The organism is Rhizobium laguerreae (assembly GCF_002008165.1).
GTDB lineage: Bacteria > Pseudomonadota > Alphaproteobacteria > Rhizobiales > Rhizobiaceae > Rhizobium > Rhizobium laguerreae.
The window spans coordinates 562,433-618,210 of sequence record NZ_MRDM01000014.1; the positions used below are offsets into that span (position 1 = coordinate 562,433).

Annotated in this window: 57 protein-coding genes and 1 pseudogene (1 of these 58 cut by a window edge); 20 read left to right on the plus strand and 38 right to left on the minus strand. The window is 61.3% G+C overall.

Going from position 1 to position 55,778, the window contains the following annotated elements; genetic code table 11:
- Positions 1–202: 202 nt before the first annotated feature.
- Positions 203–376, plus strand: coding sequence for a hypothetical protein (locus BS630_RS37400; protein WP_003540843.1), 174 nt, complete (start codon positions 203–205; stop codon positions 374–376).
- Positions 377–412: 36 nt separating this feature from the next.
- Here the strand turns inward: BS630_RS37400 and BS630_RS18540 are convergent, their stop codons facing one another.
- On the minus strand, positions 413–796 hold the full coding sequence (locus tag BS630_RS18540) for a VOC family protein (RefSeq protein ID WP_077978550.1): 384 nt from the start codon (positions 794–796) through the stop codon (positions 413–415).
- A 205-nt stretch (positions 797–1,001) separates the two neighbouring features.
- Between BS630_RS18540 and ubiA the strand changes: the two genes are divergently transcribed.
- Together ubiA and BS630_RS18550 are read left to right on the plus strand one after the other, a co-directional pair.
- Positions 1,002–1,916 carry a 4-hydroxybenzoate octaprenyltransferase gene (gene ubiA, locus BS630_RS18545; protein WP_077978551.1) on the plus strand — a complete coding sequence of 305 codons (915 nt, stop codon included), beginning with the start codon at positions 1,002–1,004 and terminating at the stop codon, positions 1,914–1,916.
- Positions 1,917–1,938: 22 nt separating this feature from the next.
- The gene (locus tag BS630_RS18550) at positions 1,939–2,715 is read left to right on the plus strand and encodes a phosphodiester glycosidase family protein (protein ID WP_077978552.1); all 777 of its coding nucleotides are present in this window, start codon (positions 1,939–1,941) and stop codon (positions 2,713–2,715) included.
- Positions 2,716–2,725: 10 nt separating this feature from the next.
- Here BS630_RS18550 and BS630_RS18555 read toward each other — a convergent pair whose 3' ends face one another.
- Positions 2,726–4,606 carry an ABC transporter ATP-binding protein gene (locus BS630_RS18555; RefSeq protein ID WP_077978553.1) on the minus strand — a complete coding sequence of 627 codons (1,881 nt, stop codon included), beginning with the start codon at positions 4,604–4,606 and terminating at the stop codon, positions 2,726–2,728.
- Positions 4,607–4,777: 171 nt separating this feature from the next.
- Complete coding sequence (locus tag BS630_RS18560) at positions 4,778–5,344, minus strand: YybH family protein (RefSeq protein ID WP_077978554.1); 567 nt, start codon at positions 5,342–5,344, stop codon at positions 4,778–4,780.
- 89 nt (positions 5,345–5,433) lie between these two features.
- Between BS630_RS18560 and BS630_RS18565 the strand changes: the two genes are divergently transcribed.
- A complete protein-coding gene (locus BS630_RS18565) occupies positions 5,434–6,435 on the plus strand; it encodes a LysR family transcriptional regulator (RefSeq protein WP_077978555.1) in 1,002 nt (333 codons plus the stop codon).
- 106 nt (positions 6,436–6,541) lie between these two features.
- Positions 6,542–6,943, plus strand: a complete 402-nt coding sequence (locus tag BS630_RS18570; protein WP_077978556.1) for a GFA family protein — start codon at positions 6,542–6,544, stop codon at positions 6,941–6,943.
- 80 nt (positions 6,944–7,023) lie between these two features.
- Here the strand turns inward: BS630_RS18570 and BS630_RS18575 are convergent, their stop codons facing one another.
- The 3 genes from BS630_RS18575 to BS630_RS18585 form a co-directional block, all read right to left on the minus strand.
- Entirely contained in the window at positions 7,024–7,497 is a 474-nt protein-coding gene (locus BS630_RS18575) for a VOC family protein (protein WP_025395052.1), read from the minus strand.
- A gap of 250 nt (positions 7,498–7,747) precedes the next feature.
- Positions 7,748–8,752 (minus strand): carbon-nitrogen hydrolase family protein, encoded by a 1,005-nt coding sequence (locus BS630_RS18580; RefSeq protein ID WP_077978557.1) that lies wholly within the window; start codon positions 8,750–8,752, stop codon positions 7,748–7,750.
- Positions 8,753–8,933: 181 nt separating this feature from the next.
- Positions 8,934–9,365 (minus strand): VOC family protein, encoded by a 432-nt coding sequence (locus tag BS630_RS18585; protein WP_077978558.1) that lies wholly within the window; start codon positions 9,363–9,365, stop codon positions 8,934–8,936.
- Positions 9,366–9,558: 193 nt separating this feature from the next.
- Between BS630_RS18585 and BS630_RS18590 the strand changes: the two genes are divergently transcribed.
- Together BS630_RS18590 and dapB are read left to right on the plus strand one after the other, a co-directional pair.
- Positions 9,559–9,774, plus strand: a complete 216-nt coding sequence (locus tag BS630_RS18590) for a hypothetical protein (protein ID WP_077978559.1) — start codon at positions 9,559–9,561, stop codon at positions 9,772–9,774.
- Positions 9,775–9,905: 131 nt separating this feature from the next.
- The gene (dapB, locus tag BS630_RS18595) at positions 9,906–10,676 is read left to right on the plus strand and encodes a 4-hydroxy-tetrahydrodipicolinate reductase (RefSeq protein ID WP_077978560.1); all 771 of its coding nucleotides are present in this window, start codon (positions 9,906–9,908) and stop codon (positions 10,674–10,676) included.
- Between the two features lie 15 nt (positions 10,677–10,691).
- On the opposite strand, the gene BS630_RS18600 is transcribed toward dapB, so the two are convergent.
- From BS630_RS18600 to BS630_RS18610, 3 genes are all read right to left on the minus strand, one after another.
- Positions 10,692–11,612 (minus strand): ornithine cyclodeaminase family protein, encoded by a 921-nt coding sequence (locus BS630_RS18600; RefSeq protein ID WP_077979231.1) that lies wholly within the window; start codon positions 11,610–11,612, stop codon positions 10,692–10,694.
- Between the two features lie 99 nt (positions 11,613–11,711).
- Positions 11,712–12,218, minus strand: a complete 507-nt coding sequence (locus BS630_RS18605) for a GNAT family N-acetyltransferase (protein ID WP_077978561.1) — start codon at positions 12,216–12,218, stop codon at positions 11,712–11,714.
- Between the two features lie 136 nt (positions 12,219–12,354).
- A complete protein-coding gene (locus BS630_RS18610; protein WP_077978562.1) occupies positions 12,355–12,804 on the minus strand; it encodes a hypothetical protein in 450 nt (149 codons plus the stop codon).
- A 313-nt stretch (positions 12,805–13,117) separates the two neighbouring features.
- Between BS630_RS18610 and BS630_RS18615 the strand changes: the two genes are divergently transcribed.
- Entirely contained in the window at positions 13,118–14,521 is a 1,404-nt protein-coding gene (locus BS630_RS18615) for a pyridoxal phosphate-dependent decarboxylase family protein (protein ID WP_077978563.1), read from the plus strand.
- A gap of 143 nt (positions 14,522–14,664) precedes the next feature.
- Positions 14,665–14,985, plus strand: a complete 321-nt coding sequence (locus BS630_RS18620) for a low molecular weight protein tyrosine phosphatase family protein (RefSeq protein WP_077978564.1) — start codon at positions 14,665–14,667, stop codon at positions 14,983–14,985.
- A gap of 105 nt (positions 14,986–15,090) precedes the next feature.
- Here the strand turns inward: BS630_RS18620 and BS630_RS38025 are convergent, their stop codons facing one another.
- On the minus strand, positions 15,091–15,396 hold the full coding sequence (locus tag BS630_RS38025; RefSeq protein WP_077978565.1) for a GNAT family N-acetyltransferase: 306 nt from the start codon (positions 15,394–15,396) through the stop codon (positions 15,091–15,093).
- Between the two features lie 324 nt (positions 15,397–15,720).
- Here BS630_RS38025 and BS630_RS18630 point away from each other — a divergent pair, with 324 nt between their 5' ends.
- Positions 15,721–16,506, plus strand: coding sequence for a class I SAM-dependent methyltransferase (locus BS630_RS18630; protein WP_077978566.1), 786 nt, complete (start codon positions 15,721–15,723; stop codon positions 16,504–16,506).
- A gap of 58 nt (positions 16,507–16,564) precedes the next feature.
- On the opposite strand, the gene BS630_RS18635 is transcribed toward BS630_RS18630, so the two are convergent.
- The 3 genes from BS630_RS18635 to tyrS form a co-directional block, all read right to left on the minus strand.
- Positions 16,565–16,987 carry a TIGR02594 family protein gene (locus tag BS630_RS18635; RefSeq protein ID WP_065280463.1) on the minus strand — a complete coding sequence of 141 codons (423 nt, stop codon included), beginning with the start codon at positions 16,985–16,987 and terminating at the stop codon, positions 16,565–16,567.
- Positions 16,988–17,487: 500 nt separating this feature from the next.
- Complete coding sequence (locus BS630_RS18640; RefSeq protein WP_077978567.1) at positions 17,488–18,663, minus strand: MFS transporter; 1,176 nt, start codon at positions 18,661–18,663, stop codon at positions 17,488–17,490.
- Between the two features lie 290 nt (positions 18,664–18,953).
- Positions 18,954–20,219, minus strand: coding sequence for a tyrosine--tRNA ligase (tyrS, locus tag BS630_RS18645; protein WP_183594409.1), 1,266 nt, complete (start codon positions 20,217–20,219; stop codon positions 18,954–18,956).
- 351 nt (positions 20,220–20,570) lie between these two features.
- On the opposite strand from tyrS, the gene BS630_RS18650 reads away from it, so the two are divergent.
- Positions 20,571–22,472 carry a potassium transporter Kup gene (locus BS630_RS18650; protein WP_077978569.1) on the plus strand — a complete coding sequence of 634 codons (1,902 nt, stop codon included), beginning with the start codon at positions 20,571–20,573 and terminating at the stop codon, positions 22,470–22,472.
- 89 nt (positions 22,473–22,561) lie between these two features.
- On the opposite strand, the gene BS630_RS18655 is transcribed toward BS630_RS18650, so the two are convergent.
- Positions 22,562–24,145, minus strand: coding sequence for a Na+/H+ antiporter (locus tag BS630_RS18655; RefSeq protein ID WP_077978570.1), 1,584 nt, complete (start codon positions 24,143–24,145; stop codon positions 22,562–22,564).
- Between the two features lie 339 nt (positions 24,146–24,484).
- Here BS630_RS18655 and BS630_RS18660 point away from each other — a divergent pair, with 339 nt between their 5' ends.
- Positions 24,485–25,261 carry a dioxygenase family protein gene (locus BS630_RS18660; protein WP_077978571.1) on the plus strand — a complete coding sequence of 259 codons (777 nt, stop codon included), beginning with the start codon at positions 24,485–24,487 and terminating at the stop codon, positions 25,259–25,261.
- 99 nt (positions 25,262–25,360) lie between these two features.
- Here the strand turns inward: BS630_RS18660 and BS630_RS18665 are convergent, their stop codons facing one another.
- From BS630_RS18665 to BS630_RS18675, 3 genes and pseudogenes are all read right to left on the minus strand, one after another.
- Complete coding sequence (locus BS630_RS18665; RefSeq protein ID WP_077978572.1) at positions 25,361–26,137, minus strand: molybdopterin-binding protein; 777 nt, start codon at positions 26,135–26,137, stop codon at positions 25,361–25,363.
- Positions 26,134–26,975, minus strand: a pseudogene (locus tag BS630_RS18670) (cytochrome b/b6 domain-containing protein). Before BS630_RS18670 ends, BS630_RS18665 begins: the two are co-directional and overlap by 4 nt.
- An 85-nt stretch (positions 26,976–27,060) precedes the next feature.
- Positions 27,061–27,312 (minus strand): pentapeptide MXKDX repeat protein, encoded by a 252-nt coding sequence (locus BS630_RS18675; RefSeq protein ID WP_077978573.1) that lies wholly within the window; start codon positions 27,310–27,312, stop codon positions 27,061–27,063.
- 236 nt (positions 27,313–27,548) lie between these two features.
- Between BS630_RS18675 and BS630_RS18680 the strand changes: the two genes are divergently transcribed.
- The 3 genes from BS630_RS18680 to BS630_RS18700 all read left to right on the plus strand — a co-directional run bounded on the left by BS630_RS18680 (position 27,549) and on the right by BS630_RS18700 (position 29,425).
- The gene (locus BS630_RS18680; protein ID WP_065280470.1) at positions 27,549–28,097 is read left to right on the plus strand and encodes a sigma-70 family RNA polymerase sigma factor; all 549 of its coding nucleotides are present in this window, start codon (positions 27,549–27,551) and stop codon (positions 28,095–28,097) included.
- Complete coding sequence (locus BS630_RS18685; RefSeq protein WP_077978574.1) at positions 28,094–28,738, plus strand: NrsF family protein; 645 nt, start codon at positions 28,094–28,096, stop codon at positions 28,736–28,738. The genes BS630_RS18680 and BS630_RS18685 overlap by 4 nt, the downstream gene beginning before the upstream one ends.
- 405 nt (positions 28,739–29,143) lie before the next feature.
- Positions 29,144–29,425, plus strand: a complete 282-nt coding sequence (locus tag BS630_RS18700; RefSeq protein WP_025395071.1) for a hypothetical protein — start codon at positions 29,144–29,146, stop codon at positions 29,423–29,425.
- A gap of 66 nt (positions 29,426–29,491) precedes the next feature.
- Here BS630_RS18700 and BS630_RS18705 read toward each other — a convergent pair whose 3' ends face one another.
- From BS630_RS18705 to BS630_RS18750, 9 genes are all read right to left on the minus strand, one after another.
- Positions 29,492–30,982, minus strand: coding sequence for a right-handed parallel beta-helix repeat-containing protein (locus BS630_RS18705; RefSeq protein WP_077978575.1), 1,491 nt, complete (start codon positions 30,980–30,982; stop codon positions 29,492–29,494).
- Positions 30,983–31,445: 463 nt separating this feature from the next.
- Complete coding sequence (locus tag BS630_RS18710; protein WP_077978576.1) at positions 31,446–32,933, minus strand: right-handed parallel beta-helix repeat-containing protein; 1,488 nt, start codon at positions 32,931–32,933, stop codon at positions 31,446–31,448.
- Between the two features lie 526 nt (positions 32,934–33,459).
- The gene (locus BS630_RS18720; RefSeq protein WP_077978577.1) at positions 33,460–34,431 is read right to left on the minus strand and encodes a DMT family transporter; all 972 of its coding nucleotides are present in this window, start codon (positions 34,429–34,431) and stop codon (positions 33,460–33,462) included.
- 138 nt (positions 34,432–34,569) lie between these two features.
- Positions 34,570–35,790: an ABC transporter permease gene (locus BS630_RS18725; RefSeq protein ID WP_077978578.1), complete on the minus strand. Its 1,221-nt coding sequence runs from the start codon at positions 35,788–35,790 to the stop codon at positions 34,570–34,572.
- A gap of 4 nt (positions 35,791–35,794) precedes the next feature.
- Positions 35,795–36,934: an ABC transporter permease gene (locus tag BS630_RS18730; RefSeq protein WP_077978579.1), complete on the minus strand. Its 1,140-nt coding sequence runs from the start codon at positions 36,932–36,934 to the stop codon at positions 35,795–35,797.
- Positions 36,931–37,635: an ABC transporter ATP-binding protein gene (locus tag BS630_RS18735; RefSeq protein WP_077978580.1), complete on the minus strand. Its 705-nt coding sequence runs from the start codon at positions 37,633–37,635 to the stop codon at positions 36,931–36,933. Before BS630_RS18735 ends, BS630_RS18730 begins: the two co-directional genes overlap by 4 nt.
- Positions 37,632–38,864 carry an efflux RND transporter periplasmic adaptor subunit gene (locus BS630_RS18740; RefSeq protein ID WP_077978581.1) on the minus strand — a complete coding sequence of 411 codons (1,233 nt, stop codon included), beginning with the start codon at positions 38,862–38,864 and terminating at the stop codon, positions 37,632–37,634. The genes BS630_RS18735 and BS630_RS18740 overlap by 4 nt, the downstream gene beginning before the upstream one ends.
- A gap of 168 nt (positions 38,865–39,032) precedes the next feature.
- Entirely contained in the window at positions 39,033–40,106 is a 1,074-nt protein-coding gene (locus tag BS630_RS18745; RefSeq protein ID WP_077978582.1) for a helix-turn-helix transcriptional regulator, read from the minus strand.
- A 104-nt stretch (positions 40,107–40,210) separates the two neighbouring features.
- The gene (locus tag BS630_RS18750; RefSeq protein ID WP_077978583.1) at positions 40,211–41,191 is read right to left on the minus strand and encodes an SDR family oxidoreductase; all 981 of its coding nucleotides are present in this window, start codon (positions 41,189–41,191) and stop codon (positions 40,211–40,213) included.
- A gap of 266 nt (positions 41,192–41,457) precedes the next feature.
- Between BS630_RS18750 and BS630_RS37405 the strand changes: the two genes are divergently transcribed.
- A complete protein-coding gene (locus BS630_RS37405) occupies positions 41,458–41,634 on the plus strand; it encodes a hypothetical protein (protein WP_020050553.1) in 177 nt (58 codons plus the stop codon).
- Positions 41,635–41,642: 8 nt separating this feature from the next.
- A complete protein-coding gene (locus BS630_RS18755) occupies positions 41,643–42,017 on the plus strand; it encodes a VOC family protein (protein WP_077978584.1) in 375 nt (124 codons plus the stop codon).
- A 95-nt stretch (positions 42,018–42,112) separates the two neighbouring features.
- Here BS630_RS18755 and BS630_RS18760 read toward each other — a convergent pair whose 3' ends face one another.
- On the minus strand, positions 42,113–42,694 hold the full coding sequence (locus BS630_RS18760) for a dienelactone hydrolase family protein (RefSeq protein WP_077978585.1): 582 nt from the start codon (positions 42,692–42,694) through the stop codon (positions 42,113–42,115).
- A 182-nt stretch (positions 42,695–42,876) separates the two neighbouring features.
- Here BS630_RS18760 and BS630_RS18765 point away from each other — a divergent pair, with 182 nt between their 5' ends.
- On the plus strand, positions 42,877–43,512 hold the full coding sequence (locus BS630_RS18765; RefSeq protein WP_077978586.1) for a cysteine hydrolase family protein: 636 nt from the start codon (positions 42,877–42,879) through the stop codon (positions 43,510–43,512).
- A gap of 198 nt (positions 43,513–43,710) precedes the next feature.
- Here the strand turns inward: BS630_RS18765 and BS630_RS18770 are convergent, their stop codons facing one another.
- The 3 genes from BS630_RS18770 to BS630_RS18775 are packed head-to-tail and all read right to left on the minus strand — an operon-like array spanning position 43,711 to position 47,378.
- Positions 43,711–45,699, minus strand: a complete 1,989-nt coding sequence (locus BS630_RS18770) for a primary-amine oxidase (protein WP_077978587.1) — start codon at positions 45,697–45,699, stop codon at positions 43,711–43,713.
- Between the two features lie 60 nt (positions 45,700–45,759).
- On the minus strand, positions 45,760–45,930 hold the full coding sequence (locus BS630_RS37410) for a hypothetical protein (RefSeq protein ID WP_165940265.1): 171 nt from the start codon (positions 45,928–45,930) through the stop codon (positions 45,760–45,762).
- Entirely contained in the window at positions 45,927–47,378 is a 1,452-nt protein-coding gene (locus BS630_RS18775) for an APC family permease (RefSeq protein WP_077978588.1), read from the minus strand. Before BS630_RS18775 ends, BS630_RS37410 begins: the two co-directional genes overlap by 4 nt.
- Before the next feature lie 121 nt (positions 47,379–47,499).
- Between BS630_RS18775 and BS630_RS18780 the strand changes: the two genes are divergently transcribed.
- Entirely contained in the window at positions 47,500–48,537 is a 1,038-nt protein-coding gene (locus tag BS630_RS18780; protein ID WP_077978589.1) for an AraC family transcriptional regulator, read from the plus strand.
- A 46-nt stretch (positions 48,538–48,583) separates the two neighbouring features.
- On the opposite strand, the gene BS630_RS18785 is transcribed toward BS630_RS18780, so the two are convergent.
- The 8 genes from BS630_RS18785 to BS630_RS18820 all read right to left on the minus strand — a co-directional run bounded on the left by BS630_RS18785 (position 48,584) and on the right by BS630_RS18820 (position 55,486).
- Positions 48,584–49,276 (minus strand): molybdate ABC transporter substrate-binding protein, encoded by a 693-nt coding sequence (locus BS630_RS18785; protein WP_183594412.1) that lies wholly within the window; start codon positions 49,274–49,276, stop codon positions 48,584–48,586.
- 42 nt (positions 49,277–49,318) lie between these two features.
- Positions 49,319–49,678, minus strand: coding sequence for a cytochrome C oxidase subunit IV family protein (locus tag BS630_RS18790; protein ID WP_077978592.1), 360 nt, complete (start codon positions 49,676–49,678; stop codon positions 49,319–49,321).
- 7 nt (positions 49,679–49,685) lie between these two features.
- Positions 49,686–50,405 (minus strand): heme-copper oxidase subunit III family protein, encoded by a 720-nt coding sequence (locus BS630_RS18795; protein WP_017961022.1) that lies wholly within the window; start codon positions 50,403–50,405, stop codon positions 49,686–49,688.
- 11 nt (positions 50,406–50,416) lie between these two features.
- Positions 50,417–51,136 carry a cytochrome c oxidase subunit 3 gene (locus tag BS630_RS18800; RefSeq protein WP_077978593.1) on the minus strand — a complete coding sequence of 240 codons (720 nt, stop codon included), beginning with the start codon at positions 51,134–51,136 and terminating at the stop codon, positions 50,417–50,419.
- Positions 51,133–52,911, minus strand: a complete 1,779-nt coding sequence (gene ctaD, locus BS630_RS18805; protein ID WP_077978594.1) for a cytochrome c oxidase subunit I — start codon at positions 52,909–52,911, stop codon at positions 51,133–51,135. Before ctaD ends, BS630_RS18800 begins: the two co-directional genes overlap by 4 nt.
- Positions 52,912–52,956: 45 nt before the next feature.
- Complete coding sequence (locus BS630_RS18810) at positions 52,957–53,775, minus strand: cytochrome c oxidase subunit II (RefSeq protein WP_077978595.1); 819 nt, start codon at positions 53,773–53,775, stop codon at positions 52,957–52,959.
- Between the two features lie 147 nt (positions 53,776–53,922).
- A complete protein-coding gene (locus tag BS630_RS18815) occupies positions 53,923–54,312 on the minus strand; it encodes a c-type cytochrome (RefSeq protein WP_026158740.1) in 390 nt (129 codons plus the stop codon).
- A gap of 160 nt (positions 54,313–54,472) precedes the next feature.
- Positions 54,473–55,486 carry a LysR family transcriptional regulator gene (locus BS630_RS18820; RefSeq protein ID WP_077978596.1) on the minus strand — a complete coding sequence of 338 codons (1,014 nt, stop codon included), beginning with the start codon at positions 55,484–55,486 and terminating at the stop codon, positions 54,473–54,475.
- Here BS630_RS18820 and BS630_RS18825 point away from each other — a divergent pair.
- A protein-coding gene (locus BS630_RS18825; RefSeq protein ID WP_077978597.1) for a lactonase family protein crosses the window boundary here: on the plus strand, positions 55,485–55,778 show its 5' portion. It continues 1,077 nt past the right edge of the window; 294 of the gene's 1,371 nt are visible here — the first part of the coding sequence; its start codon is at positions 55,485–55,487; the stop codon falls past the right edge of the window. The two genes, BS630_RS18820 and BS630_RS18825, sit on opposite strands and share 2 nt — an antisense overlap.

The window sequence follows — 55,778 nt, forward strand, 5'->3', positions numbered from 1 at the left end:
GATGGCATCATCCCTCGCGGCTGGCCGAAGCAGTCAACGCTTCCAGGGAGGAGCCCCCGAATCCAATTTCAAACGATTTTTAAAATGGCCACTCCGAAAGCTAATCGATTTTAATTTTATCGTTAAAATTTTCTTGTTGCAGCGCAAAAGATTTTAGACATTAATTTGTGCGGATGCTCAGTTTATTCGTTGGAGAACTCGCATGACTGTGACATTTCCGCTAACCGAAAAGCGCGACGCCGAGACATTGCTGAAACACTTGACGTCGCACAATCTCAGCGTTCCGGGAAACTGCGTCGTGTCGCTCAAGGCGCACGTCGCCCAGGTCTCATCCTCTCACACGACCGCGCTCGGCACCGCCCGTACCGCCTGGTAGTCCCCGAGACGTCGAATTGCGGCAATCGAGCTGGCCTCAGCCGTCGTAGACGACAGCAATCTTGTTTCCGGTGGGGTCGCGCACGTAAGCGGAATACCAGTTCGGCCCGTAGTGCGGACGTAGACCAGGCGCGCCCTCGTCCGTTCCGCCGTTTGTCATGGCCGCATCGTAAAAAGCGTCCACCTCGGCATGGGACTTGGCCATGAAACCAACCATCGAGCCATTTCCGGCGCTCGCCGGTTCGCCGTTGATCGGCTTGCAAACCCATAGAACAAAACCGTCACCCTTCCCGCCTTCGGAATAGGCGCTCCATCCGGGAAATTCCCGATGTTTGCTCCAACCGATCGTTGCCAAAGTCGCATCATAAAACCTATTCGATTTGATGGAATCGACTGCACCGACGGTCGCGTAGACGCTCATGATCTTCCCTTTCGCTGCTCCAAGATCGAGAGAATTCATATAGCAAACATGTGAACACAACAAGAACAGTTAGCTGCGAAGGTCAGCGACCAATCGCAGCGCAAGGTGATTGCCGTGTCTGCAAAAATTCCTATTCTGAGCGGCGCCGATGGCGACAAAAACCTGAGGCTTCATGGCTATTTGCGACAGGAATTTGGATCAAATCATGACGACTCTAAGCCGCCCTGATCTCAGCGACATCCACCGTGGCGACTGGGTGGATCGCCGCTTGCCGGCCGGATGGCGGCCTTATACCCGGTTGGCGCGGCTGGATCGCCCGGTCGGAATATGGCTGACGCTCTTCCCGTGCTGGGCGGCCCTTATCCAGGCATCGCAAGGTCTCCCGGATCTCAGGCAATTGGCGATCTTCTCTCTCGGCGCTCTGCTGATGAGAAGTGCCGGTTCTACGGTCAACGACATCGCCGATCGGAAGTTTGACGGCCATGTCGAGCGGACCCGCTTTCGGCCTTTGGCAAGCGGAGAGATCGTCACACGACAAGCCTTTATCTTCCTGACCGTTGAACTCGCACTGGCGGCGTCGCTTCTGTTTTTCCTGACGCCCTACACGCGCCTCATCGCGATATGTGTCCTGCCGCTTGTCTTCGTCTATCCGCTCTGCAAGCGCTTCACCCACTGGCCCCAGGCCGTCCTGGGCGCGGCGTTCAACTGGGGGATGCTGATGGCATGGGCGGAGGCTGCCGGACATATCCCGGCCGGCGCCGTGATGATGTGGACCGGAGCCATCGCCTGGCAGATCGGCTATGATACGGTCTATGCCTATGTCGATCTGAAGGACGATACCCGTCTTGGCCTGAAATCGACGGCAATTCTATTCGGCCGGCACGGCAAGACCTTTATCGGGCTATTCTATGCTCTGGCGGTCGGCGCGTGGTCACTCGGGGGCTGGCTATTGGACATGTCGCCGCCTTATGCGATCGGAATGCTGGTGATCGCCATCCATCTCGCCTGGCAGACCCAGCGGATCGATCTTGCCCGCCCGGAGGTGAACTATCGCCTGTTCCTGGCGAATATCCTGACCGGGCTGCTGCTCGCCTGCACGGCTTTGTCAGGCACATGGTAAGCAGCTCGAGGACGTGACACCGATGATCTATCTCAAACATGGCATACTCGCCGGGGCCATCATGCTGGCGGCAATGATGACATCCCTGCATCAGGCGCATGCGCAACCATGCGAGCAAGAAAGCTTCGAAGAAGCGAAATACGTCGTCTGCACGCTGGAGCCGGGCAAAGCCGACCTCCGATTGTTCTGGAAAAACGCCGATGGCGCGGCATACCGCACTTTTTCAAGCCTTGCCGAAGCCGTTCGCGCCGAGGGCCGAGTCCTAGCCCTGGCCGTCAACGCCGGGATGTATCGGGCCGATTTTTCGCCGATGGGACTCTATGTCGAGAACGCCAGGGAATTGCAGCCCGCCAATACGACAAAGGCCGAAAGCTCCGCCGGTCAGGTGCCGAATTTCTATAAGAAGCCGAACGGCGTGTTCTTTCTGGGTGAAGCAGGTGCTGCGATACTCCCGACCGATGAATTTCTGAAACATCGGCCCAAAGTGCGGTTCGCCACGCAATCCGGCCCGATGCTTGTCATCGCTAACAAGCTGAACCCGATCTTCATCGTCGGCTCGACAGACCGAACCCGCCGCAGCGGTGTCGGCGTCTGCGACGGTGGCGCGGTTCGTTTCGCGATCAGCGAAGACGGGGTGAATTTCCACGATTTTGCACGGCTCTTCCGAGACCACCTGAAATGCCCCGATGCCTTGTTTCTAGATGGCGGACGCGGTGTCGGACTGTACAATCCCGAAATGGGCCGCAACGACTGGTCTTGGCACGGCGGCTACGGCCCTATCTTCGGGCTCGTCGAATAGCGCACTCGCATCAGGTCGCAGGCGAGGTCGGCAAGGGCTCATCGATCTCTTCGGGAATGAAGCCGCCGGTCTGGCGTTTCCATAGGCGCGCAAACAAGCCGTCGCGTTCGACCAGTTCGTCCGGCCTGCCCTCCTCCACGATGCGCCCGTGGTCGAGCACGACGATCCGGTCCATCCTGGCGATGGTCGACAGCCGGTGGGCGATGGCGATCACCGTCTTTCCTTCCATGACCAGGTTGAGCCTTTCCTGGATGGCGGCTTCGGATTCGCTGTCGAGGGCGGACGTCGCCTCGTCGAGCACCAGGATCGGCGCGTCCTTCAGGAGAACGCGGGCGATGGCCACGCGTTGGCGCTGGCCGCCTGACAGTTTGATGCCGCGGTCACCGACGAAGGCCTCATAACCGCTGCGGCCTTCGCCGTCGGAAAGATCGGCGATGAAGGCATCGGCACTTGCCATCTTCGCCACCGCTTCGATCTCGTCCTTCGTCGCCTCCGGCCGGCCGTAACGGATATTGTCGCCGACCGAACGGTGCAGCAGCGCGACGTCCTGCGCGATGACCCCGATGGCGCGGCGAAGGCTTGCCTGGGTGACGGCGCGGATATCCTGCCCGTCGATGAAGATCGCGCCGTCCTTGATGTCGTAGAAGCGCAGGAGCAGGTTCGCAAGTGTGGTCTTGCCGGCGCCTGAGAGGCCGACGAGGCCGACCTTTTCACCGGGCAGGACCGTCAGCGACAGATCATCGATGACAGGCTTGCCGGACTTGTAGGCGAAGCGGACATGGTCGAAACGGATCTCGCCGCTGCTGACAGCGAGGTCTGCCGCACCCGGCCCGTCGGTGATGGTGGGCGGCGTCGTCATGACGGGCATGGCATCCCTGATGGTGCCGACTGCCTGGAAGATCTGCCGGCCCATCTGCAGGAAAGTGAAGATCTGCGTCGACAGCCGGTTGAGGATGTAGACGGCGCCGACAAACTCGCCGATGGAGAGAAATCCGTTGACGAGACCGGAAAAGCCGATCGACAACATGCTCAGCCACAGCAGCGTGTTGATGACGACAACGGTCAGTTCCGAGCTGCGATAGATGCGCTGTTCACCCTGCTGTGTCTGCACGGCCTTCTGGATGGTGCTGCGGATAGCGCCTGCTTCGCTATCTTCGGCCGCAAACTGCTTAACCATCTGCATGTTGGTGTAGAGATCGGTGATGGCGCCGGCCACCAGGCTGCGTTGCTTGGCCGTTCGGCGAGAACGCTCGACAAAGGTGGGAACAATCCTGACGGTGAATGCCACGTTGAGCGCGATCCAGACAACGACGGGCAAGGCGAGTTGCCAGGCCAGCGCGCTGAGCAGGATCACGGAGCCCACCAACTGCATCACGAAGCGCGGGATGGACTGGAAGGCGGCAATGATCTGCTGCTGCACAGCGGAGGCCACCTGCGACAGGCGCGAAGCGACTTGCCCGGCATAGAGATCATGGAAGAAGGCGAGATCCTGCCGCTCCACCGCCTTGTGACCCTGCCACTGGATGGCGGCCGGCATGCCGATGCCGAGTGTATGCGACGTGAGAGTATTGCGCACGAATGAAACGATCGGCATGACCGGAAAAATCAGGAAGCCGAGAATGGTCAGCAGCAGCCATTCATCGCGCAGGAAGGCGGGAGCGCCGTGTTGTGTCACACCATCGACGATGACCGAAAGTCCCCAGACGATCGTCAGGTTGATCGCCTCGAACACCATGGAGCAAAATGCCAGCGCAATCAGCACACCCCGAAACATCGAGATGAAATGCAGGAGTACCGCCACCGGCCCCTTCGATGGCAGCGGCCGGTAGGGAATATCGAGCGGCCGGATCAGGCTTTCGAAAGGACGATAGATCGCATCTGAAATCGACATGGGCCACTCGGATTAAAATCGGGAGGAGGCGTGGACTCAGCTACGCAAGGTCGCAGAAAACCATCTCCAGACTGCAATCTCAATTATAAACTTGAGAAAATCTATGGAAGGGACGTTGCCGCGAGAGCCGGGGTCCACGGCAAGGCGATCGTTTTCAAATCCGGACGGACATCATTCGCCCCGGGCCAGGGCTGCGGCCTGTTCCAGCGAGATCTTCCCAACCAGTGGGTCGGCATGACGGTGGGCGAGCAGCCACTCCGATCCATGCCGGCGATAGACCTGAGTGACGCGCAACGACCAGTTCTGGTCCGGCAGGCTGCCTACCTCACCATGCTGGCGCTCGATCATCACCAGTACGATCAGGTCACCACTGACATAGGACTTTTCCACCTCCAGGGTTCCGCCGCCATTGCGGAAGAACCGAGCGAGCTCGGCCAGATGCTCGGGACTGTCGTCGAAGCCATGGCTGGCGGAACCACCGAAAGGCTGCATCAGGGTGAAGTCGTCATCGAGGCGGATGAGGCTCGCCCACCGTGTCATGTCGCCGGCCATGAAAGCCGCCGCCTGTTGTTGTGTGCGGCGGATGATGGCGAGCAATGCCGCATCTGATCCCGGAGCGGCATGCGCGACGCGCCCTGTTGCGGCGACCGCCATTGCCAGGGCGGCTTGCCGTGAAAGGGTTGCGGCCTCGTGTACTGGCTTGTCGCCGCGCACCGTTTGGCTTTTGAAAAGGGACATCGGATCTTCCTATTGGTGACCGGCCATAGCGGAATGGCCGTTATCTCCCACTTTCAGGGCAATGAATCCAATGATATGATTTCAGCAAGATGCTGAACCAAATTGATCTATCCAGAATCGACCTCAACCTGCTCGTGCTGTTCGAGACTGTCATGGAGGAGCGCCATGTCGGCCGTTCGGGGCAGCGGTTGAACCTCTCGCCTTCGGCGATCAGTCACGGCCTTGGCCGGTTGCGCACGCTGCTGGGTGACCCGCTATTTAAAACACCAAAGGGCGTCGTTCCGACAGACCGGGCCGAGGAACTTGCAGCACCCATCGCCGATATATTGGCGCGCGTTCGCAGCGTGGTGGCGACAGCGGAGCCATTCGATCCAGCGCGCTCTCAGCGACGATTTACGATCGGCGCGCCCGATGGTGTTTCGTCTGTGTTTCTGCCGCCGTTGCTCGACCTGTTGGCCAAGTCCGCTCCCGGCATTGCAATCAGCATCCGGCAATTGCTGCCGAGACAGGGCGAGCCATCGCCTGATCTGGCTTGGCGCGATGCGTTAACCGCGTTGGAAGCCCGTGACATGGACATCGCCATCATTCCTCAGGCCGAGTTTCCAGTCCGCTTTGCAAGCCTGCTGCTCTACGAGGAGGATTTTGTCATCGCGGCCCGTCAGGGCCATCCTTTGCTGACAGATCCGACACTGGCCAACTACTGCGCCGCGCAGCACCTGGTGGTCTCGCATCTGGGCGATACTCATGGCTTTGTCGACAATGTGTTGGCCAGCCATGGATGCTCCAGGCGAGTGGCGCTGACGGTCCCGAACTTCATGTTCGCGCTCGCCGTGCTTGCGGAAACCGACTTTATCTCGGCCTTGCCACGCCGCTTCGTCGAGATGCACGCCGCGCGATTCGGCGTTGTCAGCGTCAATCCTCCCCTGCCACTCGGACGCTTCGCCATGAACGCGACGGCGCCGAAGGCGGCAATGCGTGACGAAGGCGTGGCCTGGCTGGTAAGGCTCCTGCAGGCATCCATGGATACCGCGATAGATAAAACCCGCGCTCACAGCGGAAGTCGTCCGGCGCCGGGAAAGGCAGGCACTTGAGCCGCCGATAGCGTAAGTCCCGGCGCCTGGATCGCTCAATTGCGGTCATCGCGCGATTGAGGCAGGATGCCGTCCTCGAATAGCAAGCAGGATCGAACAGACGCTCATGCTGACGGGCTCATGTCATTGCGGCAAGACAAGCTGGACACTCGAAGGTGAACCCGGCTCGATCACCGCCTGCAACTGCACGCTCTGCCGACGCTACCGTACGCTGTGGGCCTATGACTACGAAGGAGAGCGCATCGCTCTCACCGGTGAGACCGCCTCCTATACCCGCGCCGACAGGGACGAGCCGTCTCTCGAAATCTTGTTCTGCTCATCCTGCGCCTGTGTCTTGAGCTGGCGCGGCCTGCGGCTTCCAAAGGATGGCCGCAGGCGCATGGCCGTCAACATGCGGCTTGCGCCGCCGGATCTCGTTCATCATCTGCCTATCGATCATTTCGACGGCCTGGACACATTTGAAGATCTTCCATCCAAGGGGCGCTGCGTGCGCGATCTCTGGTTCTGAGCCGACTGCGAGGAGCGACACGGACCGGATCGCGCGCGAGATGCTAGCCCTGGTAAAAGATCGTTCTGCGCGAAGCTGCCTCAGCCGCGCCTGGCGGCCTCGATCGCTGCAATGTCGATCTTCCTCATGGTCATCATCGCGTCAAAAGCACGCTTTGCCTCGCCACCGCCTGCCGAGAGCGCTTCGGAGAGGACCCTCGGCGTAATCTGCCAGGACACACCCCACTTGTCCTTGCACCAGCCGCACTCGCTTTCCTGGCCGCCATTGCCGACGATGGCGTTCCAATAGCGATCGGTTTCTTCCTGATCGTCGGTTGCGATCTGAAATGAGAAGGCTTCGTTGTGTTTGAACGCAGGACCGCCGTTCAAGCCGATGCAAGGAATACCCGCAACGGTGAATTCCACGACCAGTACGTCTCCTTGCTTACCGTCAGGATAATCTCCCGGTGCCCGAATGACGGCACCCACGGCGCTGTCGGGAAAAGTCGCGGCATAGAAGCGGGCAGCAGCCTCAGCGTCTTTGTCGTACCATACGCAGATCGTGTTCTTTGCCATTGCGTGATCCTTTCGCTCTTCGTTTCGCATTGCCCACTGAAATAAGAGGCAAATCGTCTTTCTCCAGCCCAGTCCGAGTGATTTCACGCGGACGACTGTACAGCGTTGCTAAATGGTCGAGGTCCCTGCGGTGTTGCCATCGTCCGGGTTCAATGACTTCGGGACAAGCGGGTATGAGGAGATTTGCGGAACCGTGCATATAGCATCGGCTGCATTCACTTTGCCGGAATGCAACCGACGCGACCCGGCTCTAAAACATATCCCGCCCGTCACTGCGCGGATCGCCGGCCACGCGGTGCGGCTCGTAGAGGCCGCCCAGCGCTTTGCGCCGCCACGGCCGGGCAATATCGCCGTGATTGTCGTCGATATCGGTGAGCGATATCGCGGCCGTTCCATCCGCAGGGCATTGCGCTGCCCACCGGCCACCGGGCGCGACGATCCCGGAAGACACGGGATCGGCTAAACCGGGATGTGCGAGTATGGAGAAACTCACCCAGTACCTGTTGCTCGCCGCATACCCCTGCACCTCGGCGGCGAAGGAGGTATCATTGGCCGACGTCCCCCCAGTGGACGAAAACAGCACGCAGTGGACATCGAGCCGCTCGTATTCAGTGAAAATTTGAGGAAAGTTGCACTCCATGCCGAGCGCACAGCCAAAACGGATGCCGTCGACCTCGAAGGTCACGGGGATCGAACCTGGCGTGTACATGAAGGAGATCTTGGTGTTCGACAGCAGCCGCTCATCGTAGCGCGTCACCAGTTCGCCGCGATCGGAGACGACATAAAGGCTGTTGTGCGGCCGGTGCGGCGGCGTCAGCGGATGCACCGAGCCGATGACCGTCCAGAGCCCGAGTTCGCGCGCCAGTCTGCGCGTTTTATCCAGCTCCTCACGCAACACGGCCCATTCGAACCGCCGCCAATCGGACGGCCCGATCTCTCCCGGCCCGATTTCCGACATGATCCGCTTGTTCGGCGATGATGTCGTTCCTTCGGGAAAGTGGATGAGCCGCGCCCCTGCCTCTCGCGCCTGCCGCATCAGCAGGCGTATCTCCTGTCCACTCTGGCGAAGCTTGTCGGCATCGCGGGGATCGTCTGCATGGGTGGTCTGGGCCACGGCGAGACGCAAACGTCTTGCCTCAGGCTGTGCATCGTTCGCCGACCTGGGAAGAACATGCATGCGGGCGGCGGTGTAGGATTCACCCGTCTTGGCGGCGCGTGCACGCACCCGTCGCTTGAAATTTCCATTCTCAGTCATATCAGGGCCTCTCACGTTCCGGACATCGTTCCCCAGCAACAGGCCCGAAACATCAGGACCAAGGATCACGACCCGAGACGAAAGTCCCTTTGCCTCCGGTTGAAGACCCTGCTGGGGAAGGTCCTGGGAGGTTCGGCGTTAGGCCACGCCGACACAAAGATGCCGAGGCGACCGCGATTCGTCAATTCGGGGAATGGCAGGAACCGGCAGGCGCCGAGACGCCCTGCTTCGGGCGTTCCGCCTTATCCACTCGCCACGGCGGATCGGTGCGGTTCGGTCCGGCGAAATAAAGGATGATGCGATTGCCGCCGGGGTCGAACAGCTCGGCCTCGCGCCAGAGCCAGTTCTTGTCCTCCGGTCCGGTGACGAAACGAACACCAGCCTCGCTGAGACTGCCGACCGTCTCGTCCAGCTTCTCGCACTCGAAATACACCGTGGTGCCGCCACCGCCGCCTTCGCCCTGATGCAGGGAGAAGGTGCTGTCCCCGTCCGGGCATACGAAGCGCGCATAGCGAGGACGGGCGTCGACGACCGGCGTGAGACCGAGAACGCAGTAGAAGTTCCAGCCCGCATCGAGGTCAGGCATCGTAACGGTTACTTGATTCAGGCGCATGACCTATCTCCTCGGCTGAGTTCGCCCAAAACGGTACGGCGGCTTGGCACCACTACATTCATAAAAACAAAGACCTGAAGCCATCAAATGAATCAAATTCTAAGCGAGCAGTTTTAGTGTCATCGACACAAAACTCGTGTCAGACTGCGCAAGCCACGCACACGCCGGCGCACCGATCGAGAGGGCCGAAGCCATGCACAAGTTCACCGTATCAATCACTCGGGAGATCGAGGCCGCCACCGCCGAGGAGGCCGCCTTGCTCCTGTATCAGGAACTATCAAGGGGACCGATCCCCGACCGCTACTCGGTCGTCGACGAGACGAAGGCTGGCACGGAGGTGAAGCTGGATCGGCAAAAGGCCGACGAATTCGCCAGCATCGACCACACCGCCGACCCCGGCAACTGGTAGGCACCAGACGACCAGAGGAGATCGCTGCTTTGCCCCGGGAGCGCAAGTGCGGTAGTGGCAGATCCCATTCGCCGGCGTAATGCCGATGCAAACAGCCGCCCGTTGGAAATATCGCGAGCCAAGGAAAGTCCGTGACCTCACCAATCAAAATAGCCGTCGCCGGCGCGAACGGCCGCATGGGTCGCGCCATCATGCCGCTGCTGGCGGCCGATCCGGCTTTTGCGTTCGTCGGCGGCATCGGCCGTGAAGGCTCCATGAGCGCCGGGCTGATCGACCGTTCGGCTGCGATCGGAGCGACCGACGTGATCCTGGATTTCACGACGGGACGTGCTGCCGCCGAACTTGCCGGTTTGTGCGCTTCGGCCGGCGGACCGGCCCTGGTGATCGGGGCGACAGGGTTCGAGCCGGATGAGCTCGAACGGATCGCGGAGGCCGCCCGCGCGATTCCGATCCTGCGCTCCGGCAATTTCTCCATCGGCGTCAACATGCTGGTTGGCCTAGTCGCCCAGGCCGCGCGCGCCCTTCCCGCGCATGGCTGGGATATCGAAATCCTCGAAGCCCATCACAACAGGAAGATCGACGCGCCGTCCGGTACGGCGCTGATGCTCGGCGAAGCGGCGGCCGAAGGCCGCGGCGTTTCCCTTTCATCTGTCGAGCGGCGCGGGCGTGACGGCATCACCGGAGAGCGCCCGCCCGGCGAAATCGGCTTTGCCGTCCTTCGGGCCGGCGGGCTCGTCGGAGAACACAGCGTCCTGTTTGCCGCCGCCGAGGAAGTCGTGACGCTCTCGCATTCGGCTCTCGATCGCGGCATGTTCGCCCGCGGCGCGCTTGCCGCCGCCCGCTGGATCGCAGGGCGCGCACCCGGCGAATACGCCATGGGGGATGTGCTGGGCCTGGCGTGAATAAGGAAAACGGGCTCACAGCATATCGAGGATTGCCGAGGCGACGACGACCTCGGTTCCAGCCAATCCGACGGAGCAAAACAGCGTCGTATCGCCAGGCGACCCTCGCCCGGCCGTTTTCCCGGCCATGATATCGGCAAGGTCGGCCATGCGGTGTTCATTGCCGGAGCCGGTCAGGAAAAAGGGCGAAGCATAGGCGCGCGTCTGTTCGGGTGAATCCGTCGCGATCACGGCGGCGACATCGGCAAGATCCAGGCCGAGTTCGTATCCCTCATGCGTTTTCGGGCCAACGGTGTTGACGTGCACGCCGGGCTTCAAATCCCGCGCATGAATGACGGGCGTTCGGCTCGTCGTCGCACAGATGACGATGTCGGCGTCATAGACGGCTTCAGAAGCGCTGCCGGCAGGCTCCACTTCAATACCCAAGGCGTGCTGCATCTCGGCTGCAAAGGCGGCGCGATTCTTCTCGTCGCGGCTATAGACGCGGGCGCGGTCCAGCTTTCGAACGGCGGCGGCCGCGGCAAGCTGGGTTCGCGCTTGCCCTCCGCTGCCGAGGATCCCGACGATGCTGGCGTCAGGCGCGCTGAGATGCCGGATGGCGAGCCCTCCGATCGCACCGGTTCTGAGATTGCCGAGACGATCTCCGAGAATAATGCCCTTGAGCTTCGCGTCGTCGGCCGACCACACCGCGACGATCTGCGAATGCTCCGCCCCGTCGAATGTTTCATAGACTCGGAAGCCCGCGAGCGGTTTCTCGCCGAGGATGCCGCCGACGGTGAAGACGAGATCGCCGCGATCGGGAAACGAGACATGGTGCCGGGGCGGAGAGATCAACCGATTGTCGGCTCTCGCGAGAAAAGCGGTCTCGAGAGCATCGATCGCGATCATCATCAGCGCGCTGCCGACCAGATCCTCGTCTTTCAGAATTTTCGTCACGGCCAAACCTCCAGCCCATGCCGGCATGCTGCAACCCCAACCCCACTTGAGGTCAATAGGTGAGGCAAGCCGACATGCGCTGAAACATCGGCGTGAGGCCTAACTGACCAGACGGCGAGCCATCATGACGTCGTCGATCTCCCTGCCCTCCTCCAGAACCCCGCCGGGAATCCTGCCGATCTCGGAGAAGCCTTCCCGCTGATAGAAGCGTATTGCCGCCGGGTTCTCCGCGCTGACGAAGAGTTCCAGCTGCAGGATGCCGATATCGCGCGCGTGATCGGCCACCGCGCTGAGCAGCTTGCCGGCAAGGCCCGTTCCGCGCAGGCTCCTTCTGACGTAAACCATGATGATCGTTGCGCGATGGGCCATCTTGCTCGACCGCTGCCGAAGCAGGCCGGTTATGCCGACGGGTTCGTCACCCTGAAAGGCGATGAAAACCGGCTCGTTCAGGCGATTGCGCCACTCCTCGAGAGAAAGAGCCTCCCAGTCCTCGTAGCGGCTTGCAAAGAGGGACGGTTCGGTGCGAAGCGCTTCCAGACGGATACGCCGGAAAGCCTCCACTTCGTCTGCCCTGACATGCCTGATCGTCGTGCCACTTTCATCCATCGGGATCTCCTGCGAGATGAGAGGTACTGTCAATACAGATGGCCTCAGCCGATGCAACCGGTGTCAGGACGCTTCGTAGTTCAGCATATGCTCGAAGTGACGAGATCGAACGGAAATCCGTCATCTCAGGCGCCGGTCACTGCGCCGGGCTCCCCAGCCGGCCCCCTTTCCGAACGACCGGTTCGCCGCTCGGACCGACCACCGATTGATCGGTCGGCCTCGCTGCCGGTTCGCCAGTTGGCCCGACCACCGGTTCACGGGCTGGCCCGTCGACCGGCTGGCCGGTGGATCGGACGACCAGGGGATCGGCTGGCTGGATGGCGGATTGATCGGTTGTTAGCCCCGGCACCGGCTTGCCGGTTGCCCCCGGCACCGGCTGGCCGGTTGCCGCGCTCAACGGCTCACCGGTTGGCCCGGCAACTGGCTCATCAGTTGAGCCTGCCACCGATTGATCGGTTGGCTTGTCGATCGCGAACGGTACAACTTCACGGATGATGAAGAGAAGAGCTATCCCGACCAACGTGCATGTCAGCGCGTAGAGAAGGAAATATTTCAGTGCATATCCCTCGCTGATTGGCAGCACCAACTTGACAATGGTGCAAATGATATTTCCGTATTATTGAACGATACTTGCAACGAAGGCAATCATTTTCAATAAGAGCCGCGAAGTTTCAAAAACGCACAGAACGGTATAAGGTAGTTATTGTAGATATTTAGGAAGCGCCTCCCCGATGCTCAATTTATCTTGAGGTCTCGGCAAGCCCAAGGAAGGCCCTGGAACCCGGATCCGAGATCTGCCAGGCGAAGACAGCCTCGGCGATATGGGCTAGTTTGGGTGTGCCGGCAGCCTGCTTTCGAGGGTGAGGCCCTCCAGGATCGGTGGCGGCAGGGGGACCCGCATGACGGCAATTGCATCTCTGTTTCAGGAAGCCGCCCGCCTTGCGGCCGCGTTCCGGCAGGCAGCGCCCGCCCGCCATATGCCCACCCACGACTACGCAGCCTCGCTTGCCTGTTTCGAAGAGCCGCTGCCGGCGGCAGGTTCCGATATGCTTGATGTCATCAGGCGTCTCTCGGACGGCGCTGAACCCGGGCTGCATGCAACCACTGGACCGCGCTTTTTCGGCTGGGTCATCGGCGGCTCCCATCCGGTCGGCGTCGCGGCCGATTTCCTCACCAGCGCCTGGGGCCAGAATGCCGGAAACCATGCCGCCGCCCCGGCCGCGGCAGCCGTCGAGACCGTCGCGGCGAGATGGCTTCTCGATCTCCTGAAGCTGCCGGCCGAAAGCTCGGTCGGCTTTGTCACCGGCGCGACGGTGGCGAACTTTACCTGCCTTGCCGCCGCCCGCGGCGAGGTGCTGCGACAGGTGGGCTGGGATGCCGACGCAAAGGGCCTGTTCGGAGCGCCTGAGATTGCCGTGCTGATCGGCGACGACGCCCACACCACCGTCTTCTCCGCGCTTCAGTTCCTCGGCCTCGGGCATGATCGCGTGCTGCGCCTGCCCACCGACGCGATGGGACGGATAGACCCAGCCGCGCTGGCGGGCACGCTCGATACTGTCTCTGGACCCGTCATCGCCGTTCTCCAGGCGGGGCAGATCAATACCGGCGCCTTCGACGATTTCGCCGCCATCATCCCGCTGTTGAAGGCGAAAGGCGCCTGGGTGCATATCGATGGCGCCTTTGGCCTCTGGGCGCAGGCGTCAGCGAAGACCAGCCACCTCAGCCGCGGCATCGAAGCGGCCGACAGCTGGGCGACCGACGGCCACAAGTGGCTGCAGACGCCCTATGATTGCGGCTATGCGATCGTCCGCGACGAGCTCGCCCATCGCCGCGCCATGACGATCGCCGCGAGCTACCTGCCGCTCGCCGGCGAAGGCGAACGCGATCCCTCCCATTACGTGCCCGAGCTTTCGAGAAGGGCGCGCGGCTTTGCCACCTGGGCGATGCTGAAACATCTCGGCCGCGACGGCATCACCGCCTTGATCGATCAGTGCTGCACCTCAGCGCGGCTGATCGCCGATCTTCTGTCGCGGCAACCGGGCATCGGCATACTGAACGACGTCGTGCTGAACCAGCTCGTCATTCGCTTCGGAACGGACCTGCCCTCCGAAGAAGGCGACGCGTTGACGCGAAAGACGATCGAAAAGATCCAGGCGGACGGCATGATCTTCGCCGGCGGCGCCAAATGGCGCGGCCGCGACGTCCTGCGCCTCTCTATCACCAATTGGCAGACGACGGCAGATGAGGCCCAACTCGCCGCACAAAGCATCATCGCCGCGTTCAAGAGTGTGAGCGGCGGCTGACGCAACGCGCGACAGCGAAGGCAATTCTTCCCCCGACCTCAACGGACGCAGGCCCGCCCGTATTCCGTCGATTGCCCCTTGGTTCGCTCGTGCGCGGAATTGTGCTATCGCGGGCCCCCGCTCACTCCAAGAGAGATCGAAACGTGAAAAACGTCCTGTTCGTCTGCAGTCAGAACAAACTTCGCAGCCCGACGGCCGAACAGGTCTTCGCAGGCTGGCCGGAGATCGAGGTCTCCTCGGCCGGCACCAACAACGATGCCGAAAACCCACTGTCGAACGAGCTGATCGAATGGGCCGATATCGTCTTCGTCATGGAGAAGGCTCACCGTGCGAAAATCCAGGGCAAATACCGGTCAGCTCTCAAAGGCAAGCGGCTGATATGCCGGGATATTCCTGACGATTACGATTTCATGGACCCTACGCTCGTGCAACTACTGAAGGTCAAGGTACCCCGGCATCTCTGAGCCCGGTCACGCGACCGCAAAACGACGCCCGCGCAAGGCGGGCAAATTCTTCCGTCCGTCCCGCTTGCGCCAGTGGTGGCACTTGCGGCCAAGCTGCGGGACCGGTCAAACTTGTTGAGAGACATATTCCGGAAACTCGGCCGCACCGCGACTTAGGGCTTTCACCATTAGCAGGCCGTCGTCGAAGTAGCCGTTTCTCGCGTAGAACTGGTGCGTACGCTCCCTTCCCAGAACCATGGCAATACGGACCACCGCGCATTCAATCCGCTCCGCCTCCGCCTCGATCCACGCCATCATCTTGCCGCCGATGCCCTGACTGCGCACGGCGTTGTCTACCACCACATTGTCCGCCTCGATATACTTTGCCGCACCACAACTGAGTGCCCGTCCAGAAACCCGACGCACCACCATCCGTTCGTCGATATATGCTGCTATGCAGCGGTAGTTGCTCTGTGCGACATGGCTGAGAGTCGTTGGAAAACCACGGCCTCGCTCAGGCGACTAACCTGGCTGTACAGCGGGAAAATTGTCATCGTCTGATCGAGACCGACCAGCTCGCGGATGATCACTTCGTCGGACACAGCAGCCCCCTATCCTCTCGATCGCATGATAGTGCACGCGAACTTGGTCATGATCCATGGGCGTCAACCACTTGCAGTAGACTGCCTGTCTTCCCATTGTAATCCGCTGCGCTTATAGCTCCCCGCCCGTTCCGATCGCACAAGGAGGAGAGCCATGAACGCCAATGATGTCGCCGCCCATTGGGAGAGCAATGCCGAGACCTGGACGATCTATAGCCGCGCGGGCTACGACAAATATCGCGACGCGCTGAACACACCGGCCTTTCTGAAGATGCTGCCGCCGGTGGCAGGCCTTGCCGGGCTCGATCTCGGCTGCGGCGAAGGTTCCAACACCCGCGCCGTCGCCCGCCTCGGCGCCCGCATGATCGGTCTCGACATCGCCCCGACCTTCATTCGTTATGCCCGCGAGACCGAGACGCAAGCGCCGCTCGGCATCGACTACGTCCTCGGCGACGGCCAGGGCATCGATTTCCCCGAAGCGAGCTTCGATTTCGTCACCGCCTTCATGTCGATGATGGACATGGCCGATCAGCGCCAGGTGCTGAAGGGCATCCACCGCGTCCTGAAGCCGGGCGGCTTCCTGCAGTTTTCGATCCTGCATCCCTGCTTCGTGCCGCCGACGCGCCGCAATATCCGCAATGAAGCCGGCGAACCCGTCGCCGTTGAGATCGCCGATTATTTCGACGAGAGCGACGGCCGGGTCGAGCGCTGGATTTTTTCCTCCATCCCAGAGGAAGAACGGGTGACGCTGACGCCGTTTGCCGTCCCGCGCTTTCACCGAACGCTGTCGACCTGGGTGTCGATGATCGTCGAAGCGGGGCTGACGATCGAAGCTTTCGGCGAGCCCATGGCGTCAATCGAGGTGGCGCTTGCCGAGCCAATAGTCGCCGATACCCGCATCGCGCCGATCTTCCTCCACATCAGGGCGCGCAAGGCGTAAGGCCTGTTTTCCCGCCGCCTGCCGAGGTTTGGAAGGTGGGTGAGTTCTCACCCCAACATCATCGTCGCACGGCGACCACCGAACTGGCGCGATAGCGCGACAGCTGGACCCGGTTGGATTGGTTGCCGCCGAACAGGTAGACGTACTGCCGGCGCTGATCGATGTGATCGAACAGGCTCACATGAAAGCGCCGGCCGGTGCGGATCACCACGACATCCCCTCGCCTGGCGGAGCGGACACCGACCGGCTTGCCGAACTTCCTCCAGGACGCCGCCATGTTGGGGTTGGGCGGCGGTTGCCGCGAAGACCGTTTGGCGACAAAGGCAAGGAACGCCCCGCACCACGACACCCTGCGCGGATTGATGCTCAGGAAGGAGATGGAGCGTTCGTGCATGCTCTTGTACTTGGACGCCGTGCGGAGCATGTCCGCCTCACAGGGCACGGCAAGCGCCGTAAGGACGATGACGAGAATAACCTTCATAGTTACCCACCACTGTTTGTATAATGTTGAAATTCCGAAATGTGGCGAAGAATAAAACAGGCGCGGCAACGTAGATGCGAATTATGGCGTGATTTAGAAACAACTAATACTGGCATTTTAGCGGCGGAAATTTGTCCGAAGCGAGGCGCAGAACGACGCCGGCGAGCCTTCATTTGCGGCCGGACACGGCCATCACAAACCCCGTAAAACATATGTTTTGCTAGGCCGAAAGGCTGGAGTTTCGCCATCCCAACCAGGTCCACTCAGACGAGATGGACTGTGGCCGCAATGCTTGAGCAGCAAAACCATTCGCCAAGAGTTGACGACAGTATGCGGAATTAGCTCCTCACCTATACGAGCTATATTTCCGATGGCCGCTCATAATACTTCGGCGCCATGGGAAATACATTGCGCCCGCCCGATTCACCAGCGAAAGCCGGAGGTTGCCCCTCCGGTTGAGGACGTGAACGAGCTTACGACAAAGGTGGCCGGCGTGCGTGTCAACCGTGTGGTTGCGCCGGTTCGGGTTGGCCTGTGACCGGGGCAGGATCAGCGGCAAGTGCCCTGGTGACCAGCAGCGCTGCGGCGAGAACAGGGACGACCGCCCAGTACGAAAAGCGGATACCGAAGTGTTCGGCAACGAAACCGAGCAGTGGCGGCCCGGCGAAAAACACAAGGAACGTCGTCTGCCCGAGCGCTGCAACGTTGACGGGTGCGGGTCGATCCGTGCGTCGGGCCGCAGCCGAGATGGCAAGCGGATAGACTGAAGAGCAGCCGATACCTGTCAGGCCAAAGCCTGCGAGCGCGATAGCAGGGTGTGTCGCCGTCGCAACCATGACGAGACCGATGGTCGCGATCCCGAGGAGGGTTATTACGACCGGGCGTGGATTGAAGCGGTCAATGACAGGGTCCATACCGAGCCGCCCGATGGCGATGAACAGGGAGAAAATGGTCACGCCGAGCCCGCCGATGAAGGGTTCGACCGCGAATACGTCACGCATATAGATCGCCGACCAATCGACGCTCGCGCCTTCGGCGAGAAGTGGAGCTGCGCCTATCAGGCAAAGGGGCAGCAGCCCGATTGTCGGAAAAGCAATCGGCGGACTATCTCCCGGGTGCGCGTCCTGCCGCTGGGGCGCGTTCTCGATCCCGGAGAAAACGATCGACCCTCCAATCAGGACGATGACGAGGATGATCAAGCTATGCAGTTCGATGGAGACGGCAGCCTGCCGCATGCCGGCGGCAACAAGGGCGGTGATGCAGAAGCCCACGCTCCACATGCCGTGAGCCCGGCTCATGATGCGGTACCCAAGCAGCGCCTCACGGCGATCGGTTTCGATATTGGCGTTGATCTCGAACGCGCCGGTGAATATGCCGGCAATGAAGAATAATGGCACCGCCAGGAGAGCTGAAGGCATCCAGGGGATCAGCGCGAAAAACAGCGCCGCACCGAAGACGGTGACGAAAGCCGTGGTGCGCGCACCGAGCCTCTCGATCAACCTTACCGAGAACGTCAACCCGCACAGAACCCCGGAGGACATGACGGCAAGCAAAAGGCCCAGCTCTCCCTCGGTCAGGCTGAACTTGACCTGAAGGTCGGGCAGCCGCGACACAAACGCGCCTAAGGAAAGGGCCACGGCAAACTGAATGAAGAAAATCCGGTGGTGTGGCTTCATCTCGGGGACACTGCTCCGATGGCGCGGGGTATCCGGCGGCATAACCGGACATTCCGACGAAATGGCGACTGGCTTGAGAAGCCCGCAATCTCAGGATTATCGATCACTGCTGCTGACATCCCCTGTCAGCATGATGCAGCCGCCGCTGATTTCACAGGTCAATGCCGAGCAGCCGCTCCAATTGAAGGCCGCAAACACGTCGGACCGAAGGGCCACCTTGTCGACAACACCCGCAGGGAGCGCGACAAGGTGGTTCGAGTTTGCCCGCTCCCCGAATTGAACAGACCACGCTAAACCGGCTCAAGGAGGACCTGTCGCTTCTTGCCGACCGAGAGCCGGATCACCCCGTCCTGGACGTCGGAGTCGCCAAGCCGCATTGTCTCGTCTTTTACGCTGCCACCGTTCACTCGCACACCGCCGCCGACGATCAATCGACGCGCTTCGCTTTTCGACTTGGCGAGCCCGGCAACGACCATGGCGTCGACCAACGGAAAATCACCGCGAAGGCTATCCGGGAGAATGACCGTCGGGAGACCCGCCGGCACTTCGCCTGCTTCGAAGGCGCGTCGGGAGGTTTCGGAAGCTTGCGCCGCGGCATCTGCCCCGTGGCACAGGCTGGTGACCTGGTCGGCAAGAATCTTTTTTGCTTCGTTGATCTCCGAATCCCGAAGCACGTCAAGGCGTGCGATTTCACTTAAGGGCAACTCGGTGAACAGCCTGAGAAAACGACCCACATCGGCATCCCCGGCGTTTCTCCAGAATTGCCAGAATTCATAGGGTGACAACCGGTCGGCGTTCAGCCAAACCGCCCCCGAAACGCTCTTGCCCATCTTCGCGCCCGAAGACGTCGTCAGCAGCGGGGCAGTCAATCCAAAGAGGCCGCGTCCACCGATCCGCCGTCCAAATTCAACGCCGCTGACGATATTGCCCCACTGGTCCGAGCCACCCAGTTGAAGCAGGCAGCCGCGGCTTTCTGCGAGGACATGGAAGTCGTAGGCTTGCATGACCATGTAGTTGAATTCCAGCAATGACAGCGATTGCTCTCGTTCCAACCGTTGGCGCACGCTCTCCGATGTGAGCATCCGGTTGACTGAAAAATGCAGCCCAATATCGCGCAGGAAATCGAGATAGTTGAGCCCGTCCAACCAGTCGGCGTTATTGACCATGACGGCATCGGTCGGGCCGTCTCCAAAAGCGAGGAAGCGCTCGAAGACCCGTCGGATGCCGATCAGGTTTTTCATGATCTGCTCTTGGCTGAGAAAGGGACGCGACGTGTCGCGGAAGCTCGGATCGCCCAGGCGGCTTGTCGCGCCGCCGAGCAACGCAATGGGTTTGTTACCCGTCTTCTGGAACCACCGCAGCATCATGATCGGAATGAGATGCCCGACATGCAGGCTGTCGGCGGTGAGATCAAATCCGTTATAGGCGGTGCCCGCTCCTGAACAAAGCCAGCTGTCGAGTGCTCCTAAGTCGGTGCATTGATGCAGGAAGCCGCGCTCGCTCAAAGTGCGAAGAAAGTCCGATCTAGGTCCGGTAGGCTGAGAGGATAGTTTCACGAGGGTCTCCATTTGGGCCGATGAGGCCGGAGACCTTCTGTTGACACACGTGCCGCCGACCATGCGGCGTCTCGAGTGTCAGGAATATGACCTTGCGCCGCTCTCTATGGGAGCAGCGTGTAATAAAAGCTCGAAAAGGTCCGGGCGCGGGTCATGCATGCTTATTACCATGCGACAGCGCAATCGCAAGGGGATACGAACCGACGACGTTTGAACTGATCGCAACGCCACCCTCGCCACGCCCGCATCGCCTTCGCCCCCACAAAAAATTCACAGCCGCATCAATTTACTTGCCGTTCTGCAATGCGGCATATGTTTGTGTCCATGGCCAAGTGGCATGAGCGGGGAACCATGACGTCAACACATGCAGACAATACGGGTGAAGGTGCTGGCCGAAAGGGCTTCGTCGGACTGGTCATCGGCGCGGTCGGCGTCGTCTATGGCGATATCGGCACCAGCCCGCTCTATGCCCTTCGCGAGGCGCTGAGGCCCTTTGCCGCCGATGGCGTACACGAAGCCGAGGTCATCGGTCTCATTTCGCTGATGGTCTGGACGCTGACGATCATCGTGACTTTCAAATATGTGCTCTTCCTTCTCAGGGCGGACAATGACGGCGAAGGCGGCACGCTTTCGCTTCTCGCCCTCCTGATGAAGAAGATGGGACGAAACGTACCGGTGCTCTTCTTCGCCGGCCTGATCGGAGCGGCTCTCTTCATCGGCGATGCGATGATCACGCCTGCCTTGTCGGTCATGTCGGCGCTGGAAGGCCTAAAACTGGTCACGCCGGCCTTTGCCGAATACGTTCCGCTGGCATCAGCTGCGATCATGATCGTTCTCTTTGCTGTCCAGTCGAAGGGAACCGCCGCCGTCTCCATCTTTTTCGGGCCAATAACGGTGTTGTGGTTTCTGGCTATGGCGGCAGGCGGCCTGATCCATATCGGCGACGATTGGAGGATTCTGGAGGCGCTCAATCCAATCAATGCGTTCCTGTTCCTCACCCATGCCGGCAGCGTCGGCCTCATTGTGCTCGGCGCCGTTTTTCTGACCGTGACGGGCGCCGAAGCGCTCTATGCCGATCTCGGGCATTTCGGGCGCCGCCCGATCCAGATGGCATGGTTCGTGCTCGTTTTTCCTGCCCTACTTCTGAACTATCTCGGCCAAGGCGCGCTCGTTCTCGCCCATCCGGAAGCCGCCACCAATCCGTTCTTTCTGATGTATCCCGACTGGGCCTTGCTGCCGGTGGTTATTCTGGCGACGATGGCAACGATCATCGCCAGCCAGGCGGTGATCACAGGCGCATTTTCGCTGGCCCGCTCGGCGGTTCACCTCGGCTTCCTGCCGAGGCTCAGGATCAAGTTCACGTCGGAGACCAACACCGGCCAGATCTACGTGCCGGCCGTCAATCTTCTCCTGCTGGTCGGCGTCTTGATGCTGATCTTTTCCTTCGGCGACTCCGAGTCGCTGGCGACGGCCTACGGCATCTCGGTGACCGGAACCATGGTCATCTCGACCATGCTGGTCTTCCAGTTTCTCCGAGCCGTCTGGGGCTACTCCCTCGTGCTCGCCGCCGTCTTGCTGCTACCGCTCTTCATCATCGAAGTTCTGTTCCTGGCGGCCAACCTCTTGAAGATCCACGATGGCGGCTGGGTTCCGGTCGCCCTTGCCCTGGCGATCATGGTCATGATGTGGACATGGACCCGAGGCCAAGCCTATCTGAAGAGATTGCGGGCCAACAACGAGATCCCGCTCGATTCCTTCATCAGGTCGATCGAGCGAAAGTCGGAGCATTCCCCGGTCACCGTTCCGGGAACGGCCGTCTTCCTGACCAGTGTCCCGGATCGTACGCCGAACGTCCTGCTCCACAATCTCAAGCATAACCACGTGCTCCACGAACAGAACGTCGTCCTGACCGTCTGGACCGAGGACGAACCTTATGTGCCCGACAGCCGCCGCATCAAGATAAGCCAGCTCTCGCCGCGTTTCGTGCGCCTCGACATCACCTTCGGCTTCATGGACGACCCCGACGTCACCAGGGCTCTGGCTCTCTGCCGGGAAAGCGGCTTCAAGTTCGAGATCATGAGGACCTCCTTCTATCTCGGCCGCCGGAACCTCGTCAGGACGCCGAACACCGGCTTGCCCGCCTGGCAGGAGCGTATATTCATGGGGCTGGAGGGCTTGGCGATCGATCCCTCCGATTACTTCAACCTGCCGTCCAACCGCGTCGTCGAGCTCGGCGAACAGATCGCCATTTAAGAGCACGCTTCCAAGCCGCTCGCTGCTTGCATCAGCCTCGATATCGCAATGCGTTGACGATGATGTCGAAGGGAGTAAGGCGCTGAACCTTACGCCTTGGCAGAGATCGCGCTCAACTCCTCAAGATCGAGATCGCGTTCAAGCTCGTCCAAGGTTTCGTCGTCGATGTCGCCGGCGCGATGGAGGCGAATGAGCTCCCGGCGTCCCGTGGCAACCGCTTCGAGAACGACGTCGAAGTGAGCATGGAGCACCGGTTTGTAATGCTCCGTTCTCTCGGCATAGTCGACGATCACTGTCGCCCTGCGCTGGTATCGGTCCAGCAATTGCGGGTGGATAAGCTTTCCTTCCGCGTCGTATGCCAGGCTTTGGACGGTCTCGAGCTGCGCCTGCACCATGGCGACTTCGGCCTGGCTCATGGTCAGGCGCGCTCTTTCCGTCTCCGTCTCCACCAGCCGCGCCCAGGCAATCACCCGCCCCAATGTCGTGCCCTGCACGAGCACGGTACCGAGAATGACGGCGAAGGATGTGGCGAGGATGAAGTCACGGCCCGGGAACCCCTCGGGCAGGCTGAGCGCCAAAGCGAGCGTGATCACGCCGCGCACGCCTGCCCAGCTGAGAACCGTCGCGCCGCCGACGCCGAGCGGCCGAGTTCGCATCACCCCCAGGGCTGCACAGAAGCTGATGACGAGATCGGAGGCGAAGACCCAGACAAAACGCGCCACCACGAGCGTGACGAGGATCGCCAGCATCGGCAGTCCCATCGTCGCGATCACCGTGGTCAAGCCGCCGCCGCGTTCGACGACATCCCGCAGCGACAGGCCGATCAAGGTGAAAACCGAAGCTTCCATCAGGAAGATCATCACCGTCCAGAACGACGTGCCGCGCATCCGCGTTGCGGCCGAAAATACGGTGTGCTGGTGCCAGGAAGCGATCAGGCCGGTGGTGACGGTGGCGATGACGCCGGAAACATGCAGCAGCTCTCCGAGCAGATAGGAAATCCAGCCGAGCAGCACCGTGGCTGCGATGATCAGATATTCGTCACCGAGACGCCGGACGAGTTTGACCCATGCCGTTCCCACAACGACGCCGACGACGGCGCCGCCGAGTGCCAGCACGAAGAAGCTGCCGATCGCCTCTCCCGCGCTGAAGGCTCCTGTTGCGGCAGCGGCAACGGCAAAACGGAAGAGAACCAGACCGCTCGCATCGTTGAGCAGGCTCTCGCCTTCCAAAAGAATCTGCAGCCGCCGCGGCAGCCTGACTCGCTCGAGCACGGCGCGCGCCGAGACCGCGTCCGGCGGTGCAACGATCGCACCAAGGGCTGCGCAGGCGGCCCAGGGAAGCGATGGAAAGATAAGATGGGCCACGACGGCCACCACCGCGCAGGTGAATAACACAGCGCCGACGGCCAGCGAGGCAATGCCGATCATATGGCGCCGCAACCGCGCCAGCGCGATGGCCCAGGCGCCGTCCATCAGGAGTGGCGGCAGGAAGATGACGAGCACCAGTTCCGGATCGACTGATATCGCCGGCAACCCCGGCACGAACGCCAGCAAGGCGCCACCGGCCAGCAGCGCGACGGACGGCGGCAGTCCGAGCCTGTGGGCGGCATAGTGCAGCGCGATGATCGCAAGAAACATCGCGATGACGAGCTCGAATAAGTGGGTTGGTTCCATATGGCTCTGCCCTGACTCGGAATCGAATTTTGGATGCCTACTGCATAGTTAAAGCGGAATCGATTCATGGATAAAATTATTCGGTAATTCAATGCTTTACAGCGTCTTTTAGGTGACCGGAGCCCAATGGGTGCTTCGGAGCAACCGTCCATTGGCTAACATCGGCAGAATACACTTTCCCGTCAATCCGCCTGCAAACAGGAGTGGCTGCTTCGGGACCCACCTGGCGTCTCGGCGGCATTGCAGAATGATCTCGTTGCCGTCGATCATTGCCTGGATTTAATTGGAATTTCCTGCGCATCCTCCTTAAATCCTGCGACTTGAGGCAGAGGAAGACAGATGAAGAGGCGGACTCTTGTGCTTGGCGGTGCGGCCATTGTCGCATCATCCGTGGCTGCGGTGGCAATCTGGCCGCGGCGGCATGTCGTTGTTGCCGCCAGGACATTCGACTGGAAGGGAACGGATTTCGTAAGCGGCGGCACAAAATCGGTTACCTTGGAAAAGCTGCCAGAGCCGCTCTTCCGTACCAGTCCGAATTGTGTCGTGACCGTCGCCCAGGCCCTTGGCCCCTGCCATGTCAACAATGTCCCGGCTCGTCAGGACGTTTCGGAAGGAAAGGCCGGGCTGCCTTTGCGGTTGGCCGTTCGGATCGTCCACGCGGCCGATTGCCGGCCGGTCGAAAATGCTGATATCGAAATCTGGCATACCGATCACCGCGGCATCTATTCCGGCCGCGAGGCTGCGGAGATGTGCACCTTCGGCGATGCCGAGGCGATCAGCGGGCTCGCCTTTCGCGGCCGCCAGCTGACGGATGCCACGGGGCAGGCAAGCTTCTTGACGGCCTATCCCGGATGGTATAAGGGCCGCACGCCGCACGTTCACTGCCGCATCCTCGCCGAGGGCAAGGAGCTTCTCGTCAGCCAGATCTATTTCGACGATGTGCTGAGCGATATCATCTATGGCGAGCATCCCGACTATCTCGGGCGCCCTGCCCGCGATACGCGCAACGACGAGGACGGCCTCTTCCCGGAGGATGCGGCCGACCACATGTTCGATTTCGAAAAGCTCGACGGCGGCGTGCTATCCGCCACCATCACGATCGGTCTCTCTTCCTGAGGGGAGCTGCGGGATTTCCGTACCCTTGACCACGACGACCTCTCCGGCCGTGGAACCCGACACGAGGAAAACGTCAAGGTCGGCATGTCGGTCGGGGGCCTATATGCCCGCATACCATTCATAACCGCGATCCTCCCAGAAGCCGCCATTGCCGCCGTAGAGCTGGCCGAGATCGGCGACGGCTTCGATGCCGGTCAGGTATTTTGCCTGCTTGTAGCCGAGCTGGCGCTCGACCCGGAGCCGGAGTGGCGCGCCATGGGCCACTTCGAGATCGCGGCCGTTCATGCTGTGGGCAAGGATCGTCTGGGGGTGAAACGCATCGACGAGATCGATGCTTTCGTAATACCAGCCGCTGCCGTCGAGCGTCTTTTCATATTCGTCGGCGCAGTGGAAGACGATGTAGCGGGCTTCGGGTTTCAGACCGGCCGTCTGAAGCAACGCACCAAGCGGCACGCCGGTCCATTTGCCGATCGCGCTCCAGCCCTCGACGCAGTCATGCCTTGTGATCTGCGTGCGGGCCGGCAGGGATTTCAGCTCGGCCAGCGACAATTGCATCGGCTTGTCGACCAGCCCGCCGACCTCGAGCTTCCAGCCCGAAAACCGCTGGTTCATCCAGTCGATATAGCGGGCATTGTCGGGCATGCTCGTGCCGTTGGCGCGGAAGGTCGGCGAGATATCGGCTTCGGTGAACTCGCGGGCGAGTGCGTCGTCACCGAGCAGGAAGCGCTGCGTCTTCATGCTGAAGCCTTCGGCGATCTTCAACACCGATTTCGTCCGATCGTTTTCGACGAGGGCATCGCAGCCGGCAAGCCCCAGCGCCGATGCCGTCATGGTCGCGCCGATCAGGAAGCGACGTCTGGTGATGATGCGGCTCATGACTTTCCTCCCTGCCCGATGTCGTAATAACCGGTGACCATCGAGCGCAGATTGTTGAACACGCCCGAGACCAGCACCATCGCCACATGCACGGCGACGAAGGCGACGAGCGAGAAGGCGGTCAGAAATGCAGTGTGCGGGCCGATTGTCGGCCGCCGAACAGATCGAGCAGCCAAGGGGCGACCGCATTGAAGCCCGGCGACATGGTAAGCCCCGTCCCGATCATCAGCGGCAGCAGCACGAAGATCACGGCGAGATAGGCGAGTTTCTGCAGCGTATTATAGTGGCGAGCCTCGGCCCCCTTGGGAAAGCGCAGCCGGGCGTGATTGACGATCTCGTGACCGAGATGCGAAGGCTTCAGCTCTTCGGCCGCCGGCAGCAGATCGCGGCGGAAATGCCGGCTGACGAAACCATAGGCGAGATAGATGAAGCCGTTGATGACGAACAGCCAGGCAAAGAAGAAATGCCAGCGCCGGCCGGATGCCAGATCCTGGTAGCTCGGCAAGGTCAGCCAGTTCGGAAAACCGCGCACAGCAGCCTCGCCGTCGACATTCGAAACCCCGAGAATGCCCGTCGTGTCGAAGCTCAATCCGCCGATGCGCGTCACGCCCTTCAGCACATCGCCTTCCTGTTCCGCCTCCATGGAAATGAAGGACGGATCGTCGTCGGCGCCATACTGACCCCAATAGAGCGCCGGATGGGCGTTGAATATCTGCAGGCCGCTATACAGCAGCACCGTCATGCACAGCACATTCACCCAATGCGACAGGCGCACCAGCAGGCCATGGCGGTAGAAGAGCGCGCGTCCGCTCGCCATGCCGGCATCGGTCGTGGCCATTGTAGTTCCTCCGGATCGACATGAAAGGTCTTTGCGAGAAAGGACGCGGCCGCCGGCGATAAAGTTTCAGCGGCCGCGGCTAAACTTACTTCATCGCGTCGCAGGCCTTCATCATCGTGTCCTTCTTCATCGTGTCCTTCTCCATGCCGGCATTGTGCATGCAGTCGGCCTTGGTGCTGCCGGTCGCCATTGCATCCTCGGACATGGCGTCCTTCGACCTAGTGTCGGTCTTCCTGCTGTCTTTCTTCATGGCATCGCTTTGAGCGCTGGCGGCGCCGGCAAGCGACAGGCCGATGACGAATGTGCAGGCGGCAAGGCTGGAAAGGATCTTGGTCATGAGGATCTTCTCGGATCGATTGACATGTCCGCCGGCACCCGCCGACGGCTCACAGTCCTGAATTCGATCCCCTTGCGAAGGCGGTTACAGCCTCACGCTTATGTGATAGCGCTACAGCGCCCTTTGCGTCTTTTGGAGACGCGCAAAGGACGCTGTACACTTCGAATTGCCGCCGGAAGATTTTTGAACCCGCCTGTAACCAAAGCGTCATCCACCCGAATGATATTGCAGACGACATGACGAGCGCCCATTCGGAACAAGCACTGAAGATGCTGATGCTTCTTTCCCTCGATGGGGACGAGGCAGCCTACCGGCGTCTGCTCGTGACGTTGCGAACCCTGCTCGTCGGTTATTATGGCGGGCGGATCGGCACGACCGCGAAATCCGACACGGAAGATCTCGTGCAGGAGACGTTGCTGGCGCTGCATTCGCGCCGGGCGACCTATGACAGGGAGCGGCCGTTCACCGCGTGGTTCTTCTCGATTGCCCGCTACAAGCTGATCGACCACCACCGAAAGCATGGCGGCCGGTACAAGGCGGAGATGGAGCTGGACGAGGAGATCGAAGGCGACTTCAGGGAGGATGCGATTGCAGCGCGCATGGATGTCGAACGGCTGTTGAACGGCCTGCCGCAGCACCAGCAGGAGCTGATCCGTCAGGTCAAGCTTGAGGGGCAGTCGGTGGCCGACACTGCAAGCCGCACCGGACAGTCGGAATCGGCGGTTAAGGTCGGCGTTCACAGGGGCATCAAGGCGCTGGCGGCAAGATTGCGAGGTGGAATGTGAGAGAGACTGAGGACGTGATCGACAGCCTTGTCCGAGATCTGAAGCCGGTGCCGAAACATGCGCTCGAACGCCGCTTCACGCTCGCCGTCCTGCCGGCCTTGGCAGTCTCGCTGCTGCTGATGCTTATCGTCCTCGGCCTTCGTACCGATATGGCGCAGGCGCTGATGCTGCCGGCCTTCTGGATCAAGTCCGCCTACAATGCCTTGCTTGCAATCGCCGCCTTCGCAGCCGTTTACCGCCTGTCCCGGCCGGATGGCTCGGAGGGCCGCTTTTTCGGGATTGCCGCGGCCATCATACTCGCCCTCGCCGTCATGGCGGTCATCCAGCTCGCTTCGTCGCCGGCTGCAAACTATCCCGTGCTGGTGCTCGGTTCCTCCGCCCTGCATTGCCCGCTGCTGATCTTTGCCTTTGCCATACCGATCCTGATCGCAAATACCTGGGTTCTCCGTGGCAGCGCCCCGAGCAACCTCGGCTTCACAGGCTTCATCGCCGGCATTGCCGCCGGCGCATCCGGTGCCTGGGTCTATTCCTGGTTCTGCACGGAAAACGGTCTGCCCTTTGTCACCCTCTGGTATTCGCTCGGCATCCTCTTGACCGGCGCAATCGGCGCGCTGCTCGGCCCCCGCCTCCTGCGCTGGTAGCACCGGCTGTTTGCGGCCTGCGCCACTAGAGCCTTTCCGGGTTAGATTGAAGCATTCTGTTGGCTCAAACGGAGTCGGATGGTCGACCGGCCGGCGCGTGTCGTAGCCCGGCTCTACGGCCAAGCCGGCCGGTCGATCACCCGGCCCGTTTCAGCCAACCCGAAGGGCCGGGCATCTTTCCGCCAGGACAAAGGCGATCGGCTCGCACGTACCTTGGGGTATGCCCTTCGCCAATCGCCATTGTCCTGACGAAAATCTGCTCCGGCAGAATGCTTCAATCTAACCCGGAAAGGCTCTAATCCTTCTTCCGGCATGAAACCAGATGCAGCATTCCTGCGTACTACTCGGGGGGTGAGTCTTGCGTACCCCCTGGATCGGAAACCACAGGCAGCGAGGAATGACGGCATGGTCAGGAAAGAAGGCGTAGCCCACCTCACCCGGCAAGCCGCGGAACAGGGGCTGGCCAGGCTGATGATGAGGCTGCCTGCGACGCGGGCAACGATCAGAGCAGTTGCGGCGAGCCAGCCCCATTTTTATGAATTATGCGGCGCCTACGGCGAAGCCTGCGCCGTCCTCGATCGCATGCGCCGGGATAGATCGGCCGATCCCGCAATCATCACCGAATACGAGATCATCTGCGCGGAAATCGAAGTCGATGTCATCAGGATCCTGCTCGGCGATCAATGAGACTTCGCAAGTACTGGACGGACTGCCGCCGCGATAATGCAACGCCATTTGCCGCCGGCATCCCTATCAGCTCAGCAGGTCATCCACATGGATGGAGACGCTCAGCGTATCCGTGTCGAAATGCAGCGAAGTCCCGTCGGAGATCTTGTAATGGAAGGTGTCGCTGACATCTCCCCTGAGCCCGGCGAGCTTTGCCGCGTCGGCCGTATAGGTGTAATCGCCGTCACTGTCGACATGGATTGTACCGTATCGGCCGGTCAGCGTTACGCCGTCCTTGTCGACGAATTCGCCCTCGAAACGGCGAAGCAGCAGGTTTCCATTGGCCGAGCTGTCGTTTTCGAGGAGATTGCCGTAATGGGCGCCATCCAGATCGGAGACGTTCAGGCTGTCATGGGTTGCGACAATGGCAGGCGCCGTGTCCGTGTGCGTCGTATCGCCGACCGCGAGACTATCGCTGCTCGCCAGCATCGACGCCTGGGCCTCATCGAGCGTCGTGTTGTTGCTGACGGGAAAGGTGTTCGCGGCGATGATAGTGGGAGAGATGCTGTATGGCCTGACATCGCTGGCGATGACATTGTCGTGGAAGGAGCCGGATGCCGGCCTGTCGACCTTCAGCGCTGCCTGCGACAGATCGTCAAAGACGTTGCTGTGGATCTCGATGCCCTCGCGAATGTAACTGGTTGTGCCGGAGGCGCTGACCACCACGCCCCATACACCATCGTGGATGTAATTGCCTGAAATGTCGTAGTCCCGCGTATTGCCCTGGTCGCCGAGACCGATGGCATAGGACCAACTGTAGCCGCCATAACCTGAAATATCGTTGTCGTGAATAGCGATGTTGGTGCCGGCTTGGGCGCCGATCCCGAAGCCACCGCCGATGATCGCGTTGTCCTCGACCAAGGCATTCACGGTCCGAACGAGCGCGATGACACCCTTCGGCGTAGCTGCCCCCGTCTGGTCGAGATAATTGCCGCTGATCACGATATTGCTGCTGTCGTTCATCTGGACGGCATCCGCCGCCGTGCCGTGGGCGTTCGTGACGGTGTTGTTGAGAAAATTGACGCCGTTGACTTTTTCGATCCAGACGCCGTCGCCGTTCACGTCGTTGATCGTGCTGTTTTCGATGGTGATGTTGGAGCCGGTCCGGAAGGTGATGGAACCCGACTTGCCCGCCAAGCCGGTGTGATCGACCTCGACGTTGCGGACCGTCCAGTTCGAAACATACCCAGCATAGATGGCCGCGCCGCCGGTATCCGAGATCTTGAGGTTCTCGATGACGATGTTCGATGCATAGAGGCTGTGAATGCCATCATTGGGGCTATGGATGACCGGCGCATCGCCGACACCATAACTGCCGATCGTAATCGGAGCCGCAACGCTGCCGGAGTATTTAAGGTCGAGCTGGTCGTTGAACACGCTTCCGGCGGCGAGCAGCACGCTGTCGCCCGGCTGTAGCTTCAAGTTTTCCACCGCCCAGAACGATGCAAACGGCGTGGCCTCGCTCGTTCCGCTGTTGCTGTTGGAGCCTATTGCTGGATTCACATAATAAATTGCCATATCGCCTTGTTCTCGAATTGCCCGCGCAGCCATCTGAATCGGCTGCGACGCGTGGATCGGATGCGGTCGGGGCTAAAGGCCATGTCAAAAGGCCTTCGATATTGCCCTCACGACGGTTGGCAGACCTGTGGCCCTGCCTTGGTCCCGAGAACGCCTGGCGGAGGCGTATCCTGGAAATGACAACTTATACGGAAACAATCTACTAAAAAGCGACCGAAAGGTGAATGAACGATAATCGTACGCTCGGCGACGTATGGTCGCAGAGGTGAAATGTCCCGTTTCAGGTCAGTCGCAAGCCGGAAAGGTTGGGGCCGCATTGCAGCCCCTTACCCTCACCCGGCGGCAACCGGATGAGGGTGCTGTGGGAGCCATTTGGTGGCGAGAGCAACGCTTCCCCCAGGGGAGCCACGCCTCCCCGGAAGGAACGCCTCCCGGCATAGCGCCGGCTCCCGGCACACTCACCTCAGCTCAGCAAGCCATCCATATGGATGAAGACGGTCAGCGTATCCCCGTCGCTATGATGCGAGCTTCCATCGTTGATCCCGTAGCTGAACGACTCGCTCACATGTCCGCTACGGTCAGGGAGTTTCGTTTCATCGAGCGTGTAGGCATAATTGCCTTCCCGGTCGACGTGGATCTGACCATATTCCCCGGTCAGCGTCAGGCCGTGCTTGCCGACGGTTTCGTCGCCGAAGCGGCGCAGCACCAGGGTGTCGTTATCCGAGCTATCGTTTTCGAGGAGATTGCCGCGATGGCCGTCGCCCGTATCGGTGAAAATCTTCAAATTGTCATGGACGGCGGCAACCGCCGGATCCGCGGAGGCCTCCATGACTGCCGCGGTCTTCGCAACCGGGCTTGCCAGCGCCGTCTCGACATTGGCGACCGTATGATTGCCTTTGACCGTGAAGGTATGCGCATCGGCAATGGCCGGCGATATGCTGGTGGCCTTGGTGCCGGTCTCGATCGTATTGTTGTAGAAGGAGCCGGATGCCGGCCTGTCGACCTTCAGCGCCGCCTGCGAGAGGTCGTCGAAGACGTTGTCGTGGACCTTGATATTCGTGCGGCTATAGCTGGCGCCGCTGGGGCCACTGACGGCAACGCCCCATGCGCCGTCATGAATATGGTTGCCTGAAATATCATAGTCCCGCGCATTGCCCTGGTCGCCGAGACCGACGGCGAAGGACCAGCTGTAACCGTGATATCCGGATATGTCGTTGTCGCGGATGGCGACGTTCTTGCCAGCGGGCGCGCTGATACCGAAGCCGCCGCCGGTGAGCACATTATCCTCGACCACGGCATTCGTTGCCCGCACCAGTGCTATCACTCCCTTCGGAGTGCTGGCGTCGGTCTGGTCGAGATGATTGCCCTTGATCAGAATATTGCTGCTGTCATTCACTTGCACGGCATCGGCCGTCGAGCCGTTCGCGCTGGTGACGGTGTTGTTGAGAAGCTTGACGCCGTCGACCTTCTCGATCCAGAAGCCGTCGCCTTTGACGCCCGATATCTTGCTGTCTTCGACCGTGACGTTCTTGCTGCTCCGGAAGGTGACGGCGCCTGCGTTTTCCGACAATCCCGTCTTGGCGATCTCGACGTCGCGGACCGTCCAGTTCGTAACACTGCCGCCATAGATGCCCGAACCACCGGTATTCGATATCTTCAGGTTCTCGATGACGATGTTCGAGGCATAGAGACTGTGGACGCCGTCGCCGCTGCTGTGGATGACGGGTGCCGCACCCGTCCCGTAACTGCCGATCTTGATCGGCGCACTCTCACTGCCGGAATATTTGATATCGAACTGCTCGTTGAACACGCTTCCTTTGGCAAGAAGCACGCTGTCGCCGGGTTTCAGCTTCAAGGATTCCACTTTGGACAAAGTCGCAAAAGCCGAATTCTGGCCCGTTCCGCTGTTGCGGTCGGAGCCACTCGCTGAGTTCACATAGTAGACTGTCATATCGCCATGTTGCCCTATTCGTCGGATCGTTATGTCGCCGCGGGATCGTCCAGGATCGGCCGATCGGATGCGGCGGGGGCAAACCGGCCACGGCAAGAAGGCGATAAGATGTTGTCAATGCGGCAGCGGGCGGGTTCGCGCGCCTCCTTCCACAGGCAATTGCCTGGTGTGACAAAAGTTACAACTTGGGCCGAGAAATCGGCGACTTCGAGGTGAATAAATCGCGGCGTGTTTGCGCGAGGCACATGTCGCCTTCCGTCTATGCGCCATGTGATTCTTGCCTTCGCTTCGCTTGCGCTCAGGGGGTGAGAAGCGCCCGCGATGAACGCCTTGAGCGTAAGCGAAAGGCGCACTCCAAGGTGAAACCCTCCCCCTCGCCTCAAGGCCGAGGTCAGCGGCAACCATGTCGCAGCGATGGGCAGACCTCAGGCCCTACAGCGCCGCGCGTCTTTCAGACGCGCAAAGGACGCTGTAGCACTTTGAATTCTGCATAATTTTATCCTTAAATCGATCCCGATTTAAGGAATTATGCAGTAGCCGCTTCGGCCTTGATCTTCGGCTTCAGCAGGATGATGAGAAGCAAGCCGGCGATGATGAGTGCCGCGCCTTCGAGGTGATAGCGTTGCAACTGCTCGCCGAGGATCAGATAGGCGAGCACGGCGATGAAGATGGTCTGAATGTAGAGGAGGACGCCAGCCCGAGCCGCGCCCAGCGCCTCGATGCTGCGATTGAAGAGGTAGTACATGACCGCCCCGCCGGGGATCGCGACATAGGCGAGCGCGATGAGCCCGCTGCCGTTGAGCGTCGAGCGCTCGTCTGAGAATAGCTCGAACAGGTAGAAGGGCAGCGCCGTCAGCACCGCCGCACCGAGCAGCAGCACCAGGAGCGCAAGGCGATTCATGTCGAATTTCGCGCGGCGGAGCAGGACGGTATAAAGACTGAAACAGAACGCGCCGGCGACGATCCACAGTTCACCCGGGTTGAAGTCGAGCCGCATCAGCGCGGCCGGACTGCCCTTGATGATGATGACCACGATCCCGAGAAAGGCCAGGATCGATCCGATCACCTGCCAGCGTCCCATCGGCTCGGCCAGCATCAAACGGGCAAGGATCATGGTGATGATCGGGATCAGGGCGATGATGATGCCGGCAGTGGTGGCATCGGCATGTTCGAGGCCGACAAAAATCATGCCCTGGCAGATCGCCAGTCCCACACCGCCAATGAGAAGCAGGTCGAGCGGGCGAGCCCACATCAGCGCGACCATCTCGCCAAAATGCCGGCGCGCGATCGGCATCAGGATCGCGAAGGCGATCAGCACGCGCCAGAAGCAGAGCGCCCAGGGCGGCATCTCGGTAGAAACCCATTTCGCCGCGATATAGACGCCGGCCGACAGCAGCCAGCAGAGAACGCCCACGGAATAGGCGGCGGCAAGCGAATTGCCTGCCGCCTGTTCCGTCGCGACAGTTTCGCGATGCACCGCCAATACATTCATTGCCATGGCTGAGTTATGCCACAGTTTCCATGGGCTGGACAGATGAGGCGGCGGCGCTCCGCCTGTTGCGGATGTCTCCTTCGGGCCGATCAGGACGGTCGCCGTGATGATGTGACCCGCCCGGAAGATTTAGACAGCCAGCCTCTACCCTCTCGCCCGCAAAGCCGAGGTCAGCGGCAGCCGTGTCGCCGCAAGTGCCGGCAACGCGCCGCCGATTATGCCGATGGCAAGTCCCAGCAGGCCGGCGGTGAGCGCGACGTCGGCGGTGACGTCGAGCTGGAAGGCCATCTTGGTATTGTTGGCGCCCATCGTGCTGCCCTGCCAGCCGTTGAAGGCGAGCCATGAGGCGAGGATGCCGAGGGCGGCGCCGGTGATCGCGAGAGCCACGGCCTCGACCCAGGTGGCAGTGAAGGCCGGCAGGCGGCCGAAGCCGAGCAGGCGGAGCGTGGCGATCTCGACGGTCCGGTCGGAGACTGAGCTCATCATCGTATTCAAAGCGCCGGCGGTTGCCCCGACCGCCATCAAGAGCGCCAGCGGCCAGCCGAACAGGCGGATGAGGCTCGCGGTACGCTCAGATTGCGCGGCATAGAGATCGGCCTCGGAGAGGGCGGTGAGCGGCGCACCGGGAAATGCGGAGAGATGCTCCTGCAACACAGGCAACCCGCCTGCCCCATCGAGACGCACGCGCAGGCTCTGCACCTGTCCCTGCCGGTCGAAGGCCGATTGCACCGCCTCCAGATCCGCCCAGATCTCGGATTCGAAGGCGCTGCCGCCAGAGGTGAAATGCCCGACGACCGTCCAGTCCACCGCACCGAGCCGCACCCTGTCGCCGATGGCGAAGCCGGAGAATTCATCGGCGATGCGGGCGCCGACGACAATCTCGCGGGCGCCCGGCGAAAACAGCCGCCCTTGGGACAGCGCGGCGCGGTCGCGCAGGCCGGGCCCGGCCGGGTCCATGCCCCGCAGCGACAGCGTTTGGTCCGCACCGTCGCTTGCCCTGATGACATCGACGGGAACGAAGATTTCGCGCGACAGCGCCAGGCCGCCGACGGGCGCCAAGCCGCCCGCGGCATTGCGCGCCACGCCGATATCGCCGGTCATGGCGGTCAGGCTGCGGATCGTCTCGGCCGGCACATCGGAACCGGTCTCCTGGTTGGTGCCGCCGCCGAGAATGACGGCGATGCCTGATGAACCCGCGCCTTGAAGGGTCGCCTCGAAGCCCCTGGCCATGGCGAGAAAACCCGCAAGCACCGCCACCACGAGCGCGACCGACAGCACCATCGACAGCGAGATCGCGAGCCGCCGCGGCAGGCTGCCGAGATTGACTCTGATCATGAGAAAGATCTGCTTGAGCGTTGATGACATTGGATTATCTCGATCTGAAGGCGTTGATGATGGGCAGGCGCATGGCGTTGACGGCAGGCAGCAAGCCGGTCAGGAGGCCGAGGGCGGCGATGATGGCGACGGATTTCGCCAGCACGGATGAGGTGAAGGCGAGGCCGAATTCCGGCCCGGCAAACAGCGTCGCGAGCTTGGCGAGAACGAGCCCGCCCGCCCCGCCGACGGCGAAGACGAACAGTGTCTCGCCGAGGATCAACGCAATGATCCGCCCCCTGGAAAAGCCGAGCACCTTCATGACACCGATCTCGAAGCTGCGCTCCCTCACGGCAAAGAGCATGGTGTTGACCACGATCATCAGGATCGTCACGAAGGCGGCGCCGACGACGAGGCTGACGATCAGGCCGATATCGGCGAACTGCCGCAAGAAAGCCTCGAGGAACTGCTTTTCCGATTGAGTGCGCGTCGGTGCCGCCGAATTGGCAAACAGCGCGTCGATCCTTGCCGCCAGCACGCCAGATGAAACGCCCGATCGCGGTCGCACCACGAAGCCATCGACTGTATCTTTGCCGCGGGCGCGCGCCGCATTGACGGCATCATAGCGGGCGATCATGAAATAGGTGTCGGTGCTGGCGTCGGCCCCTTCGAAGATGCCGGCGATCTCAAAACTCCAGTTGCGGCTGCCGTCCTCCCTTGTCAGGTGGCTGGTGACCCCGATGCGCTGGCCGGCCGACCAGCCCTGCGCCTCCGCCAGCGCCCGGCCGACCAGCACCCGGTCACGGCCCTCTTCCAGCGCTGATATCAGCTGCGGCGTCAGCCCGAGCTCGTCGCCATTGGCCGCGGCGATCAATCGTGGATCGACCGCGCTCGTCATCACGACATTCTTCTCGACATCGACGAAGCCCCGCATGCGCGTCATGTAGGCGACGGCGGCGACATCGCTATCGGCGGCGATCCTGTTGAGATAGGCAAGCGGCAGCGGCTGCGCCCGCCCCGATCTGTTGAAGACGCCGAGCAGCGTATCGCTCGCCCCGGCCGCCCCTTGCGAGCCGCTGAGGAAGCTCGCCGTCAGCCCATAGATCAGGAAGGCGACGCCGACCGAGAACATCAGAAGCGTCGCCCTCAGCGGCTTGCGCCAGGCATTGCGGCGCATCAGCTGGAAGAAGATCATTGGGCCAACCTTTCCTGCTCGACGAATTCGCCCTTGTTGAGATGCAGCGTGCGCCGGGCGAAGGAAGTGGCCTCGGGATCATGCGTGACCATGATGATGGTCTTCTGAAGCTCGCGATTGAGAAAGCCCAGAATCTCGAGGATATCATTGGCGGATTTCCGGTCGAGATCGCCGGTCGGTTCGTCGCAGAGCAAGAGGTCGGGGTCGCCGACGATGGCGCGGGCGATGCCGACGCGCTGCTGCTGCCCGCCGGACATGCTGGATGGAAACTGCCATTGCCGTCCGGAGAGGCCGACCAGATCCATCACGGTCTCGACGCGCGCCCGCCGCTCCTTGCGCTTGAGCGGCTTCAACAGCAGCGGCAGCTCGATATTCTCGCTCGCATTCAGCATCGGCAGCAAATTGTAGAACTGGAAGACGATGCCCATGCTGTGTGCCCGCCAGGCGGCTCTGGCGCCTTCGCCCATCTGCTCGAGATGGCTGCGGCCGATCCTGATCTCCCCTCCGTCGGGGCTGTCGATGCCGCCGAGCATGTTGAGCAGCGTCGATTTCCCCGAGCCCGACGGGCCCATGACGGCGACGAAATCGCCGCGTGCTATGGAAAGGTCGAGGCCGGAAAAGATCGGGATCGTCTCCGAGCCGATCCTGAATGCCTTCCTGACGCCGCGAAGCGCGATATAGGGTTCTTGAGTGTCGGTCATCGCTCTGCTCCTTGCTGATGGTCTGTGTTATCCCCGGCCTCACCCACCAGAAGGCGGATGCGCGCGGCCATGGCGGGGCGCATGTCTGACGGCGGCGAGGAAAGTGACAGGCGAAGCGTCACCGTCCCCTTCTCCCGCGAAATCATCGGCGCAATCTTCGATACCTCGACCGCAAAGGGCCGGTCGGGAAAGCCGTCGAGCACCGCCTCGCCACGCAAGCCTGGCCGCATCAAGGCGATATTCGCCTCGGCCACATCGGCATCGATGACCACGGTTGCCATGTCGGCAATCGCAAGCAGGCTTTCATTCTCCCGGACGCTGTCCTCTCTCGACAGCACGGTGTTGCCGACATGCGCGGTAAGCCGGGTGACGGTGCCTGATATCGGCGCCCGGATGGTCAGCGCTTCCACTTGCTCGCGAGCCCTGTCGATATCGAGATCGGCCTTGGCCACGTCCTGCCGTGCCTGCAGGGCGGCATTCTCGGCAGTGTCGAACGCCGTCTTCGCCTCCTCCAGCGTCTGCGCCGACATCGCATCGCGCCCGGCCAGCCGCTCGGTGCGCGTGAGGGAAGACCGCGCCTGCGCCAATTCAATAGTCTTCGCCGTCAGCGCCAACTCCGCCGACTGCCGGGCGATCTCGGCGCCTTGAAGTGCAAAGCGGGCGCCGGCATCATCGAGCCGCACCAGCACCTGCCCCGATACGACCCTGTCGCCCGCCTCAACCTCGACGGCAGCGATCCGACCTTCATATTTGGAGAAGATGGTGGCGATATCGGGGGCCACGACGTAGCCGGAGCCGGTGACTTCCCGGGACGGCAATGCCCTGTCCGCTGGGTTATTGGAGGGCGGAGCCCGGATAGGACCGGCGGCGGGCACGTCGCTTCCATTGACGGATATTGCGGCCTCTTCCTTGTCTAAGAGTCCCGCAAGCATAGTCTCGATGCACCCCAGCGTTTCGGGCCGATTGAGAAGCACCACCACAAGAGATGCCGTTGCGGCAAGGGCCAGCATCGCTCCGGGGATCACCCGCCGCCGGACATGGGGCTCCGGCGGTTCCGTCTTGAAGGCCGCGGGCTCGATCGAAAGTGATCTCAGCTTGGCGGCAAGGTCTCGGTCATGTTCTGATGTCGTGTTCATGCTGCCAGAATGACCAACGGCGACAAAACCGCGACCTCGAACGCGTTTCTGACAGTCCTCGATCGCGATTGTGTACTTGGCGCAGCAAGGCACCCGGGGTCAGCCCTCATGGTAAGGAGGCCCGAAGGGGGCCGTCTCGAACCACGAGGGCGGGTGATTGCGTGGGTACGGACTGGCTGGATGAAGCGGCGGTTGCCAGCCCCGTCCTTCAAGGCCCTACGGGGCGCTCAGGATGAGGCTGGGGAGAGGACAGGCGTCACTTCAGGACGAAGCCGAAGAGACGCCGGATCCGCCCTTCCTCTCACGCCAGGCAAGCGGCGTCATATCCGTGACCCGGCGGAATTCACGGTTGAAGTTGGACTTGGTCTGGAAGCCGACCTCGAACATCACCTCGGTCACCGATTTCTGGCTCGCGGCAAGCAGCCGGCAGGCCTCGCCGATCCTGTAGTCATTGACATATTGCGAGACGTTCTTGTCCATCGCCCGGTTGATCGCCGCCGAGATCTGGCGGGCGGGAATGCCGGCCTTGCGGGCCAGCCGGTCGAGATTGAGATTGGCATCGCGATAGAGTTTTTTTGCCTCCATCAGCGCATCGACCGTGGCGATCGTCTCCTTGTCTTCGGTCGTTTCGGACTTCAGCACCGCCTCCACCGTCTCGGCCGGCGCCCGGCTTCGGCTGGCGGCGGCTGCCGCAATGCCGAGGATGACGAGAACCGCGAGATTGCTGACGCTGATCAGCGTCAGCGCATGCTCGCCATGCGCCCATGTGAAATCGAGAAAGACGAAGATATCGACTGAGGCCGACAGGCACAGCGCCACCGCCGCGAAGATGATGGCCCGATAGGCCGGCACCGCTCCCTCGAAGGGCGCAAGCCGAAGCGCATCCGCGCCCGGCCGCATCAGAAGCAGGATCGCCAGGGCATAGCCGACGAAAACAAGCACCAGCGCGACATCGATCGCATCCCGCCGGAGCGCCATCAAAAGCAGGATGACCGCGGCGGGCACCGCATGCAGTGCAATGCGCGTCGGCAGCGGCCGCCGGCTCGTCCTCACCAGCCTGGAAACCCCGGCATAGGCAAGTGGCGGCACCATCGCCGCGGTGACAGGCGCGATCACGCCCACCGCCTGCACCCCATAGCCCCAGCGCAGGCCGGAGAGGACGGATTGCAGCACGGCGAGCAGGATCAGTGCCAGAAACGGCAGGTTGGGCTGCGCCTCCTCGTCGCGCCTGAGGACGGCAACGAAGAGGATGAGCAGCAGCAGGGCAACGACGAAAGGAAGCGGAATGAACAGCATGGCCTGATAGGATCGAAGTGGCGAATGGATGGCCATCATTGCCGAGATCCTCAGCCGGCGCGACCTCCATCATGTTTTAGGACGCGTTAGGCTGGGATTTTTTTGTGAGCGGCATGCCATGAAGTTGCTCTACTGCGAGCTGCCTAGCCGAGTGCGCTTTGTGCTGCGCAGATCCGATCGACCAAAGCATCGAGATCGCCCCTTGGCGGACGGTTCTTGGCCAGGCGCTGCTTGAGATGCATGATCGGCTCCGCCAGAATTTCATCAAGGCTCTCGGCGCAGGTGAAGTCGCCCGCCACGCTTTTGACCTTTGAATTGTCAAAGATCGCCGACCATGCCTTGTCGCCCCGCAGCGGCCCAATCCACTCCGGATTGTACCGGACCAGGGTGTCCGTCGGCACGTGCACGATCCTGGCCTCGACATCAAGCAATCTGGCGATCGTCTTTTGAATATCGTTCCAGATGTGGGCGCGGTCCGAGGTGATGTGGAAGATCTCGTTCAACGCCGCCGGCTTGCCGAAAAGCCCGACAAAGGGCACCGCGAAATCAACCGAGCGGGTCAGTGTCCAGGGCGTGTGGCCATCGCCGGCTACGATGGTGGGCTCGCCGTCCAGCATGCGTCTCGCCATGACATCGCTGTCGCCCATCATGATCGGCAGGCCGGTGCGAACAGTGTGACTGGGGCGGACGATGGTCCAGGCGAGATTCTCGGAATTCGTGAGCAGCGTCTCGCAGGCAATCTTGTCCTGACTATAGCGCCAGTAGGGGTTGATCGCCGGTGTCTGCTCGGTAATCACATAATGGCGCGGCGGCTTTTCATAGACCGAAGCCGAAGAGATGAAGATGTACTGGCCGCAGTGCCCGGCAAACACATCGATGTCACGCGCGACTTGATCGGGCGTAAAGGCAATGAACTGGCACACGACGTCATAATTGGCCTTGGCCAAGTCCGCATAGGCGGGCGCCGCGAGATCGCCGACGATCGAGGTAACCCCCGCAGGCAATGGCTCGCCTCTCAAACTGCGGTTATAGACGCTGACATCGTGGCCCTGAACCACGGCGCGCTCGACGCATGGATATGAAATCTGGCCGGTACCGCCAACGAAAAGGATTTTCAAAGCCATGTGAAGGACCTCGGTGTCGGATGTAGCGGGGATATGCGGTCAGTCTTCATAGCGCGAAAGAAATCGGTCGTCTCCTGCAAAAACACGTGCACCGGCTCACGTCGTTTGGATCGACCTGTCGCGTAAACCAGCGTGGTGGCAGTCCGCATAAACCGATCGGACGACGTGAGGTTCGGCCGCAACCAGCCATTGCCGATACCGCAAAGATCTCTATCTCAAGCCAATAATGCCCTTCTGTTTGAGATCAGCACAAGACGGAGGCTTTCTTGAAAGATTATCTTCCCTATGCAGCCGGGGTGCTGGCAGGATTATTGGTCGCCTTCCTCATGTCTGGCCTGTTGGCGCTGACGGAGACACCGCAGCTCTTACTTTTCGCATTGCTGCCGGCCGTCGGTGGCGCGCTCGTCGAACGCGTTTGCCGTCGCCGGCCCAACAATTCTTGAAGGATTCCATGGCAAGGCTGAAAGAAATCGTCATCGATTGCGACATTCCCTCGCGTGTCGCCCGGTTCTGGGCGGAGGCGCTCGATGGCTACGACGTGATGCCATATGACGACGACGAACTGGACCGCCTTGCCGCTCTCGGATTGACACCCGAGACTGACCCGACCGTGATGGTCGAAGGTCCCGGAACCCGCCTTTGCTTCCAACTTCGCCAGGGGGAACGTCCCGCCCGCAACCGACTGCATCTCGATATTGCCACCCCCGATCGGGCCAGGGAGGTAGAACGGCTTTTATCCCTCGGAGCGAGCTTCGTCCGGGAAGCGGATGGCTACACGGTCTTGAATGATCCCGAAGGCAACAATTTCTGCGTGGTGTCGGAATAGTCCGCTCCGCGCCGAAGCCGCGCTGCAGGATGAACGGCATCTATCTCCGGACGGCTATACCGGAGCCAAACCGGATCTCCCGCGGAATGTCTGGATCAGACGTGATTCAGAAATTCGAGCACGCGGAGGGTGAGCAGCGCGGTCGCATCCGCGTCATAGGACGGCAGCGAGCTGTCGGCGAAGTAGTGCTGATCGCCTGGGTACAGGAAAAGCTCCGCGTCCTCGACCTTCTCCACGATCTCTCGGGCGGCGTCGATGTCGCCCTCGCCAACAAAAATCGGATCGTTGTCCATGCCGTGGATCTGGACCGCGACGCCGTCCGACCAGGGTCCGAAGGCCCACTCGCCGCTGATCGGCAGGCAGGAGTAGAAGAGCAGAGCCCCGCTGGCGCCGGGCCGCGTCTGCGCCAGCTTCTGCGCCGGCAGCACCCCGAAGGAGAACCCGGCATAGACGAGCCCGGCAGGCAATTCGTCGGCGAGGCGCACGCCGCGCTCCCGCATGGCGTCGAATCCGATTTCGCCGATATAGGCGATCCCCGCTTCGATGCTTGGGAATGTGCGCCCGTCAAACAGATCAGGCGTGTGCACGATGTGACCGGCTGCCCTGATATCGTCGGCAAACGAGCGCACACCCGGCGTCAGCCCCTGTGCGTGATGGAACAAAAGGATCTCAGCCATAAGAAGCCTCCGGGCGGGACGGTCGGGCGCATCGCCACTCTACAGCGTCGCCGCTTCGCCGGAAAGACGTCAGTCGCGGACCAAGCCGCCGACAATGTCCGCCTCGCCCCGGAAACGGTCACCTTCTGCTTGCCGGACGCAATTCATCTCCTCTACATAAGCAGGAAAAGAGGAGGCCGAGCATGCATTCCATCAAACACCCCGGCAAGACGATCGGCGATTTCTGCCGGCCGGATCAAATGGCTCTCGTCGTCTATGACATGCAGGTCGGCATCATGCGGCAAATGCCTGACGGCGCCGGCATCACCGCCCGTGTCCTGTCGGTTCTGACCGCCGCGCGGGCATCGAACTTTCCCGTCATCTTCATGCGGCACATGTCGATGCCGCTCGCTCTGATGGGCGCCTTCCAGCGCCGTCAGGCCATGGCCTGGCAAAGGATCGACGATCCGGCCGCCATCAAGCCCTGGTTTCTCAGAGGAAGCGAAGGTTTCGAGATCGTGCCCGAACTTCAGCCGCGCTACGACGAGGCGGTGATCGACAAGATCACCTTTTCGGCTTTCGAAGGCACGCCTTTGTCGATCATTCTGCGCGATCTGGGTCTGACCAGCTTCGCCATTTGCGGCGTTGCCACCGAAATCGGCATCGAGCCGACGGTTCGCCACGGTGCCGACGTCGGGCTTGTGCCGCTCGTCATCAGCGACGCCTGCGGCGCCGGGGATGCCGAGGCCGCCGAGCGCTCATTCGCCAACATGGCCTTCATGGGAGATGCGCTGATCTGCCAGTCGGCCGATTTCATCGCAGCAGCCCGGCAGAGCTGACGCTCTCCCGACCTGCCGTGTGAGGCTTCGCGGCGACCGCGCGCGCCCCTTGGGTCAGCCCCTGTCGTGACGAAACAACAAGACCCCAGCCATAGGGAGCCTCCGGGGTGGGACAATAGGGCACACATTCTGCACCTCTACAGCGCCTCGCCTCGCCGGGAAGACGTCAGCCGCGCGCCAGGCCGTCGAGCATTACAGCTATGTGTGGCAGCAGGAACCGTTTCCGGTGTCATCGGCCGAAGGTTGCAGCAGGCGATTGTCGACACTCTGGCTGTTTCCCTCCGGCGGCAGGTCCATGGCAATGTTGGAAGCGAAGAAGCCGTTCGGTTTCAGCGTGAAACCGGCATATTCCACCGGCATGATCGGAAAATCCTCGGGCTTGCAGACATGGGTATGGCCGAAGGAATGCCACAACACGACATCGGCATTCTCGATTTCGCGGTTCTGCTTGACATAACCCGGCAGGCCGTCGCCGCCGGCATGCACGTTCGGATAATCGCCGCTCGCATATTTTTCCCTGGCATCGAAGGCCGTGACCCAGATGTGTTTCTTGGCGAAGCCGCCGCGCTGGGCAACGGTCGAATCCGGCTGGGCAAGCATGACCGGCGACGGCATGACGACAATCTTGTAGCCCGGCGCATTGCCGATGCTGTTCTTTATGTTGGGGTTGGAGACTTTCCAGTAACGGCCGGTCTCGCCATTGGCGAGTGCCGGCGAATCGAGTTCGCGCTTCAGCACCCGGCTCCTGGTATCGAAGACATTGCCATAGGGATTGTCTTCGCCCCAGGGACGCGGCACGAACTCATGCTCGGTCACGGTATTGTCACCACCGTCGACATCCATGTGCAGGCGCGCATTGAAGAAATGCTGGTGGGTCGGACCGCCGAGATTGTCATCGACCATGCCGCCCCATGGATAGGTTTCGCCGGTCGCGACCGCCGCCGTCTGGATGATGCCGGTGAGCTTGGCTTCGAGCTGGATCGTGCCGTCCTGGTAGAGATACCAGTAGAAGCCGTAATCGTAGTTGCCGACGGTTGCGAAGAAGGAGATGACGAGGCGGCGCGAACGGCGCACTTCGAAAATACCGTTGCGGAATTCGTAATGCTTCCAGAGGATGCCGTAATCCTCCTCATGCATGCAGATCGCGTTCTTCATGATGAAGGGCTGGCCGAGATCATCCGCCGCCGGCACGTCGAAATAGTGAATATGGCCGAGGCAGTCGCAGCCGAGTTCGAGGCAATTGGCTAGGCGTCCGAGGCCATATTCGCCAGCATCGAAGGCGCTCTTCCAATAGTGGTTCGCGGTCGGATCGGCATAGGGCACGACCATTTCCGTGACACTGGCGCGAAAGACGACGGGTCGCAGCCTGCCCTCATCCTTGATGCCGAGTTCATGCAGAACGAGGCCTTCGCGCGGCGTGAAACCGACACGGAAACTCCAGTTCTGCCATTCGACTTTCCAGCCATCGACCGTAAAGCTCGGCCCTTGCGGCTGAACGATATGCAGCGGCGTGAGATCGGGCCGCGGTTCCGGGAAGGTTTCGCGGCCATAATTGCGCTTCTTCCTCGGAACCGGAATGATCTTCTCGTCGTCGACGAGATCGACCACTCGGTTGGTGATCAGATCGACCACCGCCACCACGCCCTCGATCGGATGCGCGTAGCCGTTGTCTCGGACATCCTCGCGCCAATAGGACACGGCGCGGACGATGCGCTTTCCCTTCTCGAATTCGCGGCCAAAATAGCCCGAGGAAAAAGGATCGATCTGGATAAGCGGAATATCCTCGTCGGTAATGCCGCGCTTCTTGACGGCAGCGATCCAGCGCGGATCGGATTTGACGGTGCCTTCAACGGTTTCGAATTCGCACAGCATGATCGGCGGCTGACCGTAGGGCAGTTCATCGAGAGGCAGCCGGATATAGGACACCGTGCCGGCAGTCAGGTCTACGATGCCCTCGAAGGTTTCGCCATTGCTGATGTCGATTGCCAGGATGAAGGCAAGCCGCGGCAGCCTGTCGCCCAGGCGATAGGCGGCAAGATCCGCCTTGGTCGGCTCCTCCAGCCGGGTGATCGGAAAGCGGAAGGTGGCCGCGAGTGTCTGCCTATCCTTGAGTATGGCAACGGCGGAAGCGATCTCGTCGAGGCTCAAAGGATCGAGCGGATGGGTAACTGCGACAACGGCGTCCATTGGTATACCTCTTGTTTTTGGAAGAGACGACGCAACATGGCGCGTCGCTAGCTGCGGTGATCAGGATCGACCGGAGCAGATCTGTGGCTCGATCATCTGGTTTGCATGAATGCAGAACAGAGAGCAGAAGGCGTGTGCCTCGACGGCAACCAGCAATGTTGCGCCGGCAAGGATCGCGACTGCGAGAACCAGAAGGCGATCGACGGATGCAAATTCAGCAACCGCACTCATTCGAAGACCTTTCCAAGCGAGGCGTAGAGAGCGGGCTTGGATCTCTTGACCCGGATCGCAAACAGCGCGCCCAAAATCCCCACCAGCACCATGGCATAGGGGAAAGCCTTGACGATCGGGCTTTCGCTGCCGGAAAGGAGTGAAAGATTGGAACTGACCAGCACCAACGAACCCATGAGACCGAGCAGCGCCAGCACTGGCGCGGTCATCGTGGTCCAGGCGCTGTAGCTGTTCGGCGTCTTGCGAAAGAACATGATGATCGCGACGGAGACAAGCACCTGCACCAGCAGAATACCGATACCTGCCAGCGCCGCCATCCACGAGAACACGACAGTATAGGGATCGGCACCGAAGATCACGAACAGGGCAAGGACAACGGCCGCGACCAGACTTTGCAGAAGACCTGCAGCGTAGGGTGAGCCATGTTTGGTATGAACCTTGCCAAGCACCTTGGCGGCCAGACCTTCACGGCCGAGAGCGAAGAAATAGCGGTTGAGCGTATTGTGGAAGGACAGGATGCAGGCAAACAGGCTGGTGATCAGCAGCACGTTCATCACCTGGCTCGACCATGGGCCAAGCACGGAATTGGCGGCAGTGAAGTAGAAGCTGTCGAGGCTGGCAGCAGCAGCAGCCTGCACCTTGCCCGGACCGTAGAATTGCACGATTGCCCAGGTGGAGAAGGCATAGAAGAGGGTGATGAGCAGCACCGCGACATAGGTGGCCCGGGGAATGGTCTTTTCCGGATCCTCGGCTTCCTCGCCGAAAATGGCCGTCGCTTCGAAGCCGATGAAGGAACCGATGACGAAGACCAGCGCCACACCAAGACCGGGCGCAAAGACCGACGATGGCATGAAGGAGGAGAAGGTGATGCCTTCCGGTCCGCCGCCAGAAAAGACGATGGCAAGATCCAGAACCAGCAAAATGGCGATTTCGGCAATCATGCAGACGCCGAGGATCGCGCCTGAGAAGGCGATGTTGCGCTGACCGCAGACCAGCACGACGACGAGTGCCGCGAAGGCGAAGGCCCACCAGGGCAGGACCAGCCCGAGCGGCGCTATGGCATTGGCCATGAAGAAACCAAACAGGCCATAGATGGCGATCTGAACCGCGCTATAGGTGACCAGCGCCATGAAGGCACCACCCACACCGGCCGGCTTGCCAATACCGTGGGTGATATAGGTGTAGAAGGCTCCTGCCCCGCCCACATGCCGGCTCATGGCGGTGAAGCCAACCGAGAAGAGCAGGTAGAGCAGGCCGGCAAGCACGAAAGCGCCGGGAACGCCTGCGCCGTTGCCAAAGGCAAAAGCGGCCGGCGAAGCGCCGACGACGGCTGTCAGCGGCGCGGCCGCGGCAACGACGAAGAACACGATGTGGGCGAGGCCGACCGAGTTCCTGGCCAGACGACGCTCCGGCGATAATGGTGCGGGCATGCTTGCTTCCAGTGTCATGGAGAACCCCTCTTTGCTTGTTTGTTGGCAAGAAGGTAAGCGCGGCGATCTGGCCCCGAAATTGCAGTTTATGCCAATGAATCGATAATTCGCGCCACGAAGGTCACCGGAGACGCTGAAAATGGCAGTTGCATCGCATTTGATCAGCCGCATGCCCGCAGTTGCTTCAATTCGAGCCTCCGTCTTGATCCCGCTGGTGCAACAAATCGATAAAAGATCCGGGAAAACCGACCTTCTTCTGGCTTCGCACGGCATTCTGCGCTCGCAATTGGAAGATCCCTACGCTGTCCTGCCCATGGCCCGTTATGTCGCGCTGTTCGAGGAGGCCGCGACGATAACCGGTGAACCGGCACTGGGAGCCCGCATGGGCACCGGTTTCAAGCCCGCCGACATCGGCCCCATCGGCATGCTCTTCGCGCTCTCGCCGACCATTCGGAGCGCTTTCGAGCGGCTGTCGAAATATGTCAACGCGGTACAAGGCGCGACCAGTTCCGGCGTGTTCGAGGAGAATGGCGATTTTGTCTGGAGCTACCGGATCGTCGATCCCAGCATGTGGCCGCGCCGGCAGGACAGCGAATTCACGATCGCCGCCTCCTGTCAGCTCGTCCGTTCGTGCTTCCGTCGCGGCTGGCGGCCGATCGAAATGCAGCTCGAGCATCACGCCCCGCGCGACGCCGGCGTGCTCGAACGCATCTATGGCGCGCCCATCCTGTTCGGCCAATCCAGCAACCGGATCGTCATGAACAAGGCGGAGGCTGACCGTGTACATCGTGCGGAAGACAAAAGCCTGATCGAAATCCTGGAGCGGCATATCGGCGATCTGGTCAACGAGCCAGCGGCCGGCGATATCCTCAAGGAAAAGGTCCAGGCCCTGATCAGCATCTATCTCGGCCGCAAACCGGTGACAGTTGCAACGCTTGCCGCCGAACTGAAGATGTCGCCGCGAAGCCTGCAGCGCCGGCTGTCAGAGGAAGGCGTGTCGCTTCGCGATCTCGTTCGCCAGCACCGCCAGACACTCGCCGCCCACTATCTCGGCGACCGACATGCCGCACCGATGTCCGAGATTGCGCGTGTGCTGGGTTATGCAGACAACACCGTGCTCTGGCGTGCGCTGCGGTCCTGGGAGAAGAAGGGGAGCCCCCTACCTTCGAGACGTTGAAAATCAGACGATGACCGTGAACCGATCGCTGCTTATCAAGCAGCTTTCAGCGGCGCTCGACGCCCTTTGCCGCCAGAATATCGTCGACGGCTGTCGACGTCAAAAATTCCGACAGCTGCCTGGCCGCTTCTGCGTCCGTTGAATCGGCGCTGATGCCAATAGCGAAGTCAATGTAACTTTGGAGTTCTGCCGGAAACCGACCGACAAGCACGACCTCGGGAGCGGCGGCGAGAATCGACGTCACGGGAACAACGCCCAACTCGGCCTCCCCACGGCCTACGGCCGGCGCGGTCTGCCCTCCTGATATGGCCACCAGCTTGGGCTTTACCTCATCGGCTATTCCCAAGCGCTCCAGCAAACCGGAGAAGTAGCCGCCGCTACTTCCCTCACTGGCGTAGGCGATCGATCTGGCGCTCTTCAACGCATGTTTGAATGCTTCCACCGATCCGACGTCGAGCGGCCGACCGCCTGCCTTGGCCGCCACCCCCATTGCTATCCGGCCGAACGCGACCTCGCTCCCCGCCTTTATCTTTCCCAAGGCGGCCAGATCCTCAACTAGGTTCGGATTGGTGATGACGAGGTCAAAAGGCTCCCCAGCTTCAATCTGCTTCTTGACGACAGGATTGAGCTCCCACTTGACCGCAACTGTGAATCCTGTGTCCGTTTCGAACCGGGATATGAGAGCAAGGACGGCGGGTCGGACCGCAATAGCGCCAAAAAGGCGGATTTCCTGGGTCATGGCCGAAGTCCGCTCCGATCTTTCCATCCTGCCCAGCAGACCCTACGGCCCAGCCCCAAAGAACGCCAGCCGGGTGAAGATCGTGTAGTCTGCTTCCGATACCATCAGCGCCACGAAAACCAGCACCAGCAGCGGCGGCAGCAGGATGGCGTAGACGAGCGCCAGCCGTTCCCAGGCCATGTGCATGAAGACGGCGACGATCAGCCCAGCCTTCAGCATCATGAACACCAGGATCAGCGTCCACCTGAGATAGCCCTGGATGCCGAGATAATCGACCATGTAGGAAAGGGCGCTGAGCACGAAGAGCAGGCCCCAGACGAAGAGATAGAGCCGAATCGGGTGCTGCTGTCCGGTTTGGGGCTGCTGTCCCCCGATGTGTGCATGCGCTGTTGTCTCGCTCATGACGACCTCACCACAGGTAAAAGAACGCGAAGATGAAGACCCAGACCAGATCGACGAAGTGCCAGTAGAGGCCCATGATCTCGACGGCCTCGTAGCGGCCTTTCCGGCTGGTGAAGAAGCCGCGCCGTTCCACATCGAAATCGCCGCGCCAGACCTTGTGGGCGACGATCAGCAGGAAGATGACGCCGATCGTGACGTGGGTGCCGTGAAAGCCGGTGATCATGAAGAAGGTCGATCCGAACTGTGCCGCCCCCCACGGGTTCTCCCAGGGTCGCACGCCTTCGGTGATCAGCTTCGTCCATTCGAAGGCTTGCATGCCGACGAAGCATGCCCCGAGAACGGCCGTCAGCAGCATCAGCATCGCCGTCATGCGGCGGTCGCGGCGATAGCCGAAATTGACCGCCATCGCCATGGTGCCGCTGCTCGAGATCAGCACGAAAGTCATGATCGCGATCAGGATCAGCGGAACGTTCTGGCCGCCGATATGCAGCGCGAAGACCTCGCTCGGGTTAGGCCAGGCGACCGGCGTCGACATGCGGGCGGTCATATAGGCGATCAGGAAACAGCCGAACACGAAGGTGTCGCTCAAGAGAAAGATCCACATCATCGCCTTGCCCCAGGAGGCGGTCTTGAAGGCGCGCTGATCCGAGCTGAAATCGGCGGCGACACCGCGCAGACCGGCTGGCCGGAGGTCGGGCTCGCCGTGTGTATCGATAGTCTGTGCCATCTGCAAATCTCCTAACTGAGCAGTGTGCGGCAGAGATCGACGAAATCATTCGCCCAGCCGGCAAAGAGCGCGAAGAGCAAGATCCAGACGGCGAGCATGAAATGCGAATAGATGGCGGAAAGATCGACGCTGAGGCGCAGCCTCTCCGGCGCAACGTTGGTTGAAAATGCCCTGACTGTCGTATGCGCGAGCACGGCAAGCCCGCCGAGGATATGCAGGCCGTGCAGGCCGGTCAGCATGTAGAAGAAGCTGTTGGAAGGGTTATCGGCCAACACGTACCCGGCCGCCGTCAGCTCCCGCCATGCCTGGATCTGCCCGATGAGAAAGAAGATGGCAAGCGCAAGTCCTGCAGCAAGCGCCGGTCGCAGCACCTCCATGCGGCCATGCTCTGCTTCTCTTTTCGCCCATTGCAGGGCAGCGCTGCTTAAGGCCAGTGCCGTAGTGTTCACCCAGAGCAGCCGGGGAACAGGCGTCGCCCACCAGTCGGTCGACGCCATGCGCATGAAATAGGCGCTGACGGCAAGGCTGAAGACGGCGCCGACGACGCCGAGAAACACGAAGAGCCCGATTTTCACCGCCGGCGCCGGCAGCCTTTGCCGCTCGGCACCGTCATGACCCGGCAACTGCACCGACCCGGTTTCGAGCCAGGGCTTCGAGGTCAACCGCTGCCCGGAAAGCCACCAGAAGATAATGGCGGCGACTGCGGCAAGGAAGATCAGCGTGACGTTCATGCCGGAACCTCCCGTGTGACGTCGCCGCTTGCCGGCACATTCTGCGGAATGAAATCCTCGGCCGCCCCCGGCACGCTGTAGTCATAGGCCCAGCGGTAGACGACAGGCAGATCCTTGCCCCAGTTGCCGTGGGCGGGCGGCGTCTGCGGCGTCTGCCATTCGAGCGTTGTTGCCCGCCACGGATTGCCGCCGGACTCCCTGCCCCGGAAAAGGCTCCAGACCAGATTGAACAGGAAGACCATCTGTCCGGCCCCGACGATCAGCGCCATGACGGTGATGAAGATATTCAGCGTATCGGCCGAAGGCGGAACGAAGGCCGTCTCTCCCATCTCGAAGTAACGACGTGGCACGCCGAGCAGGCCGAGATAGTGCATCGGAAAGAAGATCGCATAGGTGCCGAGGAAGGTGATCCAGAAGTGGATATGGCCGAGCACGTCGTTCAGCATGCGTCCCGTCACCTTCGGATACCAGTGATAGATCGCCCCGAAGATGACGAGGATCGGCGCGACCCCCATGACCATGTGGAAATGCGCGACGACGAACATCGTATCCGACAGCGGCACGTCGACGACGACGTTGCCGAGGAACAGACCCGTCAGGCCGCCATTGACGAAGGTGACAATGAAGGCGAGCGCAAAGAGCATAGGCAGGGTCAGGTGGATGTCGCCACGCCAGAGCGTCAGCACCCAGTTATAGACCTTGATCGCCGTTGGGACGGCGATGATCAGCGTCGTCGTGGCGAAGAAGAAGCCGAAGGCCGGGTTCATGCCGCTGACATACATGTGGTGCGCCCAAACGACGAAGCTGAGCGCGCCGATGATGACGATCGCCCAGACCATCATGCGGTAGCCGAAGATGTTCTTGCGCGCATGCGTGCTGATCAGGTCCGAAACGATGCCGAAGGCCGGCAATGCGACGATATAGACCTCCGGATGCCCGAAGAACCAGAAGAGGTGCTGGAAGAGGATCGGGCTGCCGCCGCCATGCTGCAGCTGCGTGCCCATTTCGACGATAGCAGGCATGAAGAAGCTCGTGCCGAGCAAGCGATCGAACATCATCATGACGCAGGCGACGAAGAGGGCGGGAAAGGCGAGCAGCGCCATCACGGTCGCGGTGAAGATGCCCCAGACCGTAAGCGGCATGCGCATCAGTGTCATGCCGCGAGCGCGTCCCTGCAGTACGGTCACCACATAGTTCAGCCCACCCATGGTGAAGCCGATGATGAAGACGATCAGCGAGGAGAGCATCAGCAGGATACCCCAGTCCTTTCCGCCGGGTGTGCCGGAGAGAACGGCCTGTGGCGGATAGAGCGTCCAACCGGCCCCCGTCGGCCCTCCGGGGGCGAAGAAGCCCGCGGCGAGGATCAGTACTGCGAGCAGATAGATCCAATAGCTCAGCATGTTGGCGTAGGGAAACACCATGTCGCGCGCGCCGACCATCAGCGGAATGAGGTAATTGCCGAAGCCGCCGAGGAACAGCGCGGTCAGCAGATAGATCACCATGATCATGCCGTGCATGGTGATGAACTGATAATAGTGATCGGCATCGATAAAGGTGAAATAGCCGGGAAAGGCGAGCTGAATCCGCATCAGCCAGGAGAGCACCAGCGCCACCAGGCCGATCGCGATCGCCGTGATCGAATATTGCACGGCAATGATCTTGGCATCCTGGCTGAACACATATTTCGTCCACCAGCTTTTCGGATGATAGAGTTCGACATCCTCGACTTCGGCAGAGGGGATGGCGCCTGCGCTGTCGGATGGAATCTCGACCATGATCTCTCTCCCCTTCGTCTCCCAGCGGTCTGCGACCGCTGGGGTTCAGTTTGGCGGCGGTAGCTCTCCCGATGACGCCGTAAGCTGGGTGAATGTCTGCTGCTGTCCGAGCCAGGTCTGGTAGTCGGCGTCGGCTTCGACCACGACGGTGCCGCGCATTTGCCCATGGCCGACGCCGCAGAGTTCGGCGCAGAGAATATCGAAGGTCCCTGTCCGCGTCGGCGTGAACCAGAAATAGGTGATCATGCCGGGTATCATGTCCATCTTGGCACGGAATTCCGGCACATAGAAATCATGGAGCACATCGACCGAGCGCAGTAATATGTGCACCGGCTTGCCGATCGGCAGATGGAGTTCGCCGCCCTCGATGATGACGTCGTCAAGGCCGCTTGCGTCGTTTTTATCAAGGCCGAGCGGGTTTTCGGGGGTGACGTCGCCGGTCTCGGCGCGGCCGAGCTTTCCGTCGGCTCCGGGCAGCCGGAAACTCCACAGCCATTGCTGGCTGACGACCTCGACCGATGCGGCATCGGCAGGCACCGTGATGAACTGGTTCCACACGATCAGGCCGGGCGCCAGCATCGCCGCAACGCCGACCGCCGTTCCCCCTCCCAGCAGCAATTCCAGCCTGCGGTTCTCGGGCTCGTAATGTGCCCGGTTGCCGGGCTTGTGCCGGAAGCGGAAGACGCAATAGGCCATGAACGAAACCACCGCCACGAAGACGATGCCGGTGATCCAGAAGGTGATGACGAGGGTGGTGTCGATATAGGTCCAGTTGGACGCGATCGGCGTCCACCACCACGGGCTCAGCACATGGAACAGCACGGAGCCGACGACAATCAGGACGAGGATCAGCACGACAGCCATGTCCGCTCCTCCTCGAGCAGGTCGACCCGTGAAACCGCATTCCGCAAAAAGTCCGTGTTTATTATCGCACAGATAGAAAATATCGGCAATTACGGCAATTTAGGCATGCACCCCCCAGGCGCGAGCCGCCATTTGGAGTATTGCCCATCACTTGGAATATTGCTTGAGATAGGCGATGAGATTGGTGATTTCCTGGTCGTCCTTCACCCCGACGAAGGCCATCTTCGTACCCTTCACCTTCCCCTTCGGATTGTGCAGATAGTCGCGCAGCGCCGTCTCGTCCCAGACGAGACCGCCCTCGCCGGCCGCCTTCATTCCGGCCGAATAGGCGTAATCGGGATGCGTTCCGGCCTTCCGGCCGAACAGCCCATTCAACGACGGGCCGACCTTGTTCGTATCGGAATCGGCGACATGACAGGTCGCGCACTTTTTGAAAACGGCCGCACCCGCCGTCGCATCGCCCTCCTGCGCCCCGGCGTTACCAGGACAAAGAGCAATGACGGATGTGGCGATCAGCAGAACAACACGGTAATCCACGGCAAACCTCATCCTCCTCAAGGTTGCCAGCCACTTGCACCCTCCGCTATCTCTCGCGTGTGGGTAGTGGTTGTTATGGCTTAAAGCTTAGTCCTTCGTGGCAACAAGTCAATCGGTTCCGCAATTCGGCACGGGTGTTCGCTGCCACACCTCCCGCCGTTCATGACGTCCGCTCCGGCAAATCGCCCTGCCCGACCAACCCTCTCACGATCTCCAGGAAGCGCTCGCCGCTCGCCGACAATGCCGGCGGGCGCCATGCGGCGGCGATCGGTAGGGATGGCGGCGGCGGCAGGACGGGGCGGTAGGCGACGCCCGGCCGGGCGGCTTTCGCGATGCCCGAGGTGACGAAGCCGAGACCGGTTCCGGCCGCAACGAGGCCAACCAGCGTCGTCATCGGCGTAACCTCTTGGACGATCCGGGGGCTGATGCCCTCGCCCCTGAAAAGGGCGATCACACGGTCGTATATGCTGGGACCGATCGCCCGCGGCGCAAGCAACAAGGGCTCGCCGGCAAGATCGGCGACGCGGATGACCGGCTGCTTCGCCAGCCGGTGCGTCGCCGGAAGCGCCAGCACGAACGGCTCGTCCGGCAGGGAGTGGATAATCAGATCCCGCGAAAGCGGTGGATGCAGCACGCCGAGGTCGATGTCGCCCGATGCAAGGGCGGCTTCCAGCAAAGGCGAACTCATCTCGATGAGATCGACATCGACTTGCGCGTAGCGGGCACGAAACGCTTGCACCGCCTCCGGCAGGACGCCGTAAAAGGCGATCGGCGTGAAGCCGAGCCGCAGGCGCCCGATCTCGCCGCGCACCGCCCGCAGGGCTTCGGCCTTCGCCATCCCGGCATGCAGCACCGCCTCGCGGGCCGGGCCGAGGAAGGCAGCGCCCGCCGGCGTCAGCGCCACGCCGCGGCGGTCGCGCTCGAAGAGATCGGTCCCGACCTCGCCTTCCAGCACCCGGATCCGTTGGCTGAGCGCCGGCTGGGTCAGGTTCATCCGTTCCGCCGCGCGGCGGAAATGCAGGTCTTCGGCAACGGCCACGAAACAGGCGAGCGTGCGGATGTCCAGGACAGCCTCCTGATGCGAAATACCTATCACAGGCGACAGGATTGCGATTGGAAAATTATCAGCATCGGCGGCATTTTCAAAGGACCGCCAACAAGGGAGCAGGATCATGAACGGACCAGTCCTCACCGCCGCGACGCTCGCCATCACCTTTAGCCTCGCCGCGCCCCAGAGCACGCAAGCCGCCGAAGGCGCGCAAGCCGCGTCCAAGATTCTCGGCCGCATCTCGGCGAGCCGGATCGCCGTCATATCCGACGGTGATTTTCTCGCCCGGACCTACGGCACCGCCGAGCTTGCGCCGCGAAATGCCGGCTATCGCGATCTGCTGACGATCATGTCGCCAGCCGGGGACAAGATTGTCACCGGTTCGATACCGGTCTCCAATTCGGTGACCTCGGCGCCT

Bases quoted from the DNA above. Each gene is read 5' to 3' on its own strand.
- BS630_RS37400 (WP_003540843.1), top strand. From the start codon at position 203: ATGACTGTGACATTTCCGCTAACCGAAAAGCGCGACGCCGAGACATTG.
- BS630_RS18540 (WP_077978550.1), bottom strand. From the start codon at position 796: ATGAGCGTCTACGCGACCGTCGGTGCAGTCGATTCCATCAAATCGAAT.
- ubiA (WP_077978551.1), top strand. From the start codon at position 1,002: ATGACGACTCTAAGCCGCCCTGATCTCAGCGACATCCACCGTGGCGAC.
- BS630_RS18550 (WP_077978552.1), top strand. From the start codon at position 1,939: ATGATCTATCTCAAACATGGCATACTCGCCGGGGCCATCATGCTGGCG.
- BS630_RS18555 (WP_077978553.1), bottom strand. From the start codon at position 4,606: ATGTCGATTTCAGATGCGATCTATCGTCCTTTCGAAAGCCTGATCCGG.
- BS630_RS18560 (WP_077978554.1), bottom strand. From the start codon at position 5,344: ATGTCCCTTTTCAAAAGCCAAACGGTGCGCGGCGACAAGCCAGTACAC.
- BS630_RS18565 (WP_077978555.1), top strand. From the start codon at position 5,434: ATGCTGAACCAAATTGATCTATCCAGAATCGACCTCAACCTGCTCGTG.
- BS630_RS18570 (WP_077978556.1), top strand. From the start codon at position 6,542: ATGCTGACGGGCTCATGTCATTGCGGCAAGACAAGCTGGACACTCGAA.
- BS630_RS18575 (WP_025395052.1), bottom strand. From the start codon at position 7,497: ATGGCAAAGAACACGATCTGCGTATGGTACGACAAAGACGCTGAGGCT.
- BS630_RS18580 (WP_077978557.1), bottom strand. From the start codon at position 8,752: ATGACTGAGAATGGAAATTTCAAGCGACGGGTGCGTGCACGCGCCGCC.
- BS630_RS18585 (WP_077978558.1), bottom strand. From the start codon at position 9,365: ATGCGCCTGAATCAAGTAACCGTTACGATGCCTGACCTCGATGCGGGC.
- BS630_RS18590 (WP_077978559.1), top strand. From the start codon at position 9,559: ATGCACAAGTTCACCGTATCAATCACTCGGGAGATCGAGGCCGCCACC.
- BS630_RS18605 (WP_077978561.1), bottom strand. From the start codon at position 12,218: ATGGATGAAAGTGGCACGACGATCAGGCATGTCAGGGCAGACGAAGTG.
- BS630_RS18615 (WP_077978563.1), top strand. From the start codon at position 13,118: ATGACGGCAATTGCATCTCTGTTTCAGGAAGCCGCCCGCCTTGCGGCC.
- BS630_RS38025 (WP_077978565.1), bottom strand. From the start codon at position 15,396: ATGGTGGTGCGTCGGGTTTCTGGACGGGCACTCAGTTGTGGTGCGGCA.
- BS630_RS18630 (WP_077978566.1), top strand. From the start codon at position 15,721: ATGAACGCCAATGATGTCGCCGCCCATTGGGAGAGCAATGCCGAGACC.
- BS630_RS18635 (WP_065280463.1), bottom strand. From the start codon at position 16,987: ATGAAGGTTATTCTCGTCATCGTCCTTACGGCGCTTGCCGTGCCCTGT.
- BS630_RS18640 (WP_077978567.1), bottom strand. From the start codon at position 18,663: ATGAAGCCACACCACCGGATTTTCTTCATTCAGTTTGCCGTGGCCCTT.
- BS630_RS18650 (WP_077978569.1), top strand. From the start codon at position 20,571: ATGACGTCAACACATGCAGACAATACGGGTGAAGGTGCTGGCCGAAAG.
- BS630_RS18655 (WP_077978570.1), bottom strand. From the start codon at position 24,145: ATGGAACCAACCCACTTATTCGAGCTCGTCATCGCGATGTTTCTTGCG.
- BS630_RS18660 (WP_077978571.1), top strand. From the start codon at position 24,485: ATGAAGAGGCGGACTCTTGTGCTTGGCGGTGCGGCCATTGTCGCATCA.
- BS630_RS18665 (WP_077978572.1), bottom strand. From the start codon at position 26,137: ATGAGCCGCATCATCACCAGACGTCGCTTCCTGATCGGCGCGACCATG.
- BS630_RS18675 (WP_077978573.1), bottom strand. From the start codon at position 27,312: ATGACCAAGATCCTTTCCAGCCTTGCCGCCTGCACATTCGTCATCGGC.
- BS630_RS18680 (WP_065280470.1), top strand. From the start codon at position 27,549: ATGACGAGCGCCCATTCGGAACAAGCACTGAAGATGCTGATGCTTCTT.
- BS630_RS18700 (WP_025395071.1), top strand. From the start codon at position 29,144: ATGGTCAGGAAAGAAGGCGTAGCCCACCTCACCCGGCAAGCCGCGGAA.
- BS630_RS18705 (WP_077978575.1), bottom strand. From the start codon at position 30,982: ATGGCAATTTATTATGTGAATCCAGCAATAGGCTCCAACAGCAACAGC.
- BS630_RS18710 (WP_077978576.1), bottom strand. From the start codon at position 32,933: ATGACAGTCTACTATGTGAACTCAGCGAGTGGCTCCGACCGCAACAGC.
- BS630_RS18720 (WP_077978577.1), bottom strand. From the start codon at position 34,431: ATGGCAATGAATGTATTGGCGGTGCATCGCGAAACTGTCGCGACGGAA.
- BS630_RS18725 (WP_077978578.1), bottom strand. From the start codon at position 35,790: ATGTCATCAACGCTCAAGCAGATCTTTCTCATGATCAGAGTCAATCTC.
- BS630_RS18730 (WP_077978579.1), bottom strand. From the start codon at position 36,934: ATGATCTTCTTCCAGCTGATGCGCCGCAATGCCTGGCGCAAGCCGCTG.
- BS630_RS18735 (WP_077978580.1), bottom strand. From the start codon at position 37,635: ATGACCGACACTCAAGAACCCTATATCGCGCTTCGCGGCGTCAGGAAG.
- BS630_RS18745 (WP_077978582.1), bottom strand. From the start codon at position 40,106: ATGATGGCCATCCATTCGCCACTTCGATCCTATCAGGCCATGCTGTTC.
- BS630_RS18750 (WP_077978583.1), bottom strand. From the start codon at position 41,191: ATGGCTTTGAAAATCCTTTTCGTTGGCGGTACCGGCCAGATTTCATAT.
- BS630_RS18755 (WP_077978584.1), top strand. From the start codon at position 41,643: ATGGCAAGGCTGAAAGAAATCGTCATCGATTGCGACATTCCCTCGCGT.
- BS630_RS18760 (WP_077978585.1), bottom strand. From the start codon at position 42,694: ATGGCTGAGATCCTTTTGTTCCATCACGCACAGGGGCTGACGCCGGGT.
- BS630_RS18765 (WP_077978586.1), top strand. From the start codon at position 42,877: ATGCATTCCATCAAACACCCCGGCAAGACGATCGGCGATTTCTGCCGG.
- BS630_RS18770 (WP_077978587.1), bottom strand. From the start codon at position 45,699: ATGGACGCCGTTGTCGCAGTTACCCATCCGCTCGATCCTTTGAGCCTC.
- BS630_RS37410 (WP_165940265.1), bottom strand. From the start codon at position 45,930: ATGAGTGCGGTTGCTGAATTTGCATCCGTCGATCGCCTTCTGGTTCTC.
- BS630_RS18775 (WP_077978588.1), bottom strand. From the start codon at position 47,378: ATGACACTGGAAGCAAGCATGCCCGCACCATTATCGCCGGAGCGTCGT.
- BS630_RS18780 (WP_077978589.1), top strand. From the start codon at position 47,500: ATGGCAGTTGCATCGCATTTGATCAGCCGCATGCCCGCAGTTGCTTCA.
- BS630_RS18785 (WP_183594412.1), bottom strand. From the start codon at position 49,276: ATGACCCAGGAAATCCGCCTTTTTGGCGCTATTGCGGTCCGACCCGCC.
- BS630_RS18790 (WP_077978592.1), bottom strand. From the start codon at position 49,678: ATGAGCGAGACAACAGCGCATGCACACATCGGGGGACAGCAGCCCCAA.
- BS630_RS18795 (WP_017961022.1), bottom strand. From the start codon at position 50,405: ATGGCACAGACTATCGATACACACGGCGAGCCCGACCTCCGGCCAGCC.
- BS630_RS18800 (WP_077978593.1), bottom strand. From the start codon at position 51,136: ATGAACGTCACGCTGATCTTCCTTGCCGCAGTCGCCGCCATTATCTTC.
- ctaD (WP_077978594.1), bottom strand. From the start codon at position 52,911: ATGGTCGAGATTCCATCCGACAGCGCAGGCGCCATCCCCTCTGCCGAA.
- BS630_RS18810 (WP_077978595.1), bottom strand. From the start codon at position 53,775: ATGGCTGTCGTGCTGATCCTCGTCCTGATTGTCGTCGGCTCCGTGCTG.
- BS630_RS18820 (WP_077978596.1), bottom strand. From the start codon at position 55,486: ATGATCCTGCTCCCTTGTTGGCGGTCCTTTGAAAATGCCGCCGATGCT.